The 52171-nt window shown below is 64.8% G+C and carries 46 protein-coding genes and 3 pseudogenes; 21 read left to right on the forward strand and 28 right to left on the reverse strand.

All coding sequences use genetic code 11. The annotated features are described in order from the left end of the window. The first annotated feature begins 518 nt into the window (after positions 1-518). Positions 519-1376, forward strand: a complete 858-nt coding sequence (locus H3V53_RS28140) for an oxidoreductase (protein WP_336600713.1) — start codon at positions 519-521, stop codon at positions 1374-1376. Between the two features lie 131 nt (positions 1377-1507). Beyond that, positions 1508-2530 carry an LLM class flavin-dependent oxidoreductase gene (locus tag H3V53_RS28145; protein WP_336600714.1) on the forward strand — a complete coding sequence of 341 codons (1023 nt, stop codon included), beginning with the start codon at positions 1508-1510 and terminating at the stop codon, positions 2528-2530. A gap of 341 nt (positions 2531-2871) precedes the next feature. On the opposite strand, the pseudogene H3V53_RS28150 reads toward H3V53_RS28145, so the two are convergent. Next, positions 2872-3500, reverse strand: a pseudogene (locus tag H3V53_RS28150) (transposase). 343 nt (positions 3501-3843) lie between these two features. Here H3V53_RS28150 and H3V53_RS28155 point away from each other — a divergent pair. The 3 genes from H3V53_RS28155 to H3V53_RS28165 all read left to right on the forward strand — a co-directional run bounded on the left by H3V53_RS28155 (position 3844) and on the right by H3V53_RS28165 (position 6025). Continuing rightward, complete coding sequence (locus H3V53_RS28155) at positions 3844-4893, forward strand: amidase (protein ID WP_336600715.1); 1050 nt, start codon at positions 3844-3846, stop codon at positions 4891-4893. 3 nt (positions 4894-4896) lie between these two features. Continuing rightward, complete coding sequence (locus tag H3V53_RS28160; RefSeq protein WP_336600716.1) at positions 4897-5295, forward strand: amidase family protein; 399 nt, start codon at positions 4897-4899, stop codon at positions 5293-5295. Between the two features lie 250 nt (positions 5296-5545). Continuing rightward, on the forward strand, positions 5546-6025 hold the full coding sequence (locus H3V53_RS28165; RefSeq protein ID WP_336600717.1) for a hypothetical protein: 480 nt from the start codon (positions 5546-5548) through the stop codon (positions 6023-6025). Between the two features lie 114 nt (positions 6026-6139). On the opposite strand, the gene H3V53_RS28170 is transcribed toward H3V53_RS28165, so the two are convergent. Both H3V53_RS28170 and H3V53_RS28175 read right to left on the reverse strand, forming a co-directional pair. Then, positions 6140-7339: a hypothetical protein gene (locus tag H3V53_RS28170; protein ID WP_336600718.1), complete on the reverse strand. Its 1200-nt coding sequence runs from the start codon at positions 7337-7339 to the stop codon at positions 6140-6142. Between the two features lie 254 nt (positions 7340-7593). Beyond that, on the reverse strand, positions 7594-8871 hold the full coding sequence (locus H3V53_RS28175; RefSeq protein WP_336600719.1) for an MFS transporter: 1278 nt from the start codon (positions 8869-8871) through the stop codon (positions 7594-7596). Positions 8872-9458: 587 nt separating this feature from the next. Between H3V53_RS28175 and H3V53_RS28180 the strand changes: the two genes are divergently transcribed. From H3V53_RS28180 to H3V53_RS28190, 3 genes are all read left to right on the forward strand, one after another. Continuing rightward, positions 9459-10520, forward strand: a complete 1062-nt coding sequence (locus tag H3V53_RS28180; protein WP_336600720.1) for a Dyp-type peroxidase — start codon at positions 9459-9461, stop codon at positions 10518-10520. Next, the gene (locus tag H3V53_RS28185) at positions 10513-11316 is read left to right on the forward strand and encodes a family 1 encapsulin nanocompartment shell protein (protein WP_054926901.1); all 804 of its coding nucleotides are present in this window, start codon (positions 10513-10515) and stop codon (positions 11314-11316) included. The genes H3V53_RS28180 and H3V53_RS28185 overlap by 8 nt, the downstream gene beginning before the upstream one ends. A 104-nt stretch (positions 11317-11420) precedes the next feature. Continuing rightward, positions 11421-11849, forward strand: a complete 429-nt coding sequence (locus H3V53_RS28190) for a TOBE domain-containing protein (protein WP_336600721.1) — start codon at positions 11421-11423, stop codon at positions 11847-11849. Positions 11850-12006: 157 nt separating this feature from the next. On the opposite strand, the gene H3V53_RS28195 is transcribed toward H3V53_RS28190, so the two are convergent. Further along, the gene (locus H3V53_RS28195; protein WP_336600722.1) at positions 12007-12393 is read right to left on the reverse strand and encodes an ester cyclase; all 387 of its coding nucleotides are present in this window, start codon (positions 12391-12393) and stop codon (positions 12007-12009) included. Between the two features lie 81 nt (positions 12394-12474). On the opposite strand from H3V53_RS28195, the gene H3V53_RS28200 reads away from it, so the two are divergent. From H3V53_RS28200 to H3V53_RS28230, 7 genes are all read left to right on the forward strand, one after another. Continuing rightward, complete coding sequence (locus tag H3V53_RS28200) at positions 12475-13707, forward strand: NAD(P)/FAD-dependent oxidoreductase (RefSeq protein WP_336600723.1); 1233 nt, start codon at positions 12475-12477, stop codon at positions 13705-13707. A 55-nt stretch (positions 13708-13762) separates the two neighbouring features. Next, the gene (locus H3V53_RS28205; RefSeq protein ID WP_336600724.1) at positions 13763-14377 is read left to right on the forward strand and encodes a YdeI/OmpD-associated family protein; all 615 of its coding nucleotides are present in this window, start codon (positions 13763-13765) and stop codon (positions 14375-14377) included. 171 nt (positions 14378-14548) lie between these two features. Then, positions 14549-15070 (forward strand): MarR family winged helix-turn-helix transcriptional regulator, encoded by a 522-nt coding sequence (locus H3V53_RS28210; protein ID WP_336600725.1) that lies wholly within the window; start codon positions 14549-14551, stop codon positions 15068-15070. 5 nt (positions 15071-15075) lie between these two features. After that, positions 15076-17262 (forward strand): FUSC family protein, encoded by a 2187-nt coding sequence (locus tag H3V53_RS28215; protein ID WP_336600726.1) that lies wholly within the window; start codon positions 15076-15078, stop codon positions 17260-17262. A gap of 46 nt (positions 17263-17308) precedes the next feature. Continuing rightward, positions 17309-17518 carry a DUF1656 domain-containing protein gene (locus H3V53_RS28220; RefSeq protein WP_054926895.1) on the forward strand — a complete coding sequence of 70 codons (210 nt, stop codon included), beginning with the start codon at positions 17309-17311 and terminating at the stop codon, positions 17516-17518. Further along, a complete protein-coding gene (locus H3V53_RS28225) occupies positions 17515-18573 on the forward strand; it encodes an efflux RND transporter periplasmic adaptor subunit (protein ID WP_054926894.1) in 1059 nt (352 codons plus the stop codon). The genes H3V53_RS28220 and H3V53_RS28225 overlap by 4 nt, the downstream gene beginning before the upstream one ends. Before the next feature lie 44 nt (positions 18574-18617). Beyond that, positions 18618-20213, forward strand: a complete 1596-nt coding sequence (locus H3V53_RS28230) for an efflux transporter outer membrane subunit (RefSeq protein WP_336600752.1) — start codon at positions 18618-18620, stop codon at positions 20211-20213. Here the strand turns inward: H3V53_RS28230 and H3V53_RS28235 are convergent. From H3V53_RS28235 to H3V53_RS28250, 4 genes are all read right to left on the reverse strand, one after another. Continuing rightward, positions 20210-21031: an alpha/beta fold hydrolase gene (locus H3V53_RS28235; RefSeq protein ID WP_336600727.1), complete on the reverse strand. Its 822-nt coding sequence runs from the start codon at positions 21029-21031 to the stop codon at positions 20210-20212. The two genes, H3V53_RS28230 and H3V53_RS28235, sit on opposite strands and share 4 nt — an antisense overlap. Before the next feature lie 116 nt (positions 21032-21147). Continuing rightward, positions 21148-22383: an MFS transporter gene (locus H3V53_RS28240; RefSeq protein WP_336600728.1), complete on the reverse strand. Its 1236-nt coding sequence runs from the start codon at positions 22381-22383 to the stop codon at positions 21148-21150. A gap of 114 nt (positions 22384-22497) precedes the next feature. Then, positions 22498-24741, reverse strand: coding sequence for an NADP-dependent isocitrate dehydrogenase (locus tag H3V53_RS28245; RefSeq protein ID WP_336600729.1), 2244 nt, complete (start codon positions 24739-24741; stop codon positions 22498-22500). Further along, the gene (locus H3V53_RS28250) at positions 24738-24926 is read right to left on the reverse strand and encodes a hypothetical protein (RefSeq protein WP_336600730.1); all 189 of its coding nucleotides are present in this window, start codon (positions 24924-24926) and stop codon (positions 24738-24740) included. Before H3V53_RS28250 ends, H3V53_RS28245 begins: the two co-directional genes overlap by 4 nt. Positions 24927-25187: 261 nt before the next feature. On the opposite strand from H3V53_RS28250, the gene H3V53_RS28255 reads away from it, so the two are divergent. Continuing rightward, positions 25188-26342 (forward strand): MBL fold metallo-hydrolase, encoded by a 1155-nt coding sequence (locus H3V53_RS28255; RefSeq protein ID WP_336600731.1) that lies wholly within the window; start codon positions 25188-25190, stop codon positions 26340-26342. A 255-nt stretch (positions 26343-26597) separates the two neighbouring features. Beyond that, positions 26598-26963, forward strand: coding sequence for a hypothetical protein (locus H3V53_RS28260; RefSeq protein ID WP_054926888.1), 366 nt, complete (start codon positions 26598-26600; stop codon positions 26961-26963). Between the two features lie 168 nt (positions 26964-27131). On the opposite strand, the gene H3V53_RS28265 is transcribed toward H3V53_RS28260, so the two are convergent. The 4 genes and pseudogenes from H3V53_RS28265 to H3V53_RS28280 all read right to left on the reverse strand — a co-directional run bounded on the left by H3V53_RS28265 (position 27132) and on the right by H3V53_RS28280 (position 30217). Next, positions 27132-27842 (reverse strand): DUF899 domain-containing protein, encoded by a 711-nt coding sequence (locus H3V53_RS28265; RefSeq protein WP_336600732.1) that lies wholly within the window; start codon positions 27840-27842, stop codon positions 27132-27134. Positions 27843-27968: 126 nt separating this feature from the next. Next, positions 27969-28622 (reverse strand): glutathione S-transferase family protein, encoded by a 654-nt coding sequence (locus H3V53_RS28270; RefSeq protein ID WP_336600733.1) that lies wholly within the window; start codon positions 28620-28622, stop codon positions 27969-27971. Between the two features lie 142 nt (positions 28623-28764). Next, positions 28765-29103 carry a DOPA 4,5-dioxygenase family protein gene (locus tag H3V53_RS28275; RefSeq protein ID WP_336600734.1) on the reverse strand — a complete coding sequence of 113 codons (339 nt, stop codon included), beginning with the start codon at positions 29101-29103 and terminating at the stop codon, positions 28765-28767. Positions 29104-29132: 29 nt separating this feature from the next. Beyond that, positions 29133-30217, reverse strand: a pseudogene (locus tag H3V53_RS28280) (phytoene/squalene synthase family protein). Between the two features lie 468 nt (positions 30218-30685). On the opposite strand from H3V53_RS28280, the gene H3V53_RS28285 reads away from it, so the two are divergent. Both H3V53_RS28285 and H3V53_RS28290 read left to right on the forward strand, forming a co-directional pair. Beyond that, positions 30686-32554: an ABC transporter ATP-binding protein gene (locus H3V53_RS28285; RefSeq protein WP_336600735.1), complete on the forward strand. Its 1869-nt coding sequence runs from the start codon at positions 30686-30688 to the stop codon at positions 32552-32554. Between the two features lie 147 nt (positions 32555-32701). After that, the gene (locus H3V53_RS28290; protein WP_336600736.1) at positions 32702-33622 is read left to right on the forward strand and encodes a pyridoxal-phosphate dependent enzyme; all 921 of its coding nucleotides are present in this window, start codon (positions 32702-32704) and stop codon (positions 33620-33622) included. A 36-nt stretch (positions 33623-33658) separates the two neighbouring features. Here H3V53_RS28290 and H3V53_RS28295 read toward each other — a convergent pair whose 3' ends face one another. From H3V53_RS28295 to H3V53_RS28310, 4 genes are read right to left on the reverse strand one after another with little or no spacing between them, the layout of a single operon-like run. Beyond that, positions 33659-34858: a cytochrome P450 gene (locus H3V53_RS28295; protein WP_336600737.1), complete on the reverse strand. Its 1200-nt coding sequence runs from the start codon at positions 34856-34858 to the stop codon at positions 33659-33661. A gap of 37 nt (positions 34859-34895) precedes the next feature. Then, positions 34896-35879 (reverse strand): 2-dehydropantoate 2-reductase, encoded by a 984-nt coding sequence (locus tag H3V53_RS28300; protein ID WP_336600738.1) that lies wholly within the window; start codon positions 35877-35879, stop codon positions 34896-34898. A gap of 24 nt (positions 35880-35903) precedes the next feature. After that, a complete protein-coding gene (locus H3V53_RS28305; RefSeq protein WP_054926880.1) occupies positions 35904-36686 on the reverse strand; it encodes a class II aldolase/adducin family protein in 783 nt (260 codons plus the stop codon). Between the two features lie 11 nt (positions 36687-36697). After that, positions 36698-37906, reverse strand: coding sequence for an amino acid aminotransferase (locus H3V53_RS28310; RefSeq protein ID WP_336600739.1), 1209 nt, complete (start codon positions 37904-37906; stop codon positions 36698-36700). A gap of 133 nt (positions 37907-38039) precedes the next feature. On the opposite strand from H3V53_RS28310, the gene H3V53_RS28315 reads away from it, so the two are divergent. Beyond that, a complete protein-coding gene (locus H3V53_RS28315) occupies positions 38040-38966 on the forward strand; it encodes a LysR family transcriptional regulator (RefSeq protein ID WP_336600740.1) in 927 nt (308 codons plus the stop codon). Positions 38967-38981: 15 nt separating this feature from the next. Here the strand turns inward: H3V53_RS28315 and tehA are convergent, their stop codons facing one another. Continuing rightward, a complete protein-coding gene (gene tehA, locus H3V53_RS28320) occupies positions 38982-40163 on the reverse strand; it encodes a dicarboxylate transporter/tellurite-resistance protein TehA (RefSeq protein WP_336600741.1) in 1182 nt (393 codons plus the stop codon). 293 nt (positions 40164-40456) lie between these two features. Here tehA and H3V53_RS28325 point away from each other — a divergent pair, with 293 nt between their 5' ends. Further along, a complete protein-coding gene (locus H3V53_RS28325) occupies positions 40457-41008 on the forward strand; it encodes a TlpA family protein disulfide reductase (protein ID WP_336600742.1) in 552 nt (183 codons plus the stop codon). Positions 41009-41034: 26 nt separating this feature from the next. Here H3V53_RS28325 and H3V53_RS28330 read toward each other — a convergent pair whose 3' ends face one another. The 11 genes and pseudogenes from H3V53_RS28330 to H3V53_RS28380 all read right to left on the reverse strand — a co-directional run. Next, entirely contained in the window at positions 41035-41451 is a 417-nt protein-coding gene (locus H3V53_RS28330; protein ID WP_336600743.1) for a DUF302 domain-containing protein, read from the reverse strand. A 36-nt stretch (positions 41452-41487) separates the two neighbouring features. Further along, entirely contained in the window at positions 41488-41988 is a 501-nt protein-coding gene (locus H3V53_RS28335) for a hypothetical protein (protein WP_336600744.1), read from the reverse strand. A gap of 476 nt (positions 41989-42464) precedes the next feature. Then, entirely contained in the window at positions 42465-43913 is a 1449-nt protein-coding gene (locus H3V53_RS28340) for an NAD-dependent succinate-semialdehyde dehydrogenase (RefSeq protein ID WP_336600745.1), read from the reverse strand. A 250-nt stretch (positions 43914-44163) separates the two neighbouring features. Continuing rightward, the gene (locus tag H3V53_RS28345) at positions 44164-44544 is read right to left on the reverse strand and encodes a hotdog fold thioesterase (RefSeq protein ID WP_054926874.1); all 381 of its coding nucleotides are present in this window, start codon (positions 44542-44544) and stop codon (positions 44164-44166) included. Between the two features lie 82 nt (positions 44545-44626). Continuing rightward, positions 44627-45640, reverse strand: a complete 1014-nt coding sequence (locus H3V53_RS28350) for a LacI family DNA-binding transcriptional regulator (RefSeq protein WP_336600746.1) — start codon at positions 45638-45640, stop codon at positions 44627-44629. Positions 45641-45687: 47 nt separating this feature from the next. After that, complete coding sequence (locus H3V53_RS28355; protein ID WP_336600747.1) at positions 45688-46785, reverse strand: ABC transporter ATP-binding protein; 1098 nt, start codon at positions 46783-46785, stop codon at positions 45688-45690. Between the two features lie 57 nt (positions 46786-46842). Beyond that, positions 46843-47751 (reverse strand): carbohydrate ABC transporter permease, encoded by a 909-nt coding sequence (locus H3V53_RS28360; RefSeq protein ID WP_336600748.1) that lies wholly within the window; start codon positions 47749-47751, stop codon positions 46843-46845. Further along, entirely contained in the window at positions 47751-48674 is a 924-nt protein-coding gene (locus tag H3V53_RS28365) for a carbohydrate ABC transporter permease (protein ID WP_419539587.1), read from the reverse strand. Before H3V53_RS28365 ends, H3V53_RS28360 begins: the two co-directional genes overlap by 1 nt. 39 nt (positions 48675-48713) lie before the next feature. Then, positions 48714-49958 (reverse strand): ABC transporter substrate-binding protein, encoded by a 1245-nt coding sequence (locus H3V53_RS28370; RefSeq protein ID WP_336600750.1) that lies wholly within the window; start codon positions 49956-49958, stop codon positions 48714-48716. An 88-nt stretch (positions 49959-50046) separates the two neighbouring features. Further along, positions 50047-51438 carry a GH1 family beta-glucosidase gene (locus H3V53_RS28375; protein ID WP_336600751.1) on the reverse strand — a complete coding sequence of 464 codons (1392 nt, stop codon included), beginning with the start codon at positions 51436-51438 and terminating at the stop codon, positions 50047-50049. 401 nt (positions 51439-51839) lie between these two features. Then, positions 51840-52171 (reverse strand): annotated as a pseudogene (locus tag H3V53_RS28380) (hypothetical protein); the annotation flags it as partial.

A 52171-nucleotide genomic window follows, 5' to 3' on the forward strand; every position in this document is an offset into this window, starting at 1 on the left:
CGAGTCGTGTGCGCGACTGGTTGATGCGTGCTGTGAAGGAGGGCCTTGGGGACGCCGATATCTCGCAGATCGTGCTGGCCTCGGTGGAATGATTCGCGGGGTCCCGGGCGGAATCTCGTCCCATTGTGAGTCGAGGCTTTGTGTCGATCCATCATGTTTGAACGCCTGGATGCGCCGGCAAGGTGAACCCGACCATGCCACCCCGTGATGCATCGGCGCTCGCCCACATCCGGCCGCCAGGTTCTCCAGCGATATCGCAGCCTGCGCTGCCAACGGCTTCAACCCGGCAATCCGGCTCCATCATCTTCTCGGGGTTCTCTTGCATGGATGGAAAAGAGATTCCATCCATTCCCGTCTAATCAACGATCCGTTTCGGCGCGAGACTCGGTCCCACGCAATCCAGCAGCCCTCGGCGAGATGCCATGGCTAAGGATCGCGCGAGGCGTGATGGGACGCGAGTGCTCGATGGCGAGCACTCGCGGCGAACTTCAAAGATCTAGATAGGAGCGGAGCGGGGCATGAGCAACACCACGAAGCAGCAATTCAAGCGTGTCTGGTTCATTACAGGCGCAACGCGCGGTCTGGGCGCTTTGATCGCCAAGGCGGCGCTCGCAGACGGGAATGCAGTCGTCGCTACGGGTCGCAATCCCGCAGCAATCGTCGAGCGTCTGGGCGAGTCGCCCGCCTTGCTGACTGCCGCACTCGATGTAACCAGCGAAGCGCAGGCGAAAGCCGCCGTCTTAGCCGCCGTCGAGAAGTTCGGCCGGATCGACGTGCTGATCAACAATGCAGGCTTTGGCCTGCTGGCCGCCGTCGAGGAGTCGAGCGACGCGGACGTGCGGCGTATGTACGACACCAACGTTTTTGGCCTGCTGAACGTAACGCGCGCCGTGTTGCCCATCATGCGCAGGCAGCGCTCGGGGCACCTGATCAACACGTCGTCGATCGTCGGTTATCGCGCGGCGGCGGGGGTCGGCGTCTACAGTTCCACCAAGTTTGCAGTGGAGGGCATCACCGAAGCCTTGCATGACGAGCTAAAGCCGCTTGGTATTCACGCGACCACCATCGAGCCTGGTTTCTTCCGCACGGACTTTCTGGATACATCGTCGCTGCTCGTCGGCAAGGAGATCATCGACGACTATGCGCAGACGTCGGGCAAGCTGCGCGAGCTCGCTGTCAGCATCAATCACAATCAACCCGGCGACCCGGAAAGGCTGGCGGCTGCACTCGTGCAGCTGGTGGATGCACCGGCGCCGCCATTGCGTCTGCCGCTTGGCACGGACACGTTGCAGGCAATCGCCGAAAAGAACGTGTACGTTACGTCGGAAACGGATGCGTGGAAGCCGCTGTCGGCATCCACCGATTTTCCAGCCTGAACGAAGCGAGATAGCTTCGGCGTAGCGGAATGCAACGGCGTGACAGCGAAAGCGGCGCACGCCGTTGCAATGTGAATCGATAACGAAGCGTCGCGGTCTCGCATCTCTATTTGCGCAATGGGGCGTATGAAATGAAAAAGATCGGCTTTCTCTCGTTCGGCCACTGGGCGACTTCGCCCTATTCGCAGACGCGATCGGCATCCGATGTCCTGCTGCAGTCGATCGATCTGGCCGTTGCTGCAGAGGAGCTAGGTGCCGACGGCGCGTTCTTCCGCGTTCATCATTTTGCGCGACAGCTCGCATCGCCGTTCCCGCTTCTCGCTGCCGTTGGCGCCAAGACCAGCACGATCGAAATCGGAACTGGCGTCATCGACATGCGCTACGAAAACCCCCTGTACATGGCGGAGGATGCGGGCGCCGCGGACTTGATCGCGAGGGGACGGCTGCAGCTTGGCATTAGCCGGGGCTCGGGCGAACAGGTTATCGAAGGTTGGCGCTACTTTGGTTACGCACCCGGCGAAGGCGAGACTCATGTCGATCTCGCGCGACGCCACACGGAGGTGTTTTACGACCTGCTACGCGGCGAGGGTTTCGCTCAACCGAATCCGCGCCCGATGTTTCCGAATCCACCGGGGCTGCTTCGCGTCGAACCGCATTCCGAGGGCCTTCGCGACCGGATCTGGTGGGGCTCTGGCTCCGATGCCACTGCAATCTGGGCGGCTGGAATGGGCATGAATCTGCAATGTTCGACTTTGAAGAACGATGAATCGGGTTGTCCACTTCATGTCCAGCAGGCGGAGCAGATTCGGGCTTATCGGCAGGCATGGAAAGAAGCCGGGCATAAACGGGAGCCGCGCGTCTCTGTCAGCCGGAGTATTTTTGCGCTGGTGAACGACCAGGACCGGATGTACTTCGGGCGTGACCGACAGAGCACGGATACCGTGGGCCTGCTGGAAGATAGTATCCGGACGATTTTCGGGCGCAATTACGCCGCTGAGCCTGATGTTCTTGTGGAGCAGCTTGCGAGGGACGAGGCAATCGCAGAGGCAGATACTTTACTTCTGACGGTGCCGAACCAGTTGGGCGTGGAGTACTGCGCGCATGTGATCGAATCCATTCTGACCCACGTTGCGCCTGGGCTAGGCTGGCGCTAGGGCACGGTTGGAATCACAGATAGTTCGATATGCGCGGTTTGACTCGATGGGCCGAAAAGCGGACATCTGGACTTGGCTCAACCCGACATTTCTTATATGGTCGCCTCCCATTTGCAAGACAATTGTGCGTGGCGAGGAGGGTGGTTGCGGACTTATATCCGGACTCGATCGCGGGCATGCCCGCCGGCCCCGATGGATTTCGCCGCAAAGGTCCTAATCTAACTGGCGGACTCGAGATCCGAGAAATGTCTCAGGCTTGCCTTTGCGCGGTCCAGCCTGTCTTGCCATCGCTCAATATGTCTGTGCAACCGTGAATGGCTAAAGTGTGTGCGAGGCGGTAGTCACTGCGCCGGTGTCGGCTGATACGTTCGGCCGTACGCTAGCAGCACCCAGATCGTTCGCGCCATCTTGTTGGCAAGTGCGACGGCAACGACGTTCGTGGGTCGTCGCACCAGCAGGGCACGTACTGTCTCTGGCAAATGTTTCGAGGCTGCGATGACTGACCGGGCGCCGTGGATCAGCAGCGTGCGCAGATACACATCGCCTCGTTTGCTGATACCGCACAGCTTTGTCTTGCCGCCGGAGCCAGTTGCTGGCGGATGCGGTGCATTGCGAGCATGGCCTGCTGGTCTTCGGTCTTGACGGCCACGAACCGCATGCCCGGACGCTGGGCGGCTTCCCAGATCGCCGCAGCGTCGGCTGCGTCATTCTTGTTCGACTTCACGAACGGCCGCACGAACTGCGCTGCGATGAGCCGCACGTCGTGGCCAAGTCGCGCCAGGACGCGGGCCCAGTGATGGGCGCTGCCACAGGCTTCCATGACGACACGACTCGCAGGCCGGTTGGCAAAGAACGGCACGAGCTGGGCGCGTTTGAGAACCTTGCTGCGAATCGTGCCAGTATCTGGCTCGACATAGTGAATCTGGAATACGCGTTTGGCCAGGTCGATGGCAATGGTCGTGGGTTCCATCTGGTTCTGCTTGACGGCAGGACCGCCGAACCAGCAATGTCGCACGTTCAGTCCACGGGCCTGCGGCGTTGAGCGGCCCGTTAAGGCGGGAGGCGACCATTCCATCTATTTGGGACCTACATGCGAACCAGTGATAATTTATCTTATGTAAAATCACATAAACCGTCGAAAGCAATTTCGCCAGAAGTCCACACACTCACTCATCGCGCACGCTGCCCACGCTATCCTTTTACGCAGGTCCCCAGCGCGATGTCGCGCTCTTAACGCGACACTCCGGCGCTCGCGGCACGCCCGCCGGCGTCCCGCGAGCCGACTCACCAGCCGTTCCAGTTGCGTATTCCCTATGACGAACGTTACCGAAAGCTTAACGAGCGAATACGTATCGCGCGACGCAGTCGGGCTTGCCGAATGGGTCCGGGACGGACAGGTGGCGCCGGCAGAACTCGTCGAGATCGCCATCACGCTGATCGAGCGCCTCAATCCGCGTCTGAACGCAGTCATCTACCGCACCTACGATCTCGCGCGCGAGGTTGCGCAGGCGCCGCGACGCGATGCGCCGTTCTTCGGCGTGCCCTTCCTGCTGAAGGATATGTTCACCGCGTGGCACGACGTGCCCGTCACGCAATCGTGCCGCTACCTGCGTAGCGTGCGCTGGCCAGGCGACAGCGACGTCGCGTGCCGGATCAAGCAAGCAGGCTTTGTGCTGCTCGGCAAAACCAACATCCCCGAGGTCGGCTGGAGTCTCTCGACCGAGCCGCGCGAAGCCGGCCTCACGTATAACCCCTGGCGCGACGACGTCACGGTAAGCGGCTCGAGCGGCGGAGCGGCTGCCGCCGTCGCCGCCCGCCTCGTGCCCCTCGCCGACGCCACCGACGCCGCCGGTTCGATTCGCGCGCCAGCGTCGGTGTGCGGCCTCGTCGGCCTCAAGCCGTCGCGAGGCCGCATCAGCCACGCGCCGTACCTGGGCGATCCGTGGTATGGCTGCGCGTATTCGCTGTGCCATTCACGCACGGTGCGCGACACGGCCGCCTATCTCGATGCCATCGCGACGGGCAGTCTGCCGGGCGATCCATACCATGCGGCGCCGCCCGAAGAGACATGGGCTCGTTCGATGCATCGGCCGCCCGGCCGGTTAAACGTCGGCTTCGCGACGCGCACGCCCGACGGCCATGCATTCAACCCGGAAGTCGAAATGGCGTTGCGCGAAACGACCCGCCTCCTCGCCGATCTTGGTCATCAGGTCGTGGCGTATGACTGGCAAGCGTTCAACGCGGAATTCGCATGGACGACTTATACAAGCCTGGCGGCTGTGCTGACTGCACAGTTGTTCGAGTCATTCGCGCTGGAGGTCGGCGTTCCTGTCGGGCCGGACGATGTCGAGCCAATCACATGATCGATGATCGAGCGCGGCCGCCGCTGCACCGGCATCAGGCACGCAGAGGACGTGCAGTCGCTGCGTCTGATCGGCCGCGCGCTCGCGACCGAACTGCAGCCATTCGATCTCTACCTGACGCCTACCCTCACGCACCCGCCGCGGCCGCACGGTTACATGGACATGCGCATGACCGACTGCGACGCCTACAACGCGTTGATGGCGGACGCATGCTTCCTCTATCCGTTCAATATCACCGGACAACCCGCAATAACGCTGCCGATGCACTGGACTAGTGACGGGCTCCCCGTCGGCATTCAATTGGTTGCACGAACGAATAACGAGGTGACACTGTTACGCGTGGCGGCCCAATTGGAGGAAGCGCGTCCCTGGATGAGTCGCAAGCCGCCAGTTTGCGCATGAACCGATGAACAGGGCCTCGCACAGTTGAGCAGATGAGCGCTGCCATTCAAGGCTCGTGAGCGAGATCTTCTGCGATTCGTTATCACAGGCATTCTCATTGTTTGTTCATCGTGACTCTCGCTGCGGCATGCCGGTTGCTTTGAAACAGATGCACCGTCGCACAAGACATTCGTGGCTCATTTCGCCTCGATAACGGTGGATTTTCTGAAGAGCACTGGTCAAAACCGTGCATTTCCTTGGGAGGAAGATCATGAAAAAGATTGTCGCGGCTCTCGCATCGGCATTGCTCGTCTCCACGGCGTTCGCACAAACGACGACGCCATCGGAAGCCGGCAAGGCGCAACTGAAGGCAAACAGCGAAAAGAGCGAAGCGCAGGCTACTGCAAACAAGAAGAAGGCCGAAGCTCAGAGCGACGCCGACAAGGCACAGGCGTCGGCAAACGAAGACAAGGCATCGGCTCAGGCAGATGCCGACAAGAAAGCGGCAAAGATGGACAAGGCCATGACGCCGAGGGAAGCCTCGGATGCGCGCGCAGATGCAGCGCGCGCGCAAGCCAAGGCCGACAGAAAGAAGCACGATGCTCAGGCAAAGGCTGACCGTAAAAAGCACGAAGCCGCTAACGACGCAAACGTTGCTCAGGCGAAGGCGGACAAGGAGAAAGTCGAGGCGCAGAACGACGCTAACAAGAAAGCCGCCGACCAAAAAATCGACGCTGCCAAGAAGCAATAGCGCAGCAATAAAAGCGGTGGGGCCGAGCAAGGCAACGCTCAGCCCCTCCTTTGACGAGCCTGAGCGCGATGCGCAAATTGCATCGCCGCTCAGTGCCGCGCGAACGCAACGGCATCAATGGCCCGTGACGCGTTCCCATCCATGCCGGACGGCAGCCTTGAAGCGTTCCCATCCACTCTCGGGATAGCGCGACTCCCAATCCTCGCGAGCGCTCGGCTCGACCCGTTGCCAGTCCTGCTCGCGATATCGCTCGTCTTGTCCGAGCGTGGCGCCATGCGTGTAGGCGCGCCGGTATTCGTCGAAGGAACTGCCTGTATCCGCATAGTGCGCGTCGTAGTCTTTCCGGAACTCATCGTCGTAGGGATCGTCTTCCAGCGGCGTACCCATGATGGGATCGCCCACGAGACCTGTCATGGGCGTGCGTTCCGCGCGCGCCGCGCTCGCACTGCCATCCGACGGCTGGTTTACGCTGTCTTTGAGCCGTGCCGATACAGTCGACGACGAGCGGGCGAGCCCGACATCGGGTACCGTCGAACCCTGCCGCTGTGTCTGTTGCATCGACGGCGGCGTCTGCGGCTCCGATGAACGCGTTGTCACCTGCTGCATTCCACTGACCGTTGCCGGATACGCCGTGTCTGATCTTTCATTGTCCCGGGTGGTATCGGAGACGTCGCGGATGGTCGGCGGCACGCCTTCAACTGCCGATATATCGCGCGGCGCGGCGGGGGTATCCCTCGCTCCCGCAGCGGATACCGTGCCGTGCTCCGCTGCATCGCCTGGGTCGCGCAACGTGGGTGATGCCTGCGCGCCCGCCGCACTGCTCCGTTCGCTGGCTGACGACCTCCTGTCCGCAGCCGGTTCGCGCGCCACTGCGCTACCGCGATGCGGCAAGTCCTTCGCGATGTCCACGTTGCCGGACCCATTGCGCCACGCGTTCACGCGCTCCTCGATGTCGGCGGCGCCCATGCGGCGCATGACATCGCGAGCGAGATCGACCTGCATGTCGGAGACGTCGGCGCTCACGATGGTCCCGCCTCGACGGACGAATTCCCTATAGTCCTCCGCTTCCGGGGGGTACTCGCCACTCGCGAAGAGCCGGGCGAATAGTTGCTCGAGTTGATCGAAAACGGGCGTGTGATGGCGCAATCCCGCGCTGCCCGGTGCATAAACACGCGGCCCCTTCTCGACGGGCGCACTAACCGACGTCGAGTAGAGGGAAATATCGGCCTGAGCCACGCCGGCCTCGCACAGCGCCCGTTGCGCCGAACACGCATCGGTATAGCTGTCGTACACGCCTATCACGGTTTGTCTCATGAGCGTCTCCATGTCCATTTCGAAGCGGCGATTCCTTCACCGCTGTACGAACTCAAGACGCAACACATGTGCCCGCAAAGGCGTGCCTGGATACGCGGAAAAGTAGTATGTCGATTGGCTTGCACTGACGCGAACGTTCGTGCCAGGAGCGACACCCGATGCGAAACGGTGACCAGACACAAACGGAAACGCCTACGGCGTGCGGCTTCTCCTCGAAGCGGCACGCCGTGTAATTTCAGGCCTTCCTGGTAGTGTTATTCCAGTTGTTCGGCGGCCGGAAACTCGAGCGTCGATGCATTGCGGCGACGGACTTTGGACGGTGCGGTCTCGATCAATAGCAGACTGACGCCGATGCCGAGCAATACTGCGCAGATTGGCAGCCACACAATGTTCTGAATCCCGAAGCGAGTCGCCACGAACCCTGCGAGCGCGGGCGCGACGCCGCCACCGAATATTTCTCCCGCGCCCACCACGACGCCGATGGCCGTCGAAACCATGCCGACGGGCGCTGCCTCCGTCGCGACCGGCCCGGACAGCAGCGAAACGAGACCCAGCGTAAAGAATGCAACCACGAACAGTACCGCGAACAGGGCGAACGGCTGCGCGCCGAGTCCGCGAAATACGTACAGCATGATCGCCGTGCCGGCGAAGCCAACGATGCTCGCCAGACGCCGCCCGACGAGATCGGAGAGCCCCGGAAGACCGAACTGGCCCACGAAGCCGCCGAAGCCGATCGCCGAGACCACGATGCCCATGCGCTGCGTGTCGAGCGCCAGGTATTCGGTGAGATAGAGCGGCAGCATCGCCCCGAGCACGAAGACGCCCGTCATCGCACAGAACAGCGCCACCATGGCGACGGGAATGTTGCGGCTCTTCAGTACGTCGCGCCAGTTTCCGCGCTGCTGTTGAGGCGCCTTTGTCGGCAAACTGGACAGCCCCGACACGGAAGCGGCGTTCGGCTCGCGAATCACGCGGAACATCAGCAGGCCGAGTATCAGCCCCGGAATCGCGACCAGCGCGAAGACCCAGCGCCAGGTCATCACGCTCAGCAACTGCGTGGCGATGATGGGCGAAAGCGCCAGTCCGAACAGCGCGAATCCGCTTTGCTGGAGTCCGAGATTGAAGCCACGGCGTTTCGGATGGGAAGCGTCGGCGGTCGCTGCGAAGCTGGTCGGACAGAACGACCCTTCGGCGACACCCATGAGCGCCCGCACGGCAAGCAAGCTCGCGAGTCCGCCCGCGACGCCGGAAAATCCTGACAAGAGCGAGAACACGATGATGGAGGGGATCAGCACCTTGCGGCGTCCGATCTTGTCGGAGATGCCGCCCATCAGCGCTGCGAAGACGCCCCACGAAAGGCCGAGAATGCCGATGCAGTTGCCGACGTCCTGAGCCGTCAGATGCAGGTCCTTCATGATGGACGGAAAAAGCGGTGCGATCAGCCATCGGTCGAGCCCCACCAGGCCGAATCCGAGTGCGAGTAGCGTCACAGCTTTCCATTCGTAGGACACGTCCCACTGATTCGATCTCATCCTTGTCTCCTGTGTCAAAGTCGGCGGCGACCGCGCAAAAGAGCAAGATGGGGTCTACGTCGCCGGCGTAGGCAAGAATGGTCGAAGTGCCACAGTGGAACAATGCGACAACCGCCGAACCCGACATTCGCGAAACGCGAACCATGTTGTGACGCATCCCGCGAGGCCCGTCCGGCAAGGATTTGCGCCGATCGCGAAGGGGCTGGCATGAGGCGTCTGGCTCACGCCAGGGCTAGTCCGGGGTAGACGAACGCAACATCGCGCGGCGGGCGCGCTTGCAATCGGTTTTCTTTGTGTCGCGACTGGATTCCCCAGTCGATCGCGAGAAAAATAAATCAATAAAATCAGACGGATAGATGAAGCAAGGGCCGTGCGTCATCGGCCAGGCCGCACATCGGCACACACCGTTCCCTGCACCCACGTCCACCAGCACCCGCGCGCATCGACCCATCCTTCGCCCGCTGAGCGCCCTGCCCCCTGACCCGCCGCCTCTCTTGCGACAAACCACCCCCGATCGCGGTACTCTCCTAGCCGACACTTTTTTCGCTTGATCGCAATCCGCAATGGTTTCGACAGGACCTGGTCCGATGCCCAATGACATTCCAGAACCCCAAGCCGTCTACACGCCCATCACCCGCAGCGCGATCTTCATCGTCGCGACGCTCGCCAGCGGCGATGAATCCGCCGCCATCGTGCGCGCCTGGTGCGCGGACGTCGCCGCGCTCGTGCGCGCGGTCGGCAAGCGTGTCCCGTCCGGCAACCTGTCCTGCGTCGTCGGCTTCGCGTCCGACGCGTGGGACACGCTGTTCGGCACGCCGCGTCCCGCGGAGCTCCATCCGTTTCGCGAATTCGGCCCCGCCGGTCGCCGCGCGATCGCGACGCCGGGCGATATCCTGCTGCACATTCGCGCCGATCAAATGGATCTGTGCTTCGAACTCGCCACGCAGCTCGTGGGCCGCCTGGGCGGCGCCGTGCAGGTCGTCGACGAAGTACACGGTTTCCGCTATTTCGATATGCGCAGCATGGTGGGATTCGTCGACGGCACCGAGAACCCGACCGGCCGCGAAGCCGCCGACTTCACGATGGTCGGCGCAGAAGATCCCGAATTCGCCGCCGGCAGCTACGTGCTCGTGCAGAAGTACCTGCACGACATGCAAGGCTGGAACGCGCTGTCGGTGGAGACGCAGGAGCGCATCATCGGCCGCACCAAACTGTCCGACATCGAGCTCGACGAAGCCGTCAAGCCGACCTCGTCGCACAGTTCGCTGACGACGCTCACCGACGAGAACGGCGACGAAGTGAAGATCCTGCGCGACAACATGCCGTTCGGCCGGCCGGGTTCGGGCGAGTTCGGCACGTTCTTTATCGGTTACGCACGGTCGCCCGCGCCCATCGAGCAGATGCTCGAAAACATGTTCGTCGGACGGCCGCCGGGCAACTACGACCGCCTGCTCGATTTCAGCCGCGCGGCCACGGGCGGGCTGTTCTTCGTGCCATCCGCGACGCTGCTCGAAGCGCTCGCCGAGCGCGACCCGCAGGCCTCGAACGATGTCGTCGCCGAACCCTCCGCACTCCCCGCATCCGCCGAGCCGCATTACGACGGCTCGCTCAGCATCGGCTCTTTGAAAGGAACCTCACAGTATGAATAATCTGCATCGCGAGCTTGCCCCCGTTTCCAGCGACGCGTGGTCGCAAATCGAAGAAGAAGTGGCGCGCACGTTCAAGCGCTCGGTGGCCGGCCGGCGCGTGGTCGACGTCAAGGGGCCGGGCGGCACGGCGTTGTCGGGTGTCGGCACGGGTCATCAGACGACGATCGCCGCGCCGCGCGCGGGCGTCAATGCGAAGCTCGCCGAGGTGAAGGCGCTCGTGCAGTTTACCGTGCCGTTCGAACTGTCGCGCGATGCGATCGATGCCGTCGAACGCGGCGCGAACGATTCGGACTGGCAGCCGGCCAAGGACGCCGCCAAGGAACTCGCCTATGCCGAAGACCGCGCGATCTTCGACGGCTACAAGGCGGCCGGCATCACGGGCATTCGCGAGGGATCGTCGAACACACCGCTCGCGCTGCCCGCCGATGTCGCCGACTATCCGAATGCGATCGGCAACGCGCTCGAGCAGCTTCGGCTTGCGGGCGTCGACGGCCCGTACTGCGTGCTGCTCGGCGCGGACGCGTACACGGCGCTCGGCGAAGCCAGCGATCAGGGCTATCCCGTCATCGAGCACATCAAGCGCATCGTGAACGGCGACATCCTGTGGGCACCCGCGCTCGAAGGCGGCAGCGTGCTGTCGATGCGCGGCGGCGACTTCGAACTGCATCTGGGCCAGGACGTGTCGATCGGTTACCAGAGCCACACGGATACAACCGTGCGTCTCTATCTGCGCGAGACGTTGACCTTTCTGATGCTCACGAGCGAAGCGTCGGTGTCGGTGACGTCGACGGAATAAACGTCGCGTGCGGCGCCTGCGGCATGCCCTCCCCCGTTACACTGCCCGCTGGCTTTGCACCCAACGTCGCTGCATCTGGCAGCGTGCCTATTCGAGGAGACAACATGCGCACCAGTGCCCGCAATCACTTCACCGGTCAGATCACGGAAGTCAAGGCTGGAGCCGTCAACGACGAAGTCACGTTGCGCACGCAGAGCGGGCTCGACATCGTCGCCGTCATCGCGCATGGCAGCGCCGCTTCGTTGGGTCTCGCGGCGGGCAAGCCGGCTTTTGCGCTGGTCAAGGCGTCGTCGGTGATCGTGATGGTCGGTTCCGACGACAGCAAAGTGTCGGCGCGCAACCGCGTGGCGGGCACTGTCACGGCGGTCACGCGCGGCGCGGTGAACAGCGAGGTGATCGTTGCGTCCGCAAGCGGCGCGGAGATCGCCGCCATCATCACCAACGAAAGCGTCGACCGGCTCGCGCTGTCGAGCGGCTCGGCGGCTTCGGCGATTTTCAAGGCTTCGAGCGTCATCATCGGCGTCGACGCGTAGACGCGACAGCGCGCGGCATCAGAATCTTCAGGAAACTCGCTGCGCCTGCCGCTGTGCGACCCACGACACGGTCGCGAGCAAAGCCCTCACGAGCATCGGCAACAGACCTCGCGCAATACGTGTCGACGCGGGCTGTCGCAAGATGCAAATCAGCCAGCTATAGCTGCGCTTCGATGGCGGCCTTGTCGATCACGGACCAGACCTCGACGATCTTCTCGCCGCGGAACTGGTAGAACACATTCTCCGTAAAGGCGATCCGTCTGCCATTAACAGGCAGTCCGGCGAACATACCCGCCGGCGTACAATCGAACTGCAACCGGCTTGCCACAAAAGGTGGCTGCGCAACGAGCAATGCAATCGCGAAGTGCAGATCCCGTATCTCACGGAAGTCTTGCTCCAGCATCGCCGTATAGCCGGACAAACCGAAGCGCCGACCGTTGTGCGTCACGTCGTCAGCGACGAACTGTCCGAGCATCGGCCAGTCCTGCCGGTTCAGACACGCAATGTAACGCCGATAAATTCCGGGGAGATCGATCTCGACCATGTGCATCGCCTTCGTCTTGAATGGCTCACGCCGTCATGTTACCCGCGCCTTCGGAACCTCATCGCGCGAGGGATCGAGCCGATGAAGTTCGATACTGTCGTGCTCGGTGGCGGCATGGTGGGCGTGTCGGTTGCCGTGCACCTGCAAAAGCGCGGCCTCTCCGTCGCGCTGGTCGATCGCAAGGCGCCCGGCAACGAGACGTCGTTCGGCAATGCAGGGCTGATCCAGCGCGAAGGTGTCTACCCGTACGCGTTTCCACGCGATGCCGCCACGCTGCTGCGTTATGCGCGCAACCGTTCGCTCGATGTCCGCTATCACGCGAGCGCCATGCCGAAGCTGCTGCCGTTCCTGTATCGCTATTGGCACTACTCGCGCGCTGATCGTCATGCCGCCATCGCGCGGTCGTATTCGACGCTGATCGAGCATTGCATCAGCGAGCATCGCGCGCTGATCGGCGCATCGGGCGCGCAGGCGCTGCTGCGCACGGGCGGCTGGCTGAAGGTGTTCCGCAGCGCGCGCAAGCAGGATGCCGCGCGGCGCGATGCCGAGCGGTGGAACGCGGAATACGGCGTCGCATTCGACGCGCTCGACGCCGCGCAACTGCGGCGCGACGAACCCGCCCTCAGTCATGCGCTGCTCGGCGCGCTGCGCTACACCGACGCCGATTCCGTCAGCGATCCCAATGCCCTCGTCATCGCGTATGCGCGTCACTTCGAGGCGTTGGGCGGGCGCATTTTCATCGGCGACGCAGCGACGCTCGAACCGCAATGGAGCGTCGACACGGAAGCGGGCCGCATCGACGCGCACGCGGCCGTGATCGCGCTCGGGCCATGGTCGGATGTCGCGACTGCGCGCCTCGGCTACCGGCTGCCGCTCGCTGTCAAGCGCGGCTATCACATGCATTACACGGCGCAGGACGGCGCGCGCCTGAATCAGCCCGTGCTCGACACCGAGATCGGCTACATGATCACGCCGATGGCGCGCGGCATCCGCCTGACGACGGGCGCGGAACTGGCCGCCTGCGACGCGCCCGCCACGCCCGTGCAGCTCGCCGCGATCGAGCCGATCGCGCGCGCGACCTTTCCGCTCGGCGCACGGCTCGATGAGCGTCCGTGGCTCGGCCGTCGCCCGTGCACGCCGGACATGATGCCCGTCATTGGGCCTGCGCAGCGGCACAAGGACTTGTGGTTTGCGTTCGGCCACGCGCATCACGGCCTGACGCTCGGGCCCGTGACGGGGCGGCTACTCGCCGAGATGATGGTGGGCGCCACGCCTATCGTCGATCCTTTTCCGTTCCGGGCGGACCGCTTTTAGGCCGATTGGCATATTCACGGCATTGGCGCGCGATGCGCACGCGCGCTGCTGTACCATGAATCCGCTTCAATTTCTGAGGGCAATAAAAATGAATCCCAAAGTCGATGCCTATATCAGCAAACTGAAAACATGGCGGGAAGAAACCGAAAAACTCAGATCGATCGTACTCGACTGTGCACTGACGGAAGAATTGAAATGGGGCGTGCCGTGTTATACGTCCGACGGTAAAAACATCGTCATCATTCACGCATTCAAGGACTATTGCGCGATTCTGTTCGTCAAAGGCGCCTTGCTGAAAGACCCGAAAGGCATTCTGATCCAGCAGACGGAAAACGTGCAATCGGCGCGCCAGGTGCGGTTCAGCAATGTCGAGCAGATTGTCAAACTGGAATCGGTCCTTCAATCGTATATTCGCGAGGCGATCGAAGTCGAACGGGCCGGTTTGAAAGTGGCTTTAAAGACAACCGCGCAATACCCCATTGCCGAAGAGTTCCAGCGCAAACTGGACAAGACGCCAAAACTGAAAAAGGCTTTCGATACATTGACGCCCGGACGGCAAAAAGCCTATCTCCTGCATTTCTCCTCCGCGAAGCAATCCGCCACGCGTGAATCGCGCATCGAAAAATGCATTCCGCGGATTCTCGCCGGAAAGGGATTGAACGACGGCTGAGCCCGTCAACTCACCGATCAAGCCGGCGGCGCCTCGCTTCGTCGCGCGCTGGCGCGCATCCCAGTCCTCTCACCCCCGACCGGAGACATCGAAGCAGACTTTGTAGCATTCCCTTAAAAAATGTGGGTCGATAGGATGCTAACGAATAATTTCGACATACAATCGCGGCCCATGGTCAATCTGCACATCCTGCGCCGCTCCGTCAGCAGCACGCTTGTCGTCGCCGCGCGCCGCTGGCGGCGCACGAGCCATAGCGTGCTGTCGGCGTACAACGTGTCGGAGGCGTGCGCGGGTCCGCTGCTTGCGGCGAACCGTCTGGGCGAGAGCGTGCGTCAGGTGAAGCTGGCCGAGCACGTGGGCATCGAAGGGCCGTCGCTCGTGCGGCTGCTGGACCAGTTGTGCGCGGCGGGCCTCGTGCGGCGCGACGAAGATCCCGACGACAAGCGCGCCAAGACCATCACGCTCACCGACGAAGGCCGCGCCGTCACCGCGCGCATGGAAGAACGCCTGACAGCGTTGCGCGAGCGGGTGCTCGAGGGCGTGAGTCGCGAAGATCTGGAAGCGACGCTGCGCGTGCTGAAGGCGTTCAACGCTTCGCTCGATCCTACAGTCACGTCCGACCGGGACGCACCGGGCGACGCCTCAACCGTGCCCCACGCCCCAGCCCCATCCGGCCGAAAACGAAACGCATAACCGCCATGGTCTATCCCTCAGTGCGCGACTGGCTGTTCTCCGCCAAGACCTTCGCGGCCGCGATGATTGCGCTCTACATCGGCCTCGCGCTCGAACTGCCTCGCCCGTACTGGGCGATGGCAACCGTCTACATCGTCTCGAACCCGTTCGTCGGCGCGACGCGCTCGAAGGCGCTGTACCGTGCGCTCGGCACCGCGCTCGGCGCGGCGGGCGCCGTGCTGATCGTGCCGCCGTTCGTCGAGTCGCCGTTTCTGTTCAGCGTGATCGTCGCGGCGTGGACGGGCACGCTGCTTTATCTGTCTCTGAACGACCGCACGGCGCGCAGCTACGTGTTCCTGCTCGCCGGCTACACACTGCCGCTGATCGCGCTGCCCGCCGTCACCAATCCGACCACGGTCTTCGATCTCGCCATCACGCGTACGGAAGAAATTCTGCTCGGCATCGTGGTCGCGAGCATCGTGGGCAGCGTCGTGCTGCCGAGCCGACTCGCGCCGACGCTGATCGAACGCACGGATGCGTGGTTCCGCGACGCCGCGTTCTATGTCAGCGAGACGTTGTCCGGCCACATCGCGGGCGCAAAAATTTCGGCGGCGCGTCAGCGACTCGCGGCCACGGTCAACGGACTCGAATTCCTGTTGAGCCAGCTCACCTACGACCACACGCGGCCCGACATCGTGCGCCGGGCGCGCGCGCTGCAAGGTCGAATGCAGATCTTCCTGCCGCTCATCTCGTCGATGGCCGATCCGCTGATCGCGCTGGTGCGCTCGCGCGGCGCCCATCCCGCCGAACTCGCGGCGCTGCTGGCCGATGTCGCGCAGTGGATCAGATCGCCGACGCTCGAAGCCAGGCACGCCGCCGAAACGGATCACCAGGCGGACCAGCTGCGCGAGCGCATCGCGGCGCTGCGGCCCGCCGCCGAAGCGCTCGCAAGCTGGGACGGCGCGCTGCTGTCGAATGCGCTGTGGCGCCTGGGCCAGGTCGTCGACGTGTGGCAGGACATCCGCTGCCTGCGCACCACGATCGTCCACGAAACGGCGCTGTGGCGGCCGCACTTTCGCCACTGGCGGCTGGGCGGCACCGCGCGTTTCTTCGATCAGGGCATGATGCTGTTCTCGACGGCGTCGGCCGTCGGCGCGATCGTCGTCGCATGCGCGCTGTGGATCACGTCGGGCTGGAACGACGGCGCCAGCGCGACGGCGCTGGCGGCCATCTCGTGCTGCTTCTTCGCCGCGCTGGACGAGCCCGCGCCCGCCGTGTTCAAGTTCTTCCTCTCCACGTGTGCGAGCGTCGTGCTGGCGGGGCTCTACCTTTTCGCGGTGCTGCCGCACGTGCATGACTTCGCGATGCTGGTGGTGATCTTCGCCGGGCCGTTTCTCCTGATCGGCACGCTGATACCGCGACCGCAGTTCACCCTGGTGACGATGCTCACGGCCGTCAACACGGCCACCTTCATCAGCATCCAGAGCGCTTACGACGCCGACTTCTTCGTGTTCATCAACAGCAACCTGGCGGGCGTCGCGGGCCTGCTGTTCGCGTACCTGTGGACGCGCGCGACGCGTCCCTTCGGGGCCGAACTGGCGGCGGCGCGACTCACGCGCTCCGCGTGGGCCGACGTCGTGGTGAGCGCATCGACGGCCGCCATCGAGGATCAGCGCAATCTCTACGCGCGCATGCTCGACCGCCTGATGCAATTGCTGCCGCGCCACGCCGCCACCGACTCGCACCGTCATCCGTCGATCGAAAGCTTCCGCGACTTTCGCGTCGCGCTGAACGCGCTGGATCTGCGCCGCACGCGCCGCAAGCTGACAAACGACTTGCAAGGGGCCATCGATGACGTGCTGACCGGCGTGCGGCAGTATTTCGAACAGTGCATTGCGCGGCGCGAGCGGCAGCCGGTACCGTCCGCGCTGATCGAAACGATCGACGCCGCCGTCGCGCAGGTGACGATGCGCAGCATCGCGCAGGCGCAAGTCGACGCTGGGCGGCAGCAGCAAGGGCAACCCGGTCAGCCGCCTCAGCCCCGGCAGGGACCGCAGGAAGGAGCCGCCGTGCAAGGGCCAGCACCCGCCGCGCCGTCGCGCGAACGCTTTCTGCGCGACACGCTGCACGCGCTGGTCGGCATGCGCCTGTCGCTGTTTCCGCCGCAGGCCGCGAGCGGCGGCGGTTCAACAGGACGGGAGACAGCAGCCTGATGCCGGATCAAACTACCTTGCACTCTTCTTCCTTCTGTCGACCCACATGATCGGCGAAATCGACGTACTCGGCGTATTCGTGCCAGCCGTGCTGGTACTGATGTTCATCGCCTATCTGCTCAATCTGGCGATCCGCACCGTGCTCGCGCGCGTGGGCTTTTACCGCTTCGTCTGGCATCGTTCCATTTTCGACCTCGGCATTTATGTGTTGGTGCTGGGGCTTGTCGTCATCGTGTCACACCGGTTCATAACGTGAAAAAAACCTGGTTCTCCGTCGGGCAGATCCTGCTCACTCTCATCGTCGTCGTGATCGCAGCGACCGTGCTGTGGAAGCTGGTCGACTACTACATGTTCGCGCCGTGGACGCGCGACGGCCACGTGCGCGCCGACGTCATCCAGGTCGCGCCCGACGTGTCGGGGCTCATCACCGAGGTCAAGGTCGTCGACAACCAGCAGGTCAAGCGCGGCGACGCGCTGTTCGTGATCGATCAGGCGCGCTACACGCTCGCGCTGCGCAACGCGCAGGCCACCGCGCAGCAGCGCCGCGCGACGCTCGATCAGGCCCGCCGCGAAGACGCGCGCAACCGCACGCTCGGCAATCTGGTCGCGGCGGAAGCCGTCGAAGAGACGCACTCGCGCGTCGAAACGGCGGCGGCCGCGCTCGCCGATGCCGAAGTCGCCATCGACACGGCGCGCCTGAACCTGCAGCGCACGGTCGTCGTGAGCCCCGTCGACGGCTATCTGAACGACCGCGCGCCGCGCGTCGGCGAGTACATTTCGGCGGGACATCCGGTGCTGTCGGTGGTGGATATGCATTCGTTCCGCGTCGACGGCTATTTCGAGGAAACCAAGCTGCATGGCATCGACATCGGCCAGCCCGTCGACATCAAGGTGATGGGCGAGCCGGGCGTGCTGCGCGGCCACGTGCAGAGCATCGTCGCCGCCATCGAGGACCGTGACCGCCAGCAAAGCCCGAACCTGTTGCCGAACGTCAACCCGGCGTTCAGCTGGGTGCGGCTTGCGCAGCGCATCCCTGTGCGCGTCGCGCTCGACGAGATTCCCGCCGACTTCCGCATGATCGCGGGCCGCACGGCGACGGTATCGGTGCGCGGCATCGAGCCGTCGATGGGGCGCAATCCGGCTGCATCAACGGCAACGCAGGCGTCGGCGGCATCGGCGTCCGCTGCGTCGGCGGGCATGATCGCATCGACGACGACCGCGCCCATCGAAGGCGTCGCGCCGTCGTCGTCGACGCACCAGGCAACGCGCGCGGCTTCCGGCGCGCAAACGGCATCGGGCGCGGCACCATGAAACGCAACCCGTCCAACGCGGTGAAGCGCGTCAGCCGGGCGCCGATGTTGCGCCCGACGTCGCGACTGGCACCACGCCTCCTGCCCGCGCTCGTGCCCCTCGTGCTCGCGCTGGGCGGCTGCATCAACGTCGGCCCGAATTACAAGCTGCCCGACAACGCCGCCGTCAATGCGCCGTATGCAAACGGCGCGATCGAAGGCGCAAACCAGGCGCCCGTCTCGCAGCAGGCCATGCCGGCGAAATGGTGGCGTCTGTACGACGATCCCGTGCTCGATCAGCTCGTCACGCAGGCGCTGTCGTCGAACACCGATCTGCGCGTTGCGGCCGCCAACCTTGCGCGCTCACGCGCCGAGCTCGAGTTCGCCAACGAACAGGGCGGCTTTTCCGGCAAGACGTCGGCGGCGTTCCAGCGCGCGCAGGAATCCGCCCAGCAGTATCTGCTGACGGAAAAGGTGCCCGTCGTGACGGAAGGCGCGCTCGACCTGAGCGTGTCGTACGAAGTCGATCTGTTCGGCAAGCTGCGGCGCGGCGTCGAAGCCGCGAAGGCCGACGACGAAGCCGTCGAAGCGGCCATCGACCTCGCCCGCATCACCGTCGTCGCGGACGTCGTGCGCGCGTATGTCGAGTCGTGCTCGGCGGGGGAAGAACTGGAGATCGCGCAGAAGTCGCTGGCCCTGCAGCGGCAGCGCGTGAAGTTTTCGCAGCAGCTGCGCGACGCGGGCCGCGGCAACCAGCCGGACGTGACGCGCGGCCAGACCCAGGCCGACACGCTCGCGGCCGACATTCCGCGTTTCGTCGCGCGCCGCCGCGCCGCGCAGTTCCGCCTCGCGATGCTGCTCGCGCGCGCGCCGAACGACCTGCCGCCCGCCGTGCTGACGTGCAGCAAGCTGCCGCAGCTGAAGCAGCCGATCCCCGTCGGCGACGGCGCGGCGCTCCTCAAGCGCCGTCCCGACGTGCGCCAGGCCGAGCGGCTGCTGGCGGCATCGACGGCGCGCATCGGTGTCGCGACGGCGGCGCTGTATCCGTCGGTGAGCATTGGCGCGTCAGCGGGTTCCGTGGGTGTCGCCGCCGATCTGTTCGGCGCGTCGACGAACCGCTGGGCGTTCGGTCCGCTGATCAGCTGGACCTTCCCGATCAACGGCCAGCGCGCCCGCGTGGCCGAGGCGCAGGCGTCGACGGCAGGCGCGCTCGCGCACTTCGACGGCGTCGTGCTGAACGCGTTGCGCGAAACGCAGACTAGCCTGTCGACGTATGCATCCGATACGACGCGTGCCGACGCGCTGCGCACCGCGTACCAATCGGCCGTGCAGTCGGCGGACGAAACGCACCGGTTATACAGGGCGGGACGCGAGTCGTTCATCGACGATCTCGACGCGACCCGCACGCTCGAAAACGTCGCCGGACAGGTGGCGGCCGCCAACGGCCAGGTCGCGCTGGATCAGGTGAACCTGTTCCTTGCGCTCGGCGGCGGCTGGGAAGAGAGCGACAGCGAACCGGACGGCGTGAAAACGGGGGATACGGCGAGCCGCAAACCCGCCGACAAGTCCGCCAACGCATCCGTCAAAGCATCCGCCAACAAAGTGGCCGACAAAATGCTGGACAAGCCGGCCGAAATGAAACCGCCCGAAAAGCACGACTAGCGGGCGCCCTTCTCTTCTTCGAAAGCCCTGCCGACGAACCGCTCGAGCACGCCATTGAAAAGCGCCGGCCGTTGCAGCGGCGCGAAATGGCTGACGTCAGGCAGCACGATCAACTGCGCATCGGGGATGGTCCACGCGAGATAGTCGGCGTGCTCCTGCTTGATGAATTCGTCGTGTTCGCCGATCGCGACCACGACGCGCACGCCGATCTGCGCAAGATCGTCGGCGCGATAGTCGGGTTGCGTGCGCTGCATGTCGCTGACGGCCGCGACGAACGCGTCGAAATCAGCAGGCGTCGGCGACAGCGCCTCGTAGTCCGCGCGATGCCGCCTGAAACATCGGTCGATCACAGGCGTCGGTACGAAGGGTTTCGCGCCGCCCGGGTCCATGTTGCACGCAAAGAAGAACACGCCCGCGACGCGCTCGGGTGCGCGCCTCGCAAGGACCAGCGCGGTGCACGCGCCGTCGCTCCAGCCCACGAAGGCGGCTCTTCGCACCTGTAGCGTATCGAGCACGGCGAGCACGTCCGACGCCATCAGCTCGTAGCTGTACGGCTGCGCGTCGCGCGTGCTGCGGCCGTGGCCGCGGCTGTCGATCAGGATCACGCGATAACCGGCGCCCACGAGCATCGGCACCTGATATCCCCAGTTGCCGCGATGCCCGAGGCCGCCATGCAGCAACACGACGGGACGGCCCGCGCCGTATGTCGACCAGGCGATACGCGCGCCGTCGTGGTCGACGAACCCTTCGTCGTGCGCTGCGGGCAGCGGCGCGGCGCCGTGCGCTTCGAAGCGTGTCAGGTCGTCGTCCGGGTCCATGTCGAGAGCGCTCCGTGCTGAGGCGAACGCGTCATTGTGCCATCGGTGTGCGTGGTCAGCGTGGCGAGCCGGTGCGCTCAGTCGGTGCGCTCAGTCGGCGTGGTCGGTCGGCGTGGTCAGTCGGCGCGATCCGGCGACTGCTCGCGCAGCGTCACGCCCGCGACGGCGTCTCGCCGCGCGCGCTGCATGCCCGCCAGCGTGACGCCGAGACCCAGCGCGCCCATTCCGAGCGAAATCGCGACGATCACCGCGCGCATCCGCCCCTGCCCCGAAAACATTCCGACCAGCAGACCCGCGAGCGGCTGCGTCAGGTTGTTCAGCATGATCACGACGCCAAGCGTCTTGCCGTAGTCCTTCGCGGGAATGATCGCCTGACGCACGCTGCGCATGTAGATGCTGAACATCTTGTCGAAGCCCACGATCAGCAGAAAGCCCGCGACGTAGCCCCACACGGACGCGCTCAATCCCGCGAGCAGTCCGCCCGCGAAGATCGCCAGAAACGACGCAAGCCCCAATGCGCGACGCGCAATCCGCACGCGCGCGATCAGCAGCAGGACCGCGATTGTCGCGACGGCGCCCGCCGTCTGCACGAACGTGTAGAACGCATCCGGCCGCGCGTGCAGCCCCGTGACCATTGCAGCGGAGGTCGCGAGCGTCACGCCGATCACGAGATTCTCCGCGGCGGCGAGCAGCACCAGCCGGCCAAGACCCGGCAGGCGCACGACATGCGCGAGCGCTGTTTTCAGGGGCGCTAGCCAGTGACCGTGGGCATGATCGTGCGGTGTCCATGCGAACGCGCTGGCGCGCTGCCAGACGAGCGTGGCGCCATCGGCGGCGAAAAACAGCACGGCCGCGACGCCGACCACGACTTCCCAGCGCCACTCGCCGAGCAGCAAGCCCGCGAGCATCGGCCCGAGCACGACGCCGACTTGATCGGCGATCTGCGCATGCGACAGCACCTCCTCGAAACGCTCCGACACGAACACCTGCGGCAGCAGCACTTCGCGCGCGACGAGCCCTTGGCTCGTCAGCACGCCGCACACAGCCGACAGCGCGATCAGCCAGCCGATGCCGCCCGCCACCGCGAATCCCGCGATGCCTGCCGCGCACGCCAGCGCGCGCAATCGCTGGCTCGCGCGCAGCACGGCGACAGGCGAGATCCGGTCGCACAGCGTGCCGCACACAGGAAACACGGCATAGCGCGCAAGCGCCTCGATGAAGAACGCGATGCCCGACCATGTCGCCTGCTGCGTCGTCTGGAACACGACGAGCGGCACGAGAAAAAGCAGGATCTGGTCCGCGAGCCGCGAGAAAAACAGCGACGCGAAGAACGCCTGATGTTGAGCGCGCATGCAGTTGCCTGAATAACGTCCGGCGAGGGGCAATCGTCGATCGTCGCTTGTCCATGAAAAAAGCCCGCGCATCTGCATGCGCGGGCTTGCGTTACAACACTACGCTACCGATGCTCAGGCCGAGACAGCCGCAAGCGCAGAGTTCAGCGTCTTGCTCGGACGCATCACCGTGTCGAGCTTCGCGAAGTCGGGCTGGTAGTAGCCGCCGATATCGACGCTCTTGCCCTGCACGTCGCCCAGTTCGCCGACGATCGTCTTCTCGTTGTCCGTCAGCACCTTGGCGAGCGGCGCGAACTTCGCGGCCAGTTCCGCGTCGTCCTTCTGCGCGGCCAGTTCCTGCGCCCAGTACATCGCGAGGTAGAACTGGCTGCCGCGGTTGTCGAGCTCGCCCGTCTTCGGCGACGGGCTCTTGTTGTTGTCGAGCAGCTTGCCCGTGGCGGCGTCGAGCGTCTTCGCCAGCACCTTCGCCTTGTTGTTGCCCGACTTGATGCCGAGTTCTTCCAGCGACACGGCCAGCGCGAGGAACTCGCCCAGCGAATCCCAGCGCAAGTGGTTTTCTTCGACCAGCTGCTTGACGTGCTTCGGCGCCGAGCCGCCCGCGCCCGTTTCGTACATGCCGCCGCCCGCCATCAGCGGCACGATCGACAGCATCTTCGCCGACGTGCCGAGTTCCATGATCGGGAACAGGTCGGTCAGGTAGTCGCGCAGGATGTTGCCCGTCACCGAGATCGTGTCGAGGCCGCGAATCACGCGCTCGAGCGTGTAACGCATTGCGCGAACCTGCGACATGATCTGGATGTCGAGGCCGTTCGTGTCGTGATCCTTCAGGTACGTTTCGACCTTCTTGATCAGTTCGTTCTCGTGCGGACGGTACGGGTCGAGCCAGAATACGGCCGGCATGCCCGAGTTGCGCGCGCGCGTGACGGCGAGCTTGACCCAGTCGCGGATAGGCGCGTCCTTCACGAGGCACATGCGCCAGATATCGCCCTGCTCGACCTGCTGCGTGAGCGCCGTCAGCACTTCGCCCGTCGCGTTGTCGACGATGCGCGCTTCGCCGTCCTCCTTGATCTCGAACGTTTTGTCGTGCGAGCCGTATTCTTCCGCCTTCTGCGCCATCAGGCCGACGTTCGGCACCGTGCCCATCGTGCGCGGATCGAAGGCGCCGTTGGTCTTGCAGAAGTTGATGATTTCCTGATAGATGCGCGCGAACGTGCTTTCGGGGATCAGGCACTTCGTGTCCGCGGGACGGCCATCGGCGCCCCACATCTTGCCGCCAGCGCGGATCATCGCGGGCATCGATGCATCGACGATCACGTCGTTCGGTGCGTGCAGGTTCGAGATGCCCTTGGCCGAATCGACCATCGCCAGCGCCGGACGGTGCTCGTGGCACGCGTGCATGTCGCGGATCACTTCGTCGCGCTGCGATTCCGGCAGCGTCTCGATCTTCGTGTACAGGTCGACGAGGCCGTTGTTGACGTTCACGCCCAGCTCTTCAAACAGCTTCGCGTGCTTCGCGAACGCGTCCTTGTAGAACACCTTGACGGCGTGGCCGAAGACGATCGGGTGCGAAACCTTCATCATCGTCGCCTTCACGTGCAGCGACAGCATCACGCCCGTCTTGCGCGCGTCTTCCATTTGCTCTTCGTAGAACGCGACCAGCGCCTTCTTGCTCATGAACATGCTGTCGACGATCTCGCCTTCCTGCAGCTTGACCTTCGGCTTCAGCACGATGGTCTCGCCGCGCTTCGTGACGAGTTCCATGCGGACTTCACGCGCCTTGTCGTTCGTGATGGACTTTTCGCCGTGATAGAAGTCGCCATGCTTCATGTGCGCGACGTGCGTGCGCGACGCCATGCTCCACTCGCCCATGCTGTGCGGGTGCTTCTTCGCGTAGTTCTTGACGGCGGCAGGCGCGCGGCGGTCCGAGTTGCCTTCGCGCAGCACCGGGTTCACGGCCGAGCCGAGGCACTTCGAGTAGCGCTTCTGGATTTCCTTTTCTGCGTCGTTCTTCGGGTCTTCGGGATAGTCCGGCACCTTGAAGCCCTTCGACTGAAGTTCCTTGATCGCGCTGATCAGCTGGAACACCGACGCCGAAATGTTCGGCAGCTTGATGATGTTCGTGTCCGGGTCCTGCGTGAGGCGGCCCAGTTCGGCCAGGTTGTCCGGCACACGTTGCTCTTCAGTCAGGAATTCCGGAAACTCGCCGAGAATGCGGCCGGCCACGGAAATATCGCTGGTCTCGACATTGACGCCAGCCGGAGCGGTAAACGTACGGATGATCGGCAGAAAGGCACTCGTCGCGAGCAGCGGGGCTTCGTCGGTCAGGGTGTAGATGATCGTAGGTTGCTTGGTACTCATCGCTTTGCTCTTGGTCGAGAAAGGTTGGGAAATGCCGCCGGCAGCGCCACGGCCGACGCGAATGACCCGAATTTTGCCTTATTTTGGTTTTTGACGGTTTGAAACAGACCGTTCGAAACGCCGATAAGGCAAAAAATTGCACGAACCGCGCCGAACTGGTGCACTTTTTGCGCGAAGATCGGCATTTCATTTCATTCTGCCAGTTCAGCACACGCACAATTTTTCCGGCGACGGGGTGCCAGTGCATCCCGGGTCACGTGGTCGGCCCTGCGCGCCGCACACGGCGAGTCGATGAACCGGACTGCCGTCGCTGCACGATATTTCGCGGCATTGCTCGACTACCGGCACGCCATTGCATCGGCGGAAAATGCGGCGCGCAGTCTACACTGACGCATCGCCCGACCCACAACGCCCGGCTGCGCAAGCAGCCGCACAAACCAGACGCGATGCCGTTCCTGTTCCGCCTGCGCGCCCCGTGCGTCGTGCTCACCGCCTTCGTTCTCGGCGCCTCTGCGGCGACCTGCGCCGTCCGCGCGCAGGAAACCGATCCGTCGCCGGAGAGCCTGGCTGCCGCCGGCATCCATCACGCGCCGCGTACGGCCGACGGCTACGAGAACAGCGACGGGCCGCTCGCGCGCGGCTCGGTCTGGAAGTGGCGCTGGAACCGGCTGGTTCACGACTTGCCGCCGCCGCCCGCGAACGGCTACGCGTTTCGCGTCGATCACCCCGACGTCGCCTGGCTGAAGACGAACCGAAGCGACGCCACGCTGACGTGGATCGGCCATGCCACGGCCTTGCTGCAGATCGATGGGGTCAACATCCTGACCGACCCGGTGTTCTCGGAACGCGCGTCGCCGTTCACCTTCATCGGGCCGAAGCGCCGCGTGCCGCCCGGGCTCGCGCTCGATGAACTGCCGCACATCGATGTCGTGCTGATCTCGCACAGCCATTATGACCACCTGGATACCGCCAGCGTCGAGGCGCTGAACGCGCAGCCAGGCGGCCCGCCCCGCTTTCTCGTGCCGCTCGGCATCAAGGCATGGCTGGCGGGCAAAGGCATCACGAACGCGCAGGAACTGGACTGGAGCGACGAGACGACCGTTTCCGGACTCGACTTCTGGTTCGTGCCGGCGACACACTGGTCCGCGCGCAGCCTCACCGACCGCAATGAGACGCTGTGGGGCGGCTGGGTGATCAAGACGCCCAAGGGCGCCGCCCGGCCGCTTTCCGTGTATTTCGCGGGCGACACCGGCTACGCCAGCGATTCCGGCGACTTCCGGCGGCTCGGCGCGGCGTTCGGCTGCTTCGATCTCGCGCTGATTCCCATCGGCGCGTATGCGCCGCGTTGGTTCATGGGTCCGCCGCACGTCGATCCGCAGCAGGCCGTGCAGATTTTCCAGGACATACACGCGAAAAAGGCCATCGGCATTCACTGGGGCACGTTCGAACTGACCGATGAGCCGCTCGACGAACCGCCGCAAAAACTCGCCGAAGCGGTGCACGACGCCAGCCTGCCCGACGACGCGTTCACGGTGCTCCATCACGGCCAGACGATCGCGCTCGACGGTCCCGATCGTTCGCGCGACGCCTGCGCGCGGTAATCATCGGCAGCGCCGCCCGCGCCAGGCTGCCGCACTGCGTGCGGCCGTGCAGCGCGCGGGCGCGCGTGCCGGGAACAGGCAGCCGTGGTGAGGGCCGATTGTCGGCGGGCCCACATTCGGCCTCGCGTCGGGCCTTCGCATCCGGTTAAACCCTGTTCTGCACGGCACAACGTGCGTGTTATTGTCGTAACTACACGGGTTCGAGCTTTGCTACGCGGAACTCACGTCATATCCGTTACCTTCGCGAGCGTCGCCATGAGTGATGTACGCCATCTTCTGAGCCAACGCGACCGCGTCGAGCTGCTGTGCTGGCTCACATGCGGAAGCCTCGGCGCCTGGTATCTGAACGAGACCTGGCCGTCTGCGTCCTTTCACGTGGAAGCCGCGCACAAGTGGCTCGACAGACACGGGCGCACAGCCGACTGGCTGTGCATCGCGAGGCTGTCGGCCATGGCACTCGACATCGCGCAGCGCCACGCATCGTTCGTCGAAGCCGACTGGGCGCGCGACGCCGTCGAAGAGATTCTCGACACCGACGAACTCGACGCCCAGGCGCGTCTCGTCGTCGCCGTGCTCGGCGACTGCGAGCGCGCGCTCGCCGACAAACGCATAGCCGACTGACCCTCACGACCGGACACGGCGCGGACATTGCGTTGCCGCGTCTTCGCGTCAAGCGTGCATGCGCGTTCGCGTTCGCATACGGTAAGCGCGGCACGGCGCGAACCACAGCGCCGCACGCTTCAAAAACACGCTGCTGCACGTGAACCGCCTCACCGTCGGCGCCAACCGTCACTTCCCGTCATCCAGCTTCGGATACCAATGCGGATCACGCCCTTCCGGCGTCATGTCGAAGATCGTCCACATCGGCATCAGATCGGGCGCGCCGCGCGGGTCCTGGCCGGGATCGGCCGTCGCCAACCCCATTTCCGCCGCGTAAAAATGCCGGATCGTGCCACCGCGGCGCGTGAACACCTGGAACGCCGGCTCGTCGCCGCCATCGTCGCCGATCGCGCCGAAGTCGCGGCTGTACGCGCCGTCGACATCCGAATACAGCTTCAGAGCGCGCCAGCCGCGCTCCTTTTTGAACGCGGCGAGCCGCTCGACGGGCGAGCGCGCGACGACGGCAAGCGCGACGCGCTGCATGATGTCGCGCGCCTCGCCGTCCCACGCGCTCAATAGCGACGTGCACATCGGACACGGCCGCTCGCGCTGCGGCCCGAACATGAAGCTGTAGATCACCAGCGTGTCCTTGTCGCCGAACAGCGCCGCGAAATCGACGGGCCCCGCTTCGCCGACGAAGCGATAGTCGCGCGTCACTTCGCCACCGGGCGGCAGCGCGCGGCGTTGCGCGGCCACGCGCTCGATGTGGCGGCGCAGTTCGATTTCTTCCGCAAGCAGCGCATCGCGTGCGCGGCGGTACTCGATGCTTTCGTTCGGATAGTGCCGGCCGTTGCGCTTCGCGAGTTCGGCGGCGGGCACGAGAGGCGATGCAGAAGACATGGTGTGGCCTCCGTGAAAGAAGAAAGGGCGCCGTAGGCCGGGCCAACTGGTGAGGCTAGTCAGCCGGGCTCACGGGCGCTCGACCGGCAATGACTCGACCGCGAAGGGGCGCCGGGTCAGCCGCGCCTAGTCGCGATCGGGCGCGCCGAGCGGAAACAGATGCCGGTAAGGCCGCGCTTCGTCGACGGCGCGCGCAAACGACGGCCGTTTCAACAGGCGCTGCCGGTAAGCGATCACCTGCTTGAACCTCGGATCGATCCGATGCGTCCAGTCGGCATAGAAGAGAAACGGCGCCGCCCCGCAGTCCGCGAGACTGAAGCGCTCGCCCGCTGCCCACTCGCGGTCTTTCATCACGTTGTCGAGCCACGCGTAGGCGATGTCGAGCAGCGCGCGCGCATCGGCGACGCCGCGCGCGTCGCGCTCATTCGCATCGCGCATGCTGTCGAACACGATTTTTTGCTGCGGTGTCGCGAGGTAGTTGTCGAAGAAGCGGTCCATGAAGCGCACTTCGAGCGCCGCGCGCGGATCGTCCGGCAGAAACCGCACGGGGCCGGGGTGGAACCGCTGCAAATGCTCGATGATGACGGTCGCCTCGGGGATCGTGCGGCCTTCGTCGACGAGCACCGGAAAGCGCCGGATGGGCCAGCGCGCGGCGAGTTCGTCCATCGCGCCGGGTTCGTCGAGCCGCCGGTAGTGGAAGCGCGTGTCGTTCTCGTAAAGCGCGGTGAGCGCCTTCTGGCAATACGAAGAAAACGGGTGAGCGTAGAGCGTCAAAGTCATCGTCGTCGTCCTTGCTGGCTGGAAGCGGTCGATATGTCCGCTTACCTCGACGACGAACGGCGGCGACACGAATCGACACCGCCGGCGAGAAAAGTTGTGCTGCGCTGCGGCGTCGCGTTCCAGCACCGCGCGACGCGACGCGTTATCCGCCCAGAGCCGCGAGCTTCAACGGGTACGAGCGCCCGATCCACGCCGCCGCGTCGCGATGGTCGCGCAGGGCGTCGCCTGTGTTCGGATGCAAAAACACGTCGAGCGTGCCGTGATTGAGCGTGAGCCACGCGAACAGCTCAGCGAGCAGCTCGGGGCCGAACGCGAGCTGATACGACCACATCGGATGCGGTCCAACCGGGCGTTCGTGAAAGCGCCCTATTTCGAGCCTGCCGCCGAAGCGCGCCTCGATGGTTTCGCGCAGCGCCCATGCGGCGTCGCGCGTCGCCTGATCGAAATACACATGGGCGTGCCAGCTGATGATGTCTGTCATGGTGCGTCCCGTGCCGGGTTATGCCGCGTTCATCGTACGCTTTCGGGCGCCAGCGCGTTCGCGCTTTTGCCGATGCGCGCTTCGATTGCCCCGATCAGCCCTTCGATCCAGTGGCGCAGCCGCGCATCCGACAGCGAAGCGGGCAGCGAGCGCGCGATGATGCCGTACACCTGGTTGCGGCGGATCTTCGAGCCGCGCGCGGGATCGAGCCAATGCTCGTTATCGACGAGCAGCAGCAGCGTTTCGAGCCCGATCACAATCGGCCACACGCACGCGAGCCGCAAGCGCGGCGAGAAGCGGGGAATGGCCAGCGTGTAGTCGAGCGCCGCGCGAAAGTGTTCGAGCGACGGGCGCACCAGTTCGTGCATCAGCGGCTGCGCGCGCTTCGACGCTTGCGGGCCGAGCAGCATCGTGGGCGTCAGCCCGAATCCGTCGAGCATCGCCAACGGCAGATAGCAGCGCCCGATGCGCAGATCCTTGCCGCAATCGCGCAGCACGTTGGTCATCTGCAACGCCTTGCCGAAGCGCACGCCCCGATCGAGCATCGTCGCGGGTTCGGTTTTCAGCGTGCCGGGCAGATGCGCGTAGGTCATCCTGGTCCAGAACTCGCCAACGCAGCCCGCCACGAGATACGTGTAGCGGTCCAGTTCGCTCCATTCGCGCAGCGCGACGATCTGGCCCGAGCGTTCGTCGGGGAAGGTGCGCAGATCGAACTCCATGCCCGTGGTCAACGTCGTGACGATCTCGCGCACGGCGGCGCGGTCGGTCTCGTCCAGTTGCGCGAGCACGTCGAGCGCGGGCGCGATCGATTCGAGCAGCACCTTTTCGTCCGACTGACTCTGCTGCCCCGCCACTTCGCTTGCGAGACGCCGCGCGAGTTCGCCGTCGTCCGTCGCGCCGTTGACCTGCTCGCGAGCGCGAGCAGCAGCGCGAGCCGCTGGCCGGGCGGTATCAGAGCGGTATCGGCGATGGTGTCGGCGGCGCGCGCAAGCAGATACGCGAGACCGATGGGATCACGCATGCCGGCGGGCAGAATGCGCAGCGTCAGATAAAACGAACGGGACACGCCTTTGAGCAACGGACCGAGCAGAAAGGCCCGAGTGGAACTGGACATGAGTTGAGGTCGAATCAGGTTGAGTGGTTCAGCGCAGCCGCATTGTATCCGGCGCGCGCCTGCCGGGCCGCGCGTACGCATGCCGCGCGCGCGATGATGCACGCATAAAACCGCATAAAACCAATACATCGCGTCAGGTCAATGCACATTGCGATCACGTTACGCAAGCTTTCTTGCTACAATTCCGGACACGCCGCAAGTTCACGCGGCAGCCCTTCATCCACACATCACCAAGGGAGGCGTTCAATGCATACGACGAACATCGCAATCTCCCGTGGGATGTCGCCAGGCGTCACCGGCTCTCTGAGCTAGGTCGTCATCCGCGCCGGACCGGCGTCACGAACAGGTCCGCGCCTTTACCAGACAACCGTTTCTTTCGTCGCCGCCGCAGATGGGCGGGCATCGGCTGTCTGTTTTCAATCCTGACTGGATCGCGACGCGTCGCTTTGCGGCGCTCGCTGCAAACACATGGCTAGCAAAAAACTCGACTTTGGCGCGCAAGCGTTCAGAAGCGTTCTTGGCTTCACTTTCCAGCACTGGCGCCGGCAACCGGTGCGCGTCGCGGGCATCGCGCTGTTCGCACTGATGGCCGCATTCGCCGACGTGCTGACGCCGATGTTCGCCGGCCGGCTCGTCGATGCCCTGAGCTCGGGCAGCACGCTCGGCAAGACGGTGGCATCGCATGCGGCGCTCGTTGCGTTCGCCACGCTGATCGCGCTCGGCATCGGCGGCACGGTGCTGCGGCAGCTTGTCTATCGCAGCATCATCGTGATGACGCTGACGATGATGAGCGCGATCTGCGCCAACGCGTTTCATCGCGTGCAGCGCTTTTCGACCGACTGGCACGCGAACAGCTTCGCGGGCTCGACGGTGCGCAAGATCACGCGCGGCATCTGGGCGCTCGACCTGCTCAACGACACGCTGCTCATCGCGCTGCTGCCGTCACTGGTCATGCTGGCGGGCTCGACGGTGCTGCTCGGTATTCATTGGCCCGTGATGGGCGCCGTGGTCGGCGTGGGCTCGCTGCTGTACGTGGCCGTGACGGTCGCGCTGTCGCTCGGCTATGTCGCGCCCGCCGCGCGTCTGGGCAACCTGTGGGACACGCGCATGGGCGGCGCGCTCGCCGATGCCGTCAGCTGCAACGCCGTCGTCAAGGCGTTCGGCGCCGAAGCGCGCGAAGAAGCGCGGCTCGAACGCGTAATCGCGAAGTGGCGTCAGCGCACGCGCCGCACATGGCAGCGCGGCACCACGAACGGCGGCGTGCAGGGCGCGATGCTCGCGCTGATGCAGGCGGCCATCCTCGGCGCCGCGCTGCTCTTGTGGCTGCGCGACGAAGCGAGCGTCGGCGACATCACCTATGCGCTGACCACGTTCTTCGTGTTGCAAGGCTACTTGCGAGATGTCGGCATGCACGTGCGCAACCTGCAGCGCTCGGTCAACGACATGGAAGAACTCGTCGCGCTCGAACGCGAGCCGCTCGGCATCGAAGACAAGCCGGGCGCGCGCGACATCGCCGTACCGCAGGGCGAAATCCGCTTCGAGCACGTGACGTTCCGCTATGGCGCGCAGCGCAAGCCGCTCTATCGCGACTTCTCGCTGCGCATCGCGCCGGGCGAGCGGATCGGCCTCGTCGGGCATTCGGGCTCGGGCAAGACGACGTTCATCAAGCTGATCCAGCGTCTATACGACATCGACGATGGCCGCATCACGATCGACGGTCAGAACATCGCCGACGTGCAGCAGGCGTCGCTGCGCCAGCACATCGCGATCGTGCAGCAGGAGCCCGTGCTGTTTCACCGCTCGCTCGCGGAGAACATCGCGTATGCGCGGCCGGGCGCATCGTTCGACGATATCGTGCAGGCCGCGAAGCTCGCGAGCGCGCACGACTTCATCGCCGCGCTGCCGCATGGTTACGACACGCTGGTCGGCGAACGCGGCGTGAAGCTGTCGGGCGGCGAGCGTCAGCGGGTCGCGATTGCGCGCGCGTTTCTCGCCGACGCGCCGATCCTGATCTTCGACGAAGCCACGTCGAGCCTCGACAGCGAAAGCGAGGTGCTGATCCAGCAGGCGATGGAGCGGCTGATGGTGGGACGCACGACGCTCGTCGTCGCGCACCGGCTGTCGACCGTGCGTGCGCTCGACCGGCTGCTCGTGCTCGACAAGGGCCGCGTGGTCGAAGAAGGGAGCCACGAACAGCTGATCCGCATCGACCATGGCGTGTACCGGCGCCTCTTCGAGCGTCAGGCGCTGGAACTGACCAAGGGGCTGCTCGACGATGGCGCGCCGCGCGCCCATGAGCGCGTCGCGGGCGATCCGAGCCTGATCGCGGGCAAGTAGCGAAGAACGGGCGGTTCGACATGCGTCGACCGCCCTTTTTTCTGCGCACCTGGATCTTGCGCACAAACAGCAAGCCCCCGCGGACGTCCGTTGCTATCATCGGCGATTCCGCATCGACCTCAACACGCCGCTTCAGGCGATACCGTCATGACACTCCACATCGATACGCCTCTGCTCGAATCCCAACCGCTCAGCCACGCGCTCGGCCGCCGCGTGCTGCTGAAGATGGACGCGTTGCAGCCGCCCGGCTCGTTCAAGATTCGCGGCATCGGCTATGCGTGCGAAGAGCATGCGAGGCGCGGCAAGCGCCGCTTCGTGTCGTCGTCGGGCGGCAATGCGGGCATTGCCGTCGCGTATGCGGGGCGCGCGCTGTCGGTTCCCGTCACGGTGGTCGTGCCGCAGAGCACGGGCGAGCGCGCGAAGCAGCTGATCGCGCTGCAAGGCGCCGACGTGATCGTGCACGGCGCGACCTGGCAGGAAGCGAATGCGTTCGCGCTCGAACAGGTTGGTCCCGACGACGCCTTCATCCATCCGTTCGATGACCCGCTGCTGTGGCACGGCCATGCGTCGATGATCGACGAAGTCGTGCGCGCGGGCGCGGCGTTCGATGCCGTGGTGCTGTCGGTAGGCGGCGGCGGGCTGATGGCGGGCGCGATCGAAGGCTTGCGGCGCAACGGACTTGCCAGCGTGCCCGTGATCGCAGTCGAAACGGAGGGCGCGTCGTCGCTTGCGCAGTCGGTGCGCGCGGGCAAGCGGATCGAACTGCCGGGCATCACGAGCGTCGCGACGTCGCTGGGCGCGAAGCAGGTCTGCGAGCAGGCATTCAGGCTCACGCAGACGCATCCTGTCGAATGCGTCGTCGTATCGGATGCGCAAGCCGTGGACGCGTCGCGGCGTTTCGTCGACGATCATCGCGTGCTGGTCGAGCCTGCGTGCGGCGCGAGCCTTGCGCTCGTGTATGCGCCGACGCAAGCACTGCAGCGCTTCGAGTCCGTGCTTGTGATCGTCTGCGGCGGCGCGGGCACCACCGTCGAACAGCTGGAGCGCTGGCACCGCGACATGGCGTGAGCGTCGAGCGCTCACGCTTTGCGCCAGAACATCACATCACCATGCGGCGATCAGCGATTCGACGCCGCGCAGATTGTTCCGCTTGTGCCATTGCAACGTGTCGAGATTCGTGAGCTGCAGTTCGGGCAAGCGCGTCAGCAGCTTGTGCAGCGCGATCTCCAGTTCCATCATCGCGAGACGCGCGCCGAGGCAGTAGTGAATCCCCGCGCCGAACGTGAGCAGGTGGCCTGATGGGTCGCGTTCGATATCCAGCCGGTCGGGATCATCGAAGCGCGCCGGGTCGCGATTGGCCGAGCCGAGCAGCATGAAGACGATGGTGCCGCGCGCCAGCGTCTGGCCGTCCACCTCGACATCGTCGAACGCGGTGCGCACGACCATCTGCACGGCCGTGTCGTAACGCGCACATTCGGCAATCGCCTTCGGCACCAGCGAAGGATCGCCGCGCAGTTTCGCCAGTTGATCGGGATGCCGGTGCAGCGCGATCAGCGCGTTGCCGAGCATGTTCGACGTCGTCTCGTGTCCCGCCACGAACAGCAGGATCACGTTCGACACGATCTCATCCTCCGACAGCCGCTCGCCGCCCTCTTCCGCCTGAATCAGCGACGACACGATGTCGTTGCCGGGCGTCGCACGCCGTTGCGCAATCACGGCGCGGAAGTACGCTTCGAGATCGAGCGCCGCCTGATTCGCGCGCGCCAGCGCTTGCGGCGGCATCGGCGCGAGATCGAACGCGGACACCAGCAGGCTCGCTGCTTCGCCGAAACGCACGCCGTCTTCGACGGGCACGTCGAGCAGACGGCAGATGATCTGCAGCGGCAACGGCATCGCGAACTCGCTGACGAGATCCGCCTCGTGCTTGCCTGCTATCGCGTCGAGCAGGCTGTCGGTGGTGTCTTCGGCGATCGCGCGCAGCGTTTCGATCTGCCTTGCGTTGAACGCTTTCATCAGCAACGCGCGCAGCCGCGTGTGCGCGGGCGGGTTCATCATCAGGAAGGTGCGTTCGAGTGCCTGAAACACGGGTTGCTCGCGCGCGCTTTCGCCATAGCGCGCAACCACGCTCGGCATATAGGTCTTGCCCATGCGGCGATCGGGCAGCAGCGCGCCGATCACGGCGTGACGGCCCGTCAGCACGACGTTCGGCGCAAGCGGCACGAAGGCGCCCGCGCTGCGGATGCCGTCGTAGAACGGATAAGGATTTTCGAAGTACGCGGGTGACGATAGATCGGTGAATTTCATGCTTCTTTGGGCTGGGCTGTCATTGAGGAAACAAAAGTCAGCCGAGAGAATACAGCCCACGTGCCCGGGCGTGCAGACGCGCGAGCCCGAACAGCGCATTCGCATACGGCGTCTCGACGCCCGTCAGCGCGCCCAGTTCGCACACGGCGCCCACCAGCGCGTCCAGTTCGACGGCCTTGCCCGCCTCCACGTCCTGCAGCATCGACGTGCGCATCGCGCCGAGCTTCAGCGTCACGGCATGGCGATCCTCGGGCGCCTGCTCGATGGGAATGCCAAAGCGCGCGCCGATTTCCTTCGCTTCCCGCATCACCCGGGTGACGAAGTCGCGCGCGAGCGGATCATTCAGAATCTTGTCGGTGGTCGCGCCCGTGATCGCGCTGACAGGGTTCATCGTCATGTTGCCCCACAGCTTGTACCAGACATCGCGCTGGATCTGCGCCGACGCGCTCGCATCGAAGCCCGCCTTGCGCAGCAGCTCGACGAGCGACGCCACACGCTCGCTCGCGTGCCCCATCGCCTCGCCGACGATCAGCCCGCGCCCCTGATGATGCGCGACGACGCCCGGCGCATCGACGCGGCAGCTCGCATGCACGACGCAGCCGAGCGTGCGCGCAGCCGGAATGGCGGCGGCAATCGAGCCGTCGGGATCGACGGATGACAGACGCGCGCCCGCCAATTCGCCTTGCAAGCCGTCGCAGAACCACCACGGCACGCCGTTCATCGCCGTCAGCACGACCGTGCTCGCGCCGATGAGCGGCCCGATATGCTGCGCGACGGCGGCCATGCCCGGCGCCTTCACCGCGACGATCACGAGATCCTGCACGCCGAGCGCCGCGGGCTGCTCGCTTGCCTTGACCTCGACCGTGTGCGTCTCGCCGTTCTCGATCAGGCGCAATCCGTGTTCGCGCAATGCCTCGAGCGTCGCACCGCGCGCGACCACGCTCACCTCGCAGCCCGCCTGCGCGAGCTTCACGCCCATCCATCCGCCGATCGCGCCCGCGCCGTAAATGCCTACCTTCATCTTCGTCGTTCCTCGCTGTTCCCTTCAGTCTTTATAGCTGGCGTCGATCCTGTCGACCTTGCGCACCAGCGCATCGAACACGTCCTGGCCTGCGCCGTAGCGTGCGTCGAACTGCAGCGCGTCGCGCGAGCATTGCGCGGCGATCGCTTCCGGCACGGCACGCGCGCGGCCCATTGCGAACGTCGCGACCTGGATTTCGCACGCGCGGTTCAACGTCCACAGGATCGCGAACGCTTGCGGCAAGGTCTCGCCCCACGCGAGCAGCCCGTGGTTGCGCAGAATCACCGCCTGCCGGTCGCCGATATGCTCGACAAGGCGCGGCCCTTCTTCGGCGTGAATGGTGATGCCTTCGAAGTCGTGATACGCAATGCGCTCGTGCAGTTGCGCGCTGTAGAAGTTGGTCTGCTGCAAACCCTCCTCCGAGCACGCGACGGCGACGCCCGCTGTCGTGTGCGTATGCATCACGCAATGCGCGTCGGGTATGCCTTCGTGCAGCGCGGCATGCACGGTGAAGCCGGCCGGGTTCACCGGGTAGGCGGAGCCGTCGAGAATGCGCCCTTGCGCATCGATCTTCACCAGATTGCGCGCCGTCACTTCACTGTAATGCAGGCCGAACGGGTTGATGAGGAACTGCTTCGCTCCCGCTGTCACGCTTTCGGGCAGGCGCACCGTGATGTGGTTGTAGATCAGCTCGGTCCAACCCAGCATATCGAAGACGCGATAGCACGCGGCCAATTGAACGCGCGCGTGCCATTCGTCGGGATGCATTGCGGGTGTGTGCTGCGTGTCTCGCTCCAGCGTCTCCATCGTGTGTCCCCTTACGCGCGCGAACCGGAACCGGCCACAGCCGCGATGGCCGACGCCACGTATCCGACGTTGGCGCGATTCAGGCCCGCGACGCACATGCGCCCCGAACGCAGCAAATAGATGCCGTGTTCGACGCGCAGCGTTTCCACCTGTTCGGCGGACAGTCCCGTGTACGTGAACATGCCGACCTGCGCGATATACCGCGCGCGCATCACTTCGTCGACGCGGCCCGCAAGGCCCTCGTGAATCGCATGTCGCATTTCGTGGATGCGCTCGCGCATCACGCGCAGTTCGTCGTCCCATGACGCGCGCAGCTTCGGATCGTTGAGCACGCCTGCAACGAGGCGCGCGCCGTGCATCGGCGGATTGCTGTAGTTGGCGCGGATCGTGAAGGTCAGTTGACCGAGCACGCGCTGCGCTTCGGCGGCGTCGTTGCAGACGACGCTCAACGCGCCGCAACGTTCGCCGTACAGCGAGAAATTCTTCGAGAACGAATTCGCGACGATCATCGGCACGTCCGCATCGGCGAGCATGCGCACGCACGCGGCATCTTCTTCGAGGCCGTCGCCGAAACCCTGATACGCCATGTCGACGAACGCGATCAGCTTGCGACGCTGCAGCACGGGAATCAGCTCGCGCCACTGCTCAGCCGTCAGGTCGACGCCCGTCGGGTTGTGACAGCACGCGTGCAGCAGCACGATGCTGCGCTCGGCCAGACCGTCGATCGTGTCGCGCATCGCGTCGAAGCGCAGGCCGCCCGTTGCGTCGTCGTAGTACGGATAGGTGTTGACCGTATGTCCCGCTGCTTCGAACACGACACGATGATTTTCCCAGCTCGGATCGCTCAGCCACACCTGCGAGCCTGCGAAGTGGCGCTTGAGAAAGTCCGCGCCCACCTTCAGCGCGCCCGAGCCGCCCACGGTTTGCACCGTCGCGATGCGGCCCGCCGCGCGCGCCGCGCTTTCGGTGCCGAACACGAGCGCCTGCGCGGCGTCGCGATAGGCTGGCAGGCCGGACATCGGCAAATAGGAACGGGGCGTGCCCAGCGCGACGACGGCCGCTTCGGCTTCGCGCACCGACGACATCACGGGCAACGCGCCGCTCTCGTCGAAGTAGATGCCAATGCTCAGGTTGACCTTGTTCGTGCGCGGGTCGCGCTGGAAGTCTTCGTTCAGGCTCAGGATCGGGTCGCCGGGATAGGCAGGAATGTGTTCGAACATGACGGTGTCTCTGACTGTGTGTAAGTGCTTGCGGAATGCGAGAGGTGCGGAAGGCACAGTGTCGGCGATAAGCGCGTGCCGTCACAATCAATCGATTTTGGATGATTCGTAAGTTTCGCTTTAGAATCGACGGATGGCCCTCACACGCATCACCATACGCCAATTCGAGGCGTTTCTCGCGATTGTCGATCAGAACAGCATTGCTGCCGCGGCGCAACGGCTGGGGCTCACATCGTCCGCCGTGAGCCAGCTGCTCGCGGAACTGGAGCGTGAACTGGGCTTTCGTCTGTTCGATCGCACGACGCGTCGCGTGAGCCTGTCTACGGCTGGCCGCGATTTTCTGACGTCGGCGGAATCGGTGCTGCGGCATCTGCGCGCCGCCGAGCAGACGGCCAGCGACATCCGCAACCGCGCGGCGGGCATCGTGCGCGTAGGCGCGCCGCTCGTGCTCGCGAGCACGGCGATGCCATACGCGATCGCGGGCTATGCGGCGCAGAAGCCGAAGGTCGTGGTGCGTGTGGTGGATACGGATGTCGAGCAGCTGGTGGAGCGCGTCGCGCGCGATGTCGATCTCGCCATCGGACCGGATCGCGCGACGGGCGACCGCGTGCAGCGCGAAGCGGTGTTCAGCAGCCCGTGGGTGCTGTGGTGCGCAGAGCATCATCCCCTCGCGCGCAAGCGGCGCGTGCGCTGGCAGGATCTGCGCGGCACGCCCATCATCGCGACGGGCCGCGATCACGAGGCGAGCGTCGCAAAGATGCTCGTCGATCAGCCGACGGACGCACGCATCGCGCCCGTCGAGGTCGTCGACAACGTCACGACGGCATTCGGTCTCGCGTCACAAGGTCTCGCCGTCACGCTCGCGCCCGCTTACGTGAGGCCGCTCGCGCAGACCTTCGGGCTGGCGATGCGGCGGGTCGTCGAGCCCGAAACGATACGCGAGGTGTGCATCTATCGTCCCGTCGACCGCTCGCTGTCGCCGCCCGCCGATGGCTTCGCGGAGTATCTCGGCGTCAGTCTGAAAGCGTGGGACCGCAAGACGCAGGGCGCCGCGTCCTGAGTGACATTCGCGAGCTCACGCTGCAGTGTGCTCGCGCGAAGGGGAGCTATCGCGCCGCGGTGCAGCGTGCATGCGATGCGTCGCGTGTTTCACCACCTGTGCGATCTTCACCGTCCGCGCCGCGCGCGACACTTGCGTGATGGCCGGGGACGTCGACGTGGCGTCTGCGGGCGTGCGTGCCTGTTCAACCTGTGCGCCCTGCGCGCCCATCGCGGCCTGCGTAGCCTGCGCAGCGGGTTCGACCCGCGGCAGCAACCGTCCATCCGCCCATACGCGCAGCGTCTTCCACGCGATCGTTCCAATCACCACGTTGGCCGCGACGAACAGCGCGACGGCCAGCCATTGCACCGTGCCCGCCGCGCCGCGCTCAACCATGCGCAGCGCGAGCGTCGGCAGCGCGGAGGCGCCGAACGTGAACGCCCAATACGACGGCGCGAACGGCTGACGGCGAATCCACGGGAGCAGACGCAGCACCAGCAGCGCCTGATACAGGCCATAGCCGAGCAGCGCATAGGCGAACACATCGGGCGCGCCATGCGTGAGGCTCATGTAGGCAACGCCGCCGACCACGGGCGGCGCGGCCTGGATGCCCAGCAACGGACGCTGCGCTTCGGGCAGCGGCGCGTGCACGGCGGCCCGATGCAAGACCAGCGATTCGATCGCGAGCCACGACAGCATCCCCGCGCCGAAAAACAGCATGCTGGCTTCGTGCCAGCCGAACGATGCGGCCGTCGTCGCGCTGACGAAGCCCGGCGCGACAGCGGGCAGATAGAGGGCGGGCGTCGTCAGTTCCGGGTCGCGGCCGCCTTGCCAGTAGCGGCTTTGCAGTTGAATACCGAGCACCAGTTGAGCGCCGGCGGCGAGCACGAATACCGTCAGCGCCGCGACATGCGCGTAGTTGTTAAGTGCGCTCGCTGCCAGCAGGCTCGCCACGGGTCCGAGCGCCATGAACGACGATTGCAGCGGGTGCCGCCATTCCGCCTGCGCCTGCGCGCGCTGCACGAGCCACTTGCGCGCATACGCGGCGAGCACGACGATCCACACGCCAAGCGCGACGAACGTCAGCACGTCGACGATGCCGGCTGGCACCGGCCAGATGCGCGCAGCAACGCGCCACGCATTCGCAAGCGCGAGGAATCCGACGGCGATGCCGAAGAAGGCGGCAGGTATTACCGTTTCGTTTGACTTCTTTTGCATGTCACTCTCCTGGGCTGCGTCGCGGACCACGAACCGTGGGGCACGCGTGACGCCGATGGAGCGGACTTTAAAAGCGATCGTTGTGCGCGCACATGCCGCAGCGACTCGATGACATGCTCGTTCGGCTCAAGTGCTTTTTCGGGCGCGCGACATGCCGGTCGCGTCGAACGGCAAGAGGCCCCGCCGCCGCCGATGAGACGATCGGGCATGAATTCGCGTCCCGCGAGCATTGGCCGCGCGCACGGACCTTCGTATGCTCTTCGCTCTTTTTCAGCGTTGGGGTTTCATCAGACATGAACGTCCTCTCACCGATGCGCGCGCGAATCGCGGCGGCATCGCTTGCCTGCGTGCTCGCAGGCTTGCTCGCCGCAACCGATGCGCGCGCCGCTGCACCCGCTGCCGCGGCCACGCCCGCTGCCGTCTATCCGTCGCAACTGCAACCGCTGGACGGCAAGCTCGAATCACTCGAGCGCTATCGCGGACATGCGCTCGTCATCAATTTCTGGGCACCGTGGTGCGGGCCGTGCCGCACGGAAGTGCCCGCGTTCATCGCGTTGCAGAACGCGTATCGCGGCAACGCGCAGTTCATCGGCATTGCGCTCGACGAGGCGGCCGCCGTGCGGTCCTTCGCGCACGACTATGGAATCAACTACCCGCTCTATCTCGCCGGCATGGGCGGCATCGCGATGATGCTGCGCGAAGGCGACACGCGCGGCGCGGTGCCGTTCACCGTCGTCTACGACGCCAACGGACGCAAGGTCGGCACGATCACGGGGCTGGCGGACCCGCATCGGCTGGAGGCACTGCTGGACGCTGCCACGGGAGCCAGTCCGGACGATCACTGAACGCGTGGCGTGAGCGTCACGACCGCTCACACTGGATCACGCCCCGCCGACATCTCGATCAGCGCCTTCGCCTTTGCGAGCGGCTCGACGAGCGACGCAGCAAGCCCGTAGCCGTCGACGAGCGCGCCCGTCACGTCGTCGATGGCGAGCCATGTCACGCGCGCTTCGTCTTCCCAGACCAGCGCCTTCAGCGGCAACAGCAGGCCTGCGCAAGGGTTGGCCTGCATCACGGGCGTGCCGCCCTTCGGGTTGCCGAACACGATGAGCCGCGTCGGGCGCAGTGTCATGCCCACCTGGGCGGCCGCGTCGGCCTGATCGATGTCGACGAAGATCGTCATGCCTTTATCGACCAGCAGGCCGCGCAGCCGCGCGACCGTGATCGAAAAGCCATGCTCGCTCCTGAACGTTGCAACCGACGCGGGACAGTTTGCAGCGGCAGTCATCGGGTACTCCCGTCAATGGCATTCACCGCAGTGTAGTCATTGCGCCCCGACAACAGAAGGCGCGCAACGGGCGGCAGCCTGCTGCGCAAGCGCGCGAAAGTTCTCCGGCGTCGCGAAGCCGAGATACTGCGCCTGCATCTCGGGCGTCAGCACTTCGATCAGCGTGCTGTTTTCGATCCACAACTCGATCACGTCGAAGAAATTGTTGCCGCGCGTGCAACGCACGGCGCGCCACCCTTCGCGCTCGCCGATCGCGATCACCTGCTCGACGGACAGCGGCGACGCAACGGCCATATGAAAGCCGCTGTATTGCGGACGGCCCGCTGTCATCGACGCGACGGGCTCTCGCGTATCGCCGGGCGTGAGCGTCATGTTGCTCGGATAGGTCTCGATGATCGTGCCGCGATCGTCGCCCGCCACGGCCATCCAGGCGCCTTCGAAGGGCGAAAACGGCGCGGCGAAACCGTCCCACAGTTCGGCCAGCGTGCGCGCGACGCGTTCGGGGTTTTGCGTGGGAATGGACGCATGAAAGATCATCGATACTCTCCAGTGACTCGTGACGGAAATGCCCGAGGCGCAACGACGCGTTCGAATGGCGCGCGTCGGACCCGCGCCGGGACATCGGCGCGGGTGTGCCGCGGCAGTCGGCCGTGCGTTCTCTTTGTTCTTGTCACGGGCGCGTCGCGGCGCACTTCGAGCGTGACTGCGCGCGCGAGGCGCACAGTGAGTAGTAGGACGGGGCCGTCCGGCCGCATTTGAAAACGCGGCAACGGTATGAGCAATGCGCGAGCAACACGGCGCGCTGACGCGCTTTGCCCGCCCGTCGACACGGCGCGCCAGCGCGGCATGTCGATCGCCATGCTAGGAGCGCGTGGCGATGCCTCCAATCGGGAGTTTTACTGACAGCTTTCGACTCGTCCGACGAACGTGCTTCGTCGATGGGCATCGTTCGATGCCGGCCGCCCGCCATTGCAGCGGGCGGCGAGTTCAACCGCGCGAACGCGGGGCCGAACTCAGACAGCCATCACCGTGACGGCCTTCGTCACGAGATAGGCTTCCATCGCTTCCGGGCCGCCTTCGGAACCATAGCCGGAATCCTTCACGCCGCCGAACGGCATTTCGGGCGTCGGCGTGGCGGGCTGGTTGATCCACAGCATGCCGACTTCGAGGTTCTGCGACAGCAGATGCACGTTGCGGAACGACTTCGTGAACGCATAGCCCGCGAGGCCGTACGGCAGGCGGTTCGCTTCGGCGATCGCGTCTTCCAGGCTGTCGAAGCCGCGAATCGCGGCGACGGGGCCAAACGGCTCGTTGTTGAAGATGTCGGCTTCCAGCGACACGTCCGTCAGCACTGTCGGCGCAAAGAAGTTGCCTTCCGAACCGATGCGCTCACCGCCCGTCGCGACCTTGGCGCCCGTGGCGCGCGCGTCGTCGACCACCTTTGCCATCGCCGTCAGACGGCGTGCGTTGGCGAGCGGCCCGAGCTGCGTGCCGTCAGCCAGACCGTCGCCGACCTTCAGGCTTTCCGCGTGCTTGACGAGCGCCGCCGCGAATTCTTCCTTGATGCTGTTGTGCACGAGAAAGCGCGTCGGCGAAATGCACACCTGGCCTGCGTTGCGGAACTTCGCGCCGCCCGCTGCCTTCACGGCGAGCGCGACGTCGGCGTCTTGCGCGACGATCACGGGCGCGTGGCCGCCGAGTTCCATCGTCGCGCGCTTCATGTGCTGGCCGGCGAGCGCGGCGAGCTGCTTGCCGACGGGCGTCGAACCCGTGAACGTCACCTTGCGGATGATGGGATGCGGAATCAGGTAGCTCGAAATCTCAGCGGGATCGCCGAACACGAGGCCGACCGTGCCCGCGGGCACACCCGCTTCGACGAACGCGTTCAGCAGCGCTGCCGGCGATGCGGGCGTTTCTTCCGGCGCCTTCACGAGGAACGAGCAGCCGCTCGCGAGCGCGGCGCTCAGCTTGCGCACCACCTGGTTGACGGGGAAATTCCACGGCGTGAACGCGGCGACAGGGCCAATCGGCTCCTTCAGCACGAGCGACTGCGCACTCAGGTTGCGCGACGGCACGACGCGGCCATAGACGCGGCGGCCTTCGTCGGCGAACCATTCGATGATGTCGGCGGCGGAGAGCATTTCGATGCGCGCTTCCGCGAACGGCTTGCCCTGCTCCTGCGTCATCAGACGCGCGATGCTGTCGGCGCGCTCGCGAACCAGCGCGGCTGCCTTGCGCATCGTGGTTGCGCGCTCATTGGCGGGAATCTTGCGCCACGCTTCGAAGCCCTTCTGCGCGGCTTCCAGCGCGCGGTCCAGATCGGCCTTGCCGGCGTGCGCGACCTTGCCGATCGGCTTGCCCGTTGCGGGATTGATGACGTCGAGCGTCTTGCCGCTGGCGGCGTCGCACCACTCGTTGTTGATCAACAGGCGGGTGTCGGTGTAGCTGCTGGATGTGACCATGCTGTGTTCCTGATAGTGGGAAGACGGCGGCCCGCGAGCGTTGCGCGGTCCGCAATGGGCTGACGAACCATCGATCTTAGCCGATTGTGCAAAACCTTTCCCGCGTTGCGGCCTAATTCAGACCGCGCAAGCGCGATGAAATGTTACCGGTCACATTCTACCTGACATCGGCGCAGCGATCGATCGCCGCGCTATCGACCTGGATCGGCGCAACGTCACTGCACGGCCGTGATTGGGCAGTCCGGTTCGACTACGCGTACTTGAAGACGCCCTGCGCACTGGCGATCAGAACCTTGTGATCGACCCACGCCTCGGCGCGCGCGAAATACACGGAGCGGCCCTTGCGTTCGAGAAAGCCCTTGCTGATGACCTTTTCGCCGAGCCCTTTGTCGAGATAGCTGATGGTCAGCGACAACGTAAATGCGTGAATGGGATCGCCCTCGCTATAGAGGCCCGCGTAGCCCGCCGCTGCATCGAGCAGCGTGGCGATCGCGCCCCCTTGCAGCACGCGCTGGCGGTTGAGCGTCGCGGGGCGGATCGGCATCGTGAATTCGGCGTAGCCGCTTTTCCACTCGGTCAGTTCGACAGCGAGCGATTCGAGGAAGGGATTGTCGAGAGGGGGTGGCTGCATGAAGACTCCTGGTGAGCCTTCATGCTAATGCAGTTTGATGGGGTGCTGCGGGGCGGCACGCAAAGGCACGCGCCCGCGTCTTTCACGCCGCTTTCGCGCGACCTACCGACGCGCGCATCGTCACCGTCACGGGGAATTCGCGAAAGATCTCCCAGTTCGTCCCGTAGCACTGGTTGATGAGCCAGCGCACGGCGTTCTGTGTCAGTTCGGCCGTCGGAATATGCACGGAGGTCAACGTGGGCGCTGCGTACGCCGCCGAATAGTCGTCGTCGTAGCCGATCACGGAGACGTCGCCCGGCACCGACACGCCCACTTGCTGGAAACGCGCGAGCGCGCTGACGGCCATCGTGTCGTTCGCGCAGAAGAGTCCGGTGAACGGCACGTTCGAATCGAGCAGCTGGCAGGTTGCCGCGTAGCCGCCTTCGGGCGAGAAGTCCGATTCGATCAACGGCACCGTGTGGCGCGCGATGCCGTGACGCGCAAGTTCGTCGAAAAAGCCATCGAGCCGCTCGACGTTGTCCGATGCCGCGAACGGCCCCGAAATCACGGCGATCCGCCGATGTCCGTGTTCGATCAGCGTCGCGGCCGCCAGTTCGCCGCCGCGACGGTGATCGGCGCAGAACGACGCGTCGGGCAACTGTTCGAACGCGCGGTTGAGGAACACCATCTTGGGATGCATCCGGTGCAACTCATCGAGGTCTTCATCGTGCAGATCGTGACTGATGACGACCACGCCGTCGCAGTCGCGGCCGATCAGAAACCGCACGGCTTCGAGCGCCTGCTCGCGCGGTGTCGACTCGCCGCATCCCGTCGCGACCACCACGTGACGATGCACGGCGCGCAGTTCGAGATCCGTCTGCTTGAGAATCGTGCCGTAGTACGAGCCGAAAAACGTCGGCACGAACAGGCCAATGATGCCGAGTTGCTGCGTGGCCATCGCGCGGCCGATCGACGAGGGCCGGAAGTTCAGCTCGGCGATCGCGGCCTTTACGCGCGCGGCCGCTTCAGCCGATACGGGCCCTTTGCCCGAAATGGCGCGCGAGGCTGTCGAGAGCCCCACGCCCGCCAGCTCCGCCACATCCTTGAGGGTCGCCACGATGTCTCCGTCCGCTTGTGTGTCTGCTTGTGTTTCTGCGCTTGCCGTTAGAGGCGCGCCCCGCCCGCCTCGTCGAACAGCGATATATGTGCGCCGTCGATCGCGAACGCCACCGAATCGCCCACGGCGACGGGTGTTTTCTCCTGATCGATCGACGCTATCTGGGTGCCATGATAATCGAGCCAGATAACCCGATGGTTGCCCATTGGTTCGATAAGCGACACTTGCGCGCGTTGATTCGAGTCCGCGCCGATACGCACGCGCACATCTTCGGGCCGTACGCCGAGCACGCACCGCTTGCCCGTCTCGTGCTGCCCGGCGAATGCATAGCGCGACGCGTCGAGATCGAGCTGCCCGCCCGTGAAGCGCACCCCGTCGCCTTGCGCAAGCAGCGTACCGTTGAGCAGATTCATCGCGGGCGAACCGAGGAACGTGGCAACAAACAGGTTCGCGGGCCGCGCATAGACTTCGGCGGGCGTGCCGAACTGCTGGATCACGCCGTTCTTCATCACGGCCATGCGCGTGGCGAGCGTCATCGCTTCCACCTGATCGTGTGTCACGTAGATCATCGTCGCGCCCAGACGCTGATGCAGTTGCTTCAGCTCGCGGCGCAACTCGGTGCGCAGCTTGGCGTCGAGATTCGACAGCGGTTCGTCGAACAGAAATACGTCCGCTTCGCGCACGATCGCGCGGCCAATCGCGACGCGCTGCCGCTGTCCGCCCGATAGCTGCGCGGGCTTGCGCTTGAGCAACGGGCCGAGCTGCAGCATGTCGGACGCGCGCGCGACGCGCCGTTCGATCTCGGCCTTCGGCGTGCCGTTGATGCGCAGCGCGAAGGACAGGTTGCGCTCGACGCTCATCGTCGGATAGAGCGCATACGACTGGAACACCAGCGCAACGCGCCGGTCTTTCGGATCGGCCCACGTCATGTCCTCGCCGCCGATCTCGATGCTGCCTTCCGTCACGTCGATCAGGCCCGCGATGCTGTGCAGCAACGTCGACTTGCCGCAGCCCGACGGGCCGAGCAATACGACGAATTCGCCTGCTCGCACGTCGAGATCGAGCGCGTCGATCACCGTATTCGCGCCAAGCTGGATTTTCAGGTCGCGGACCGCGACGTTTGCCATGTTCGGTACGGTTGCCATATCAGCCCAGATTTCGATTAGCCCTGTTTGCAGGCCGTTTTCAGCGATTGCGCCGTTTCAGCCCTTCACCGCGCCCGACGCGATGCCGCGTACGAACCAGCGACCCGAAATGAAATAGACGGCAAGCGGCACGACGGAAGTGAGGATCGTCGCCGCCATGTTGACGTTGTAGATCTTTTCGCCCGTCGTCGTGTTGATGATGTTGTTCAGCTGCACCGTCATCGGCAGGTTCTTCGTGCCTGCGAACACGAGGCCGAGCAGGTAGTCGTTCCAGATGTTCGTGACCTGCAGGATCATCGCCACGACGATGATGGGCAGCGACATCGGCAGCATCAGCTGGAAGAAGATGCGCCAGAAACCGCCGCCGTCGATGCGCGCGGCCTTGAACAGTTCCAGCGGAATGCCCGCGTAGTAGTTGCGGAACAGCAGCGTCATCACGGGCATGCCGAAGATCGTATGAATGATCACGATACCGGGCAGCGAGCTGAACAGATGCACGCTTGCGAGCACGCGCACCATCGGATAGATCATCACCTGATATGGAATGAACGCGCCGAGCAAGAGAACGCCGAAGAACACGCCCGCGCCACGCGGCCGCCAGAAAGACAGCGCATAGCCGTTGATCGCGCCGACCACGATCGAGAACACCGTGCTCGGCACGACGATGCGCACCGAGTTCCAGAACCCGACGCGGATGCCGTTGCAATCGAGCCCCGTGCAGGCCGACTGCCACGCGTCACTCCACGGCTGCAACGTGAAGTGCACGGGGAGCGCAACCAGGTTGCCCAGGCGGATTTCGTCCATCGGTTTCACGGATGTGACCAGCATCACGTACAGCGGCAACAGAAAGAACAGCGCGGCGATGATCAGAAAACCATACACACCGAGACGTGCCGGAGAAAAACGCTTTTTGCGCGCATGTTGCCGGCGCGGCGAACGGCGCATGGATTGCAGCGTCGTGCTCATCACACCTCCTTGCGCGACGCGGCGCGACTGCGTGCATAGAGGAACGGCGCGAGTATCGCGAGCACGGTGGCGAGCAGCACGATCGAAGCCGCCGATGCCAGCCCGATGTTCGCGCGGCCGAACAGATAGTCCATGATGAACTTCGCGGGCACTTCGCTCGCGGTGCCGGGACCGCCTTGCGTCATCGCGACGACGGCATCGAACAGCTTCACGACAGCAACGAACAGCAGCACGAAGGCCGTCGAAATAGACGGACCGAGCATGGGTATGACGATGCTCGCATACACGCGCCAGCGCGGCACGCCGTCAATGCGCGCGGCTTTCCACAACTCGTCGTCGATGCCGCGCAGGCCCGCGAGCATCACGGCCATCACGAGCCCCGAGGCCTGCCAGACCGTGGCGATCACGATCGTGTAGATCACCCAGTCCTGATCGACGATCCAGTCGAAGCGCGCATGCGTGAAGCCCAGCTTGTGCAGCAGCGACTGCGCGCCGAGTTCGGGATTCAGTATCCATTGCCACACGAGCCCCGTCGCGACGAACGACATCGCATACGGGTACAGAAACACCGTGCGCAGCACGCCTTCCGCCATCACGCGCTGATCGATGAAGATCGCGAGCAGCATGCCGATCACGAGACACGCGACGATAAAGCACACGCCGTATATGGCGATGTGCTGCAGCGACACGAGCCAGCGGTCGTTATGAAAGAGCCGCCCATATTGCGTGAAGCCGACGAAGTCGTTCGACGGGAACGTGCGCGAGTTGCTGAGCGACACGCGCGCCGTCCACAGCATCGTGCCGAGGTACGCGAAGATCACCGTCAGCATCATCGGGATCAGCGCGATCCACGCGGCGAGCGACCAGCGCTTGCGCAACGGCCGCCCACGCGATCTGGCCACGGGCCGCGGCTTCGCCGTCATGTCCGGCAGCGCGTGCGACTTGAGCGTCCCCATCGTGCGTCAGCCCTTCAACGCGCTGGCAAACGCCTTTTGCGCATCGTCGGCCGACTGGTTCTTGTTCCAGAAGTTCGTGATGACATCCGTCAGCGCACCCTGCGTATCCGGCGACACCAGCATTTCCGGATTTGGCAGCTGGCGCGACTTGTCCTTCATGATCGCAATGCCCTCCTTCGCGCAGATGTCGAGCTGGTTCACGTCCACATCGGGACGAATGGGAATCGAGCCTTTCTTCGCGCTGAACGCGACCTGCGCCTGCGGAGACGTCATCACCGTCGCGAGCAGATTCTGCGCCTTGATCGCGTTCGCGTTGTCCGTCTTCGGAAACACGAACACGTCGCCCGCGACCAGATACGGCGAATGCGGGCCAAAGCCCGGGAAGCAGCCGAAGTCCTTGCCGGGTGCCTGCTTCGCCGCGGAGAACTCGCCCTTCGCCCAGTCGCCCATGATCTGCACGCCCGCCTTGCCGGAAATCACGAGCGCCGTTGCGTCGTTCCAGTTGCGGCCTGGCGAACCGGGATCGACATAATCATGCAGTTTCTTGAACGCCACGAGCACCTTTTTGAAAGCGTCCGAGTTGACGGCCTTCTGGTCTCGATCGCGGTACACCTTCAGGTACAGATCAGGTCCGCCCACATCCGCGAACACGGCATCGAACGTGATCTTTTCCTGCCACGGCTGGCCGCCGAGCGCGAGCGGTATCACGCCCGCCTTCTTCAGCTTGTCCAGATCGGCGAGGAAGTCGTCATAGCTCTTCGGCTCGTCCGCGATGCCCGCCTTCGCGAACACCGGCTTCGAATAGAAGAACCACGCGGGCATGTGGATGTCGACGGGCGCCGCGTAGTAGTGGCCGTTGACCTTGATGCTGTCGAGAATCGATTGCGGGAAGATGGCCGGCCAGTTTTCCTTGGTGGCGACGGCATCGACATTGTTGAGCAGGCCCTGATCGATCAGGTCATGAAACTGCTTGGACGTGTTGAACTGCGCAGCCGTGGGCGGATCGCCGCCGACAATGCGGTTGATCGCGGTCGCACGCGCCTGGTCCGCGCCCGCCACGGCATTGTCGACCCACTGGCCGCCCGCCTGGTTGTACGCGTCGGCGAACTGGCGGATGGCGGCCGACTCGCCGCCCGAGGTCCACCAGTGAATCACGTTTGCCTTCAACGGCTCGGCGTGCGCGATCACGCCCGTGATGGCCAATGCCAGTGCAATACCGCTTTTCAACGCCCACTGTTTTCTGCTGTTCATTCCGTCTCCTTCGGGCCCGATGCCCGATTTATCAGGTCGACTGCTTACCAGCTTGTGTCGTGACTGCGCTTGACTGCGTGTCTTCTCTTTAGCTTCGTTTGCTGCGCGCCTCGATGAACTTCGCGATCAGCTCGCCGCTATGTTTGACGGTGCGCTGCTGCGTGTCGTAATCGACATGCACGACGCCGAAGCGCCGCTCGTAGCCGAACGCCCACTCGAAGTTGTCGAGCAGCGACCACACGAAGTACCCGCGCACATCGACGCCCTGCTTGACGGCCTGATCGACGGCGGCCAGATGACGCCTGAGAAACGCGATGCGCTGCAGGTCCTCGACGCGGCCGTCGTGTACTTGATCGTCCGATGCCATGCCGTTCTCGGTGATATAGATGGGCGGCAGGTTCGGGTACTTCCGATCGAAGCCCGTCAGCAGATCGCGCAGGCCGTCCGGATACACCTCCCAGCCCATCTGCGTGCGCTCGACATCGGGCAGCGGCACCTCCACGAAACCGTGCGCGCCGTCGCTCTTCACATTGGTGCGGAAATAATAGTTGATGCCGAGAAAGTCGAGCGGCACGGCGATGCTCTGCAGGTCGCCTTCGAGCACGAGCGGCTCGGCGCCGGGCCACAGCGTCCACAGATCCTGCGGGTATTCGCCCTTGAGCAGCGGATCGAGAATCCACGCGTTGTGCTGCACTTCGAACAGATGCGCAGCGCGTTGATCCGCTTCGCTCGCCGAGTTCGCCGTGCCGCGCCCCACGTTCGCGACGATCCCCTTCATCGACGACGGATCATTCGCGCGCAGCACCTGCGTCGCGTGGCCGTGTGCGAGCAGCAGATGATGCAACGCCTGCGTCGCGTAGCGCACGTTCGCGAGCCCCGGCGCGTGATGGCCGTTGCCGTAGCCGAGAAACGCCGAGCACCATGGTTCGTTCAGCGTCATCCACGCATCGACGTAGCCCGACAGTTCGCGGCTCATCAGGTCCGCGTAATCGGCGAAACGATAGACGGTCTCGCGATTGAGCCAGCCGCCGCGGTCTTCGAGATGCTGCGGCAAGTCCCAGTGATAGAGCGTGACGAAGGTCTGCAGCCCCTTGTCCTTCAGCCTGCCGATGAGGCGCTTGTAGAAATCGAGACCCTTGCGGTTCGGCCGCCCCGCTTCGTCCATCACGCGCGGCCATGCGACGGAAAGCCTGTACGCCTCGAAGTTCAGCCCCGACAGCAGCTCGATGTCGCTTTCCCAGCGGTGGTAGTGATCGCAGGCCACGGCGCCCGTATCGCCCGCGAGCACCTTGCCTGGCGTCGCCGAGAACGTGTCCCAGATCGACGGCAGACGGCCGTCTTCATTGACGGCGCCTTCGATCTGATACGACGCCGTCGCCGCGCCGAGCAGAAAGTCCTTGCGCCACAACACGGAATCGGCGGACGGGGTGAAGGGGTCGCTCTGCCCGGTGCTGCCGGGCGCCACTGCATCGTATGCCACGGAACCTCCTTTCGTTGGATGCGTTGGATGCGTTGGATTCGTGGTGCGGATCGACCGCAGGAATCGGATGGAAGCCGAAAGTGACAGCCGAAGTGGAAGCGCTTCCACATGTCCTGCGCACGATATCAGCGGCGCTTTTGGCGCAGCAATCAGGGTTTGTCTGGATCGTTCGGCGGCTGACGGAAAGGGCGATCAACGGGCATCGCGAGGGTTGATGGGCGCTGGGTGGCGGGAGCGGATTCAGGGTTGTCGCGGGCGTCGGCGGTCCGGCGAGATGTGTGTCAACGGGATGCCGTTGCAGCGGCCCTACGGGATGTAACGCACCAAAGACGAACGGCGCTTCACGCGCCGTTCTTTAAGGCCCGTTTCGCGAAACAGGCGCGCCGACTGTGCTGATCTGCTCAGGCCCAGTGCGCGGGAACGTACACACGACCGACCCAGTGCCCCGGCACCCAGATCACGGGACGCGGCTTCGGCGCGACATACACCACATGCGGCGGCGGCGCGACGTAGACCACATGCGGGGGCGGCGGCGGCGCGACGACCACGACATGAGCGGGAGGCGGCGGAACGACCACGGGCGCGGGCGCCACGGCCACGACGGGCGGTGCAGGCGTCGCGACGACCACGGGTGCGACGTTCTTCGCCTGCTGCATCAGTTCGACGACGGTGATGGCCGACAGCACGGGCGTGTCCTTGAACATCGCGACGAGGTAATTGCCAAGTGCGGGAA

The sequence above is a fragment of the Paraburkholderia bengalensis genome, from assembly GCF_037126505.1.
Taxonomy (GTDB): domain Bacteria; phylum Pseudomonadota; class Gammaproteobacteria; order Burkholderiales; family Burkholderiaceae; genus Paraburkholderia; species Paraburkholderia bengalensis.

What these genes read in the sequence shown, in the direction of transcription:
- H3V53_RS28180 (WP_336600720.1), top strand. Translation starts at nt 9,459, where the DNA reads ATGCCCAATGACATTCCAGAACCCCAAGCCGTCTACACGCCCATCACC.
- H3V53_RS28290 (WP_336600736.1), top strand. Translation starts at nt 32,702, where the DNA reads ATGACACTCCACATCGATACGCCTCTGCTCGAATCCCAACCGCTCAGC.
- H3V53_RS28325 (WP_336600742.1), top strand. Translation starts at nt 40,457, where the DNA reads ATGAACGTCCTCTCACCGATGCGCGCGCGAATCGCGGCGGCATCGCTT.
- tehA (WP_336600741.1), bottom strand. Translation starts at nt 40,163, where the DNA reads ATGCAAAAGAAGTCAAACGAAACGGTAATACCTGCCGCCTTCTTCGGC.
- H3V53_RS28140 (WP_336600713.1), top strand. Translation starts at nt 519, where the DNA reads ATGAGCAACACCACGAAGCAGCAATTCAAGCGTGTCTGGTTCATTACA.
- H3V53_RS28215 (WP_336600726.1), top strand. Translation starts at nt 15,076, where the DNA reads ATGGTCTATCCCTCAGTGCGCGACTGGCTGTTCTCCGCCAAGACCTTC.
- H3V53_RS28210 (WP_336600725.1), top strand. Translation starts at nt 14,549, where the DNA reads ATGGTCAATCTGCACATCCTGCGCCGCTCCGTCAGCAGCACGCTTGTC.
- H3V53_RS28145 (WP_336600714.1), top strand. Translation starts at nt 1,508, where the DNA reads ATGAAAAAGATCGGCTTTCTCTCGTTCGGCCACTGGGCGACTTCGCCC.
- H3V53_RS28335 (WP_336600744.1), bottom strand. Translation starts at nt 41,988, where the DNA reads ATGATCTTTCATGCGTCCATTCCCACGCAAAACCCCGAACGCGTCGCG.
- H3V53_RS28195 (WP_336600722.1), bottom strand. Translation starts at nt 12,393, where the DNA reads ATGGTCGAGATCGATCTCCCCGGAATTTATCGGCGTTACATTGCGTGT.
- H3V53_RS28365 (WP_419539587.1), bottom strand. Translation starts at nt 48,674, where the DNA reads ATGACGGCGAAGCCGCGGCCCGTGGCCAGATCGCGTGGGCGGCCGTTG.
- H3V53_RS28285 (WP_336600735.1), top strand. Translation starts at nt 30,686, where the DNA reads ATGGCTAGCAAAAAACTCGACTTTGGCGCGCAAGCGTTCAGAAGCGTT.
- H3V53_RS28240 (WP_336600728.1), bottom strand. Translation starts at nt 22,383, where the DNA reads ATGCGCGCTCAACATCAGGCGTTCTTCGCGTCGCTGTTTTTCTCGCGG.
- H3V53_RS28330 (WP_336600743.1), bottom strand. Translation starts at nt 41,451, where the DNA reads ATGACTGCCGCTGCAAACTGTCCCGCGTCGGTTGCAACGTTCAGGAGC.
- H3V53_RS28165 (WP_336600717.1), top strand. Translation starts at nt 5,546, where the DNA reads ATGAAAAAGATTGTCGCGGCTCTCGCATCGGCATTGCTCGTCTCCACG.
- H3V53_RS28295 (WP_336600737.1), bottom strand. Translation starts at nt 34,858, where the DNA reads ATGAAATTCACCGATCTATCGTCACCCGCGTACTTCGAAAATCCTTAT.
- H3V53_RS28170 (WP_336600718.1), bottom strand. Translation starts at nt 7,339, where the DNA reads ATGAGACAAACCGTGATAGGCGTGTACGACAGCTATACCGATGCGTGT.
- H3V53_RS28265 (WP_336600732.1), bottom strand. Translation starts at nt 27,842, where the DNA reads ATGTCTTCTGCATCGCCTCTCGTGCCCGCCGCCGAACTCGCGAAGCGC.
- H3V53_RS28370 (WP_336600750.1), bottom strand. Translation starts at nt 49,958, where the DNA reads ATGAACAGCAGAAAACAGTGGGCGTTGAAAAGCGGTATTGCACTGGCA.
- H3V53_RS28220 (WP_054926895.1), top strand. Translation starts at nt 17,309, where the DNA reads ATGATCGGCGAAATCGACGTACTCGGCGTATTCGTGCCAGCCGTGCTG.
- H3V53_RS28185 (WP_054926901.1), top strand. Translation starts at nt 10,513, where the DNA reads ATGAATAATCTGCATCGCGAGCTTGCCCCCGTTTCCAGCGACGCGTGG.
- H3V53_RS28205 (WP_336600724.1), top strand. Translation starts at nt 13,763, where the DNA reads ATGAATCCGCTTCAATTTCTGAGGGCAATAAAAATGAATCCCAAAGTC.
- H3V53_RS28155 (WP_336600715.1), top strand. Translation starts at nt 3,844, where the DNA reads ATGACGAACGTTACCGAAAGCTTAACGAGCGAATACGTATCGCGCGAC.
- H3V53_RS28300 (WP_336600738.1), bottom strand. Translation starts at nt 35,879, where the DNA reads ATGAAGGTAGGCATTTACGGCGCGGGCGCGATCGGCGGATGGATGGGC.
- H3V53_RS28250 (WP_336600730.1), bottom strand. Translation starts at nt 24,926, where the DNA reads ATGCCGATCTTCGCGCAAAAAGTGCACCAGTTCGGCGCGGTTCGTGCA.
- H3V53_RS28270 (WP_336600733.1), bottom strand. Translation starts at nt 28,622, where the DNA reads ATGACTTTGACGCTCTACGCTCACCCGTTTTCTTCGTATTGCCAGAAG.
- H3V53_RS28190 (WP_336600721.1), top strand. Translation starts at nt 11,421, where the DNA reads ATGCGCACCAGTGCCCGCAATCACTTCACCGGTCAGATCACGGAAGTC.
- H3V53_RS28315 (WP_336600740.1), top strand. Translation starts at nt 38,040, where the DNA reads ATGGCCCTCACACGCATCACCATACGCCAATTCGAGGCGTTTCTCGCG.
- H3V53_RS28175 (WP_336600719.1), bottom strand. Translation starts at nt 8,871, where the DNA reads ATGAGATCGAATCAGTGGGACGTGTCCTACGAATGGAAAGCTGTGACG.
- H3V53_RS28305 (WP_054926880.1), bottom strand. Translation starts at nt 36,686, where the DNA reads ATGGAGACGCTGGAGCGAGACACGCAGCACACACCCGCAATGCATCCC.
- H3V53_RS28200 (WP_336600723.1), top strand. Translation starts at nt 12,475, where the DNA reads ATGAAGTTCGATACTGTCGTGCTCGGTGGCGGCATGGTGGGCGTGTCG.
- H3V53_RS28245 (WP_336600729.1), bottom strand. Translation starts at nt 24,741, where the DNA reads ATGAGTACCAAGCAACCTACGATCATCTACACCCTGACCGACGAAGCC.
- H3V53_RS28360 (WP_336600748.1), bottom strand. Translation starts at nt 47,751, where the DNA reads ATGAGCACGACGCTGCAATCCATGCGCCGTTCGCCGCGCCGGCAACAT.
- H3V53_RS28160 (WP_336600716.1), top strand. Translation starts at nt 4,897, where the DNA reads ATGATCGAGCGCGGCCGCCGCTGCACCGGCATCAGGCACGCAGAGGAC.
- H3V53_RS28255 (WP_336600731.1), top strand. Translation starts at nt 25,188, where the DNA reads ATGCCGTTCCTGTTCCGCCTGCGCGCCCCGTGCGTCGTGCTCACCGCC.
- H3V53_RS28345 (WP_054926874.1), bottom strand. Translation starts at nt 44,544, where the DNA reads ATGCAGCCACCCCCTCTCGACAATCCCTTCCTCGAATCGCTCGCTGTC.
- H3V53_RS28355 (WP_336600747.1), bottom strand. Translation starts at nt 46,785, where the DNA reads ATGGCAACCGTACCGAACATGGCAAACGTCGCGGTCCGCGACCTGAAA.
- H3V53_RS28230 (WP_336600752.1), top strand. Translation starts at nt 18,618, where the DNA reads ATGTTGCGCCCGACGTCGCGACTGGCACCACGCCTCCTGCCCGCGCTC.
- H3V53_RS28340 (WP_336600745.1), bottom strand. Translation starts at nt 43,913, where the DNA reads ATGGTCACATCCAGCAGCTACACCGACACCCGCCTGTTGATCAACAAC.
- H3V53_RS28275 (WP_336600734.1), bottom strand. Translation starts at nt 29,103, where the DNA reads ATGACAGACATCATCAGCTGGCACGCCCATGTGTATTTCGATCAGGCG.
- H3V53_RS28310 (WP_336600739.1), bottom strand. Translation starts at nt 37,906, where the DNA reads ATGTTCGAACACATTCCTGCCTATCCCGGCGACCCGATCCTGAGCCTG.
- H3V53_RS28235 (WP_336600727.1), bottom strand. Translation starts at nt 21,031, where the DNA reads ATGGACCCGGACGACGACCTGACACGCTTCGAAGCGCACGGCGCCGCG.
- H3V53_RS28260 (WP_054926888.1), top strand. Translation starts at nt 26,598, where the DNA reads ATGAGTGATGTACGCCATCTTCTGAGCCAACGCGACCGCGTCGAGCTG.